Source organism: Streptomyces sp. NPDC060194 (assembly GCF_042728285.1).
Taxonomy (GTDB): domain Bacteria; phylum Actinomycetota; class Actinomycetes; order Streptomycetales; family Streptomycetaceae; genus Streptomyces.
Genome location: NZ_JBHWZH010000039.1, coordinates 1 through 45,472 on the forward strand (window position 1 = coordinate 1; position 45,472 = coordinate 45,472).

General features: G+C 72.4%; 41 protein-coding genes and 5 tRNA genes. 15 read left to right on the top strand and 31 right to left on the bottom strand.

Annotated elements, in window-relative coordinates; genetic code table 11:
* Positions 1–83: 83 nt before the first annotated feature.
* The 4 genes from ACFWEG_RS11435 to ACFWEG_RS11450 all read right to left on the bottom strand — a co-directional run bounded on the left by ACFWEG_RS11435 (position 84) and on the right by ACFWEG_RS11450 (position 6,336).
* Positions 84–1,511 carry a sugar porter family MFS transporter gene (locus ACFWEG_RS11435; RefSeq protein WP_387212348.1) on the bottom strand — a complete coding sequence of 476 codons (1,428 nt, stop codon included), beginning with the start codon at positions 1,509–1,511 and terminating at the stop codon, positions 84–86.
* Positions 1,512–1,758: 247 nt separating this feature from the next.
* A complete protein-coding gene (gene smc / locus ACFWEG_RS11440) occupies positions 1,759–5,313 on the bottom strand; it encodes a chromosome segregation protein SMC (RefSeq protein ID WP_387212351.1) in 3,555 nt (1,184 codons plus the stop codon).
* A gap of 156 nt (positions 5,314–5,469) precedes the next feature.
* The gene (locus ACFWEG_RS11445; protein WP_387212354.1) at positions 5,470–5,691 is read right to left on the bottom strand and encodes a hypothetical protein; all 222 of its coding nucleotides are present in this window, start codon (positions 5,689–5,691) and stop codon (positions 5,470–5,472) included.
* 363 nt (positions 5,692–6,054) lie between these two features.
* Complete coding sequence (locus ACFWEG_RS11450; RefSeq protein ID WP_387212357.1) at positions 6,055–6,336, bottom strand: acylphosphatase; 282 nt, start codon at positions 6,334–6,336, stop codon at positions 6,055–6,057.
* A 144-nt stretch (positions 6,337–6,480) separates the two neighbouring features.
* Between ACFWEG_RS11450 and ACFWEG_RS11455 the strand changes: the two genes are divergently transcribed.
* A complete protein-coding gene (locus ACFWEG_RS11455; RefSeq protein WP_387212360.1) occupies positions 6,481–7,608 on the top strand; it encodes a CAP domain-containing protein in 1,128 nt (375 codons plus the stop codon).
* 49 nt (positions 7,609–7,657) lie between these two features.
* On the opposite strand, the gene mutM is transcribed toward ACFWEG_RS11455, so the two are convergent.
* The 9 genes from mutM to ACFWEG_RS11500 all read right to left on the bottom strand — a co-directional run bounded on the left by mutM (position 7,658) and on the right by ACFWEG_RS11500 (position 17,767).
* Entirely contained in the window at positions 7,658–8,512 is an 855-nt protein-coding gene (gene mutM / locus ACFWEG_RS11460; protein ID WP_387212363.1) for a bifunctional DNA-formamidopyrimidine glycosylase/DNA-(apurinic or apyrimidinic site) lyase, read from the bottom strand.
* A 70-nt stretch (positions 8,513–8,582) separates the two neighbouring features.
* Positions 8,583–9,320, bottom strand: a complete 738-nt coding sequence (gene rnc / locus ACFWEG_RS11465; RefSeq protein WP_387212366.1) for a ribonuclease III — start codon at positions 9,318–9,320, stop codon at positions 8,583–8,585.
* Between the two features lie 19 nt (positions 9,321–9,339).
* The gene (rpmF, locus tag ACFWEG_RS11470; protein ID WP_003965982.1) at positions 9,340–9,513 is read right to left on the bottom strand and encodes a 50S ribosomal protein L32; all 174 of its coding nucleotides are present in this window, start codon (positions 9,511–9,513) and stop codon (positions 9,340–9,342) included.
* 2 nt (positions 9,514–9,515) lie between these two features.
* Positions 9,516–10,157, bottom strand: a complete 642-nt coding sequence (locus ACFWEG_RS11475) for a YceD family protein (protein WP_387212459.1) — start codon at positions 10,155–10,157, stop codon at positions 9,516–9,518.
* A gap of 149 nt (positions 10,158–10,306) precedes the next feature.
* On the bottom strand, positions 10,307–11,470 hold the full coding sequence (locus tag ACFWEG_RS11480; protein WP_387212369.1) for a cell division initiation protein: 1,164 nt from the start codon (positions 11,468–11,470) through the stop codon (positions 10,307–10,309).
* Positions 11,471–11,584: 114 nt separating this feature from the next.
* Positions 11,585–12,064, bottom strand: coding sequence for a pantetheine-phosphate adenylyltransferase (coaD, locus tag ACFWEG_RS11485; protein WP_387212462.1), 480 nt, complete (start codon positions 12,062–12,064; stop codon positions 11,585–11,587).
* 26 nt (positions 12,065–12,090) lie between these two features.
* On the bottom strand, positions 12,091–12,675 hold the full coding sequence (rsmD, locus tag ACFWEG_RS11490) for a 16S rRNA (guanine(966)-N(2))-methyltransferase RsmD (RefSeq protein WP_387212372.1): 585 nt from the start codon (positions 12,673–12,675) through the stop codon (positions 12,091–12,093).
* A gap of 103 nt (positions 12,676–12,778) precedes the next feature.
* Positions 12,779–15,988 (bottom strand): helicase-related protein, encoded by a 3,210-nt coding sequence (locus ACFWEG_RS11495; protein WP_387212375.1) that lies wholly within the window; start codon positions 15,986–15,988, stop codon positions 12,779–12,781.
* Between the two features lie 57 nt (positions 15,989–16,045).
* Positions 16,046–17,767 (bottom strand): DAK2 domain-containing protein, encoded by a 1,722-nt coding sequence (locus ACFWEG_RS11500; RefSeq protein ID WP_387212379.1) that lies wholly within the window; start codon positions 17,765–17,767, stop codon positions 16,046–16,048.
* A 290-nt stretch (positions 17,768–18,057) separates the two neighbouring features.
* On the opposite strand from ACFWEG_RS11500, the gene rpmB reads away from it, so the two are divergent.
* Positions 18,058–18,243: a 50S ribosomal protein L28 gene (gene rpmB / locus ACFWEG_RS11505; protein WP_003957616.1), complete on the top strand. Its 186-nt coding sequence runs from the start codon at positions 18,058–18,060 to the stop codon at positions 18,241–18,243.
* 119 nt (positions 18,244–18,362) lie between these two features.
* Here rpmB and thiD read toward each other — a convergent pair whose 3' ends face one another.
* Both thiD and ACFWEG_RS11515 read right to left on the bottom strand, forming a co-directional pair.
* On the bottom strand, positions 18,363–19,166 hold the full coding sequence (gene thiD / locus ACFWEG_RS11510) for a bifunctional hydroxymethylpyrimidine kinase/phosphomethylpyrimidine kinase (RefSeq protein WP_387212382.1): 804 nt from the start codon (positions 19,164–19,166) through the stop codon (positions 18,363–18,365).
* Positions 19,163–20,125, bottom strand: coding sequence for a thiamine-phosphate kinase (locus ACFWEG_RS11515; protein ID WP_387212384.1), 963 nt, complete (start codon positions 20,123–20,125; stop codon positions 19,163–19,165). The genes thiD and ACFWEG_RS11515 overlap by 4 nt, the downstream gene beginning before the upstream one ends.
* Positions 20,126–20,366: 241 nt before the next feature.
* Between ACFWEG_RS11515 and ACFWEG_RS11520 the strand changes: the two genes are divergently transcribed.
* On the top strand, positions 20,367–20,600 hold the full coding sequence (locus ACFWEG_RS11520) for an Lrp/AsnC ligand binding domain-containing protein (protein WP_387212387.1): 234 nt from the start codon (positions 20,367–20,369) through the stop codon (positions 20,598–20,600).
* 20 nt (positions 20,601–20,620) lie between these two features.
* A complete protein-coding gene (locus tag ACFWEG_RS11525) occupies positions 20,621–21,130 on the top strand; it encodes a DUF3515 domain-containing protein (protein ID WP_387212390.1) in 510 nt (169 codons plus the stop codon).
* Positions 21,131–21,172: 42 nt separating this feature from the next.
* On the opposite strand, the gene ACFWEG_RS11530 is transcribed toward ACFWEG_RS11525, so the two are convergent.
* The 3 genes from ACFWEG_RS11530 to ACFWEG_RS11540 form a co-directional block, all read right to left on the bottom strand.
* Entirely contained in the window at positions 21,173–22,333 is a 1,161-nt protein-coding gene (locus ACFWEG_RS11530; RefSeq protein WP_387212393.1) for a D-alanine--D-alanine ligase family protein, read from the bottom strand.
* A gap of 84 nt (positions 22,334–22,417) precedes the next feature.
* On the bottom strand, positions 22,418–23,419 hold the full coding sequence (locus tag ACFWEG_RS11535) for an NAD(P)H-dependent glycerol-3-phosphate dehydrogenase (protein WP_387212396.1): 1,002 nt from the start codon (positions 23,417–23,419) through the stop codon (positions 22,418–22,420).
* Positions 23,416–24,168 (bottom strand): lysophospholipid acyltransferase family protein, encoded by a 753-nt coding sequence (locus tag ACFWEG_RS11540; RefSeq protein WP_387212399.1) that lies wholly within the window; start codon positions 24,166–24,168, stop codon positions 23,416–23,418. The genes ACFWEG_RS11535 and ACFWEG_RS11540 overlap by 4 nt, the downstream gene beginning before the upstream one ends.
* Positions 24,169–24,353: 185 nt before the next feature.
* On the opposite strand from ACFWEG_RS11540, the gene cofC reads away from it, so the two are divergent.
* Both cofC and ACFWEG_RS11550 read left to right on the top strand, forming a co-directional pair.
* Positions 24,354–25,082 (top strand): 2-phospho-L-lactate guanylyltransferase, encoded by a 729-nt coding sequence (gene cofC, locus ACFWEG_RS11545; RefSeq protein WP_387212402.1) that lies wholly within the window; start codon positions 24,354–24,356, stop codon positions 25,080–25,082.
* Between the two features lie 21 nt (positions 25,083–25,103).
* Positions 25,104–25,307 (top strand): hypothetical protein, encoded by a 204-nt coding sequence (locus ACFWEG_RS11550; RefSeq protein ID WP_387212405.1) that lies wholly within the window; start codon positions 25,104–25,106, stop codon positions 25,305–25,307.
* A gap of 105 nt (positions 25,308–25,412) precedes the next feature.
* Here ACFWEG_RS11550 and ACFWEG_RS11555 read toward each other — a convergent pair whose 3' ends face one another.
* From ACFWEG_RS11555 to leuC, 4 genes are all read right to left on the bottom strand, one after another.
* The gene (locus ACFWEG_RS11555; protein WP_387212408.1) at positions 25,413–26,093 is read right to left on the bottom strand and encodes an HU family DNA-binding protein; all 681 of its coding nucleotides are present in this window, start codon (positions 26,091–26,093) and stop codon (positions 25,413–25,415) included.
* Positions 26,094–26,244: 151 nt separating this feature from the next.
* On the bottom strand, positions 26,245–26,472 hold the full coding sequence (locus tag ACFWEG_RS11560) for a hypothetical protein (protein ID WP_387212411.1): 228 nt from the start codon (positions 26,470–26,472) through the stop codon (positions 26,245–26,247).
* Between the two features lie 216 nt (positions 26,473–26,688).
* Complete coding sequence (leuD, locus tag ACFWEG_RS11565) at positions 26,689–27,282, bottom strand: 3-isopropylmalate dehydratase small subunit (RefSeq protein WP_387212414.1); 594 nt, start codon at positions 27,280–27,282, stop codon at positions 26,689–26,691.
* 5 nt (positions 27,283–27,287) lie between these two features.
* Positions 27,288–28,712 carry a 3-isopropylmalate dehydratase large subunit gene (gene leuC, locus ACFWEG_RS11570; RefSeq protein WP_387212417.1) on the bottom strand — a complete coding sequence of 475 codons (1,425 nt, stop codon included), beginning with the start codon at positions 28,710–28,712 and terminating at the stop codon, positions 27,288–27,290.
* 182 nt (positions 28,713–28,894) lie between these two features.
* Between leuC and ndgR the strand changes: the two genes are divergently transcribed.
* Complete coding sequence (ndgR, locus tag ACFWEG_RS11575; RefSeq protein WP_387212421.1) at positions 28,895–29,611, top strand: IclR family transcriptional regulator NdgR; 717 nt, start codon at positions 28,895–28,897, stop codon at positions 29,609–29,611.
* Positions 29,612–29,761: 150 nt separating this feature from the next.
* Here the strand turns inward: ndgR and ACFWEG_RS11580 are convergent.
* From ACFWEG_RS11580 to ACFWEG_RS11620, 9 genes are all read right to left on the bottom strand, one after another.
* A tRNA-Glu gene (locus ACFWEG_RS11580) sits at positions 29,762–29,834 on the bottom strand.
* Between the two features lie 27 nt (positions 29,835–29,861).
* Positions 29,862–29,933 (bottom strand) — tRNA-Gln (locus tag ACFWEG_RS11585).
* Positions 29,934–29,963: 30 nt separating this feature from the next.
* Positions 29,964–30,036: transfer RNA gene (locus tag ACFWEG_RS11590), tRNA-Glu, on the bottom strand.
* Between the two features lie 62 nt (positions 30,037–30,098).
* Positions 30,099–30,171 (bottom strand) — tRNA-Glu (locus ACFWEG_RS11595).
* 20 nt (positions 30,172–30,191) lie between these two features.
* A tRNA-Gln gene (locus tag ACFWEG_RS11600) sits at positions 30,192–30,263 on the bottom strand.
* Between the two features lie 87 nt (positions 30,264–30,350).
* A complete protein-coding gene (locus ACFWEG_RS11605) occupies positions 30,351–31,070 on the bottom strand; it encodes an HAD family hydrolase (RefSeq protein ID WP_387212424.1) in 720 nt (239 codons plus the stop codon).
* A gap of 9 nt (positions 31,071–31,079) precedes the next feature.
* Positions 31,080–32,555 carry a glutamate--tRNA ligase gene (gene gltX / locus ACFWEG_RS11610; protein ID WP_387212427.1) on the bottom strand — a complete coding sequence of 492 codons (1,476 nt, stop codon included), beginning with the start codon at positions 32,553–32,555 and terminating at the stop codon, positions 31,080–31,082.
* A complete protein-coding gene (locus tag ACFWEG_RS11615; protein ID WP_387212430.1) occupies positions 32,548–33,348 on the bottom strand; it encodes a fumarylacetoacetate hydrolase family protein in 801 nt (266 codons plus the stop codon). Before ACFWEG_RS11615 ends, gltX begins: the two co-directional genes overlap by 8 nt.
* Before the next feature lie 118 nt (positions 33,349–33,466).
* Positions 33,467–33,664, bottom strand: coding sequence for a hypothetical protein (locus ACFWEG_RS11620; protein WP_387212433.1), 198 nt, complete (start codon positions 33,662–33,664; stop codon positions 33,467–33,469).
* Positions 33,665–34,234: 570 nt separating this feature from the next.
* Here ACFWEG_RS11620 and ACFWEG_RS11625 point away from each other — a divergent pair.
* The 8 genes from ACFWEG_RS11625 (at position 34,235) to ACFWEG_RS11660 (ending at position 45,273) form a co-directional block, all read left to right on the top strand.
* Positions 34,235–38,011 (top strand): nitrate- and nitrite sensing domain-containing protein, encoded by a 3,777-nt coding sequence (locus tag ACFWEG_RS11625; RefSeq protein WP_387212436.1) that lies wholly within the window; start codon positions 34,235–34,237, stop codon positions 38,009–38,011.
* A gap of 9 nt (positions 38,012–38,020) precedes the next feature.
* Positions 38,021–38,434, top strand: coding sequence for a roadblock/LC7 domain-containing protein (locus tag ACFWEG_RS11630; protein WP_184970701.1), 414 nt, complete (start codon positions 38,021–38,023; stop codon positions 38,432–38,434).
* A 123-nt stretch (positions 38,435–38,557) separates the two neighbouring features.
* Complete coding sequence (locus ACFWEG_RS11635) at positions 38,558–38,968, top strand: DUF742 domain-containing protein (RefSeq protein ID WP_387212440.1); 411 nt, start codon at positions 38,558–38,560, stop codon at positions 38,966–38,968.
* Positions 38,949–39,533 carry an ATP/GTP-binding protein gene (locus tag ACFWEG_RS11640; protein WP_387212443.1) on the top strand — a complete coding sequence of 195 codons (585 nt, stop codon included), beginning with the start codon at positions 38,949–38,951 and terminating at the stop codon, positions 39,531–39,533. Before ACFWEG_RS11635 ends, ACFWEG_RS11640 begins: the two co-directional genes overlap by 20 nt.
* Before the next feature lie 652 nt (positions 39,534–40,185).
* On the top strand, positions 40,186–43,587 hold the full coding sequence (locus ACFWEG_RS11645) for a nitrate- and nitrite sensing domain-containing protein (protein WP_387212446.1): 3,402 nt from the start codon (positions 40,186–40,188) through the stop codon (positions 43,585–43,587).
* Positions 43,588–43,597: 10 nt separating this feature from the next.
* Entirely contained in the window at positions 43,598–44,011 is a 414-nt protein-coding gene (locus tag ACFWEG_RS11650) for a roadblock/LC7 domain-containing protein (RefSeq protein ID WP_387212449.1), read from the top strand.
* Between the two features lie 100 nt (positions 44,012–44,111).
* Entirely contained in the window at positions 44,112–44,702 is a 591-nt protein-coding gene (locus tag ACFWEG_RS11655; RefSeq protein ID WP_387212452.1) for a DUF742 domain-containing protein, read from the top strand.
* Entirely contained in the window at positions 44,683–45,273 is a 591-nt protein-coding gene (locus ACFWEG_RS11660) for an ATP/GTP-binding protein (protein ID WP_387212455.1), read from the top strand. Before ACFWEG_RS11655 ends, ACFWEG_RS11660 begins: the two co-directional genes overlap by 20 nt.
* Positions 45,274–45,472: the final 199 nt, after the last annotated feature.

The following is a 45,472-nucleotide window of genomic DNA, read 5'->3' on the forward strand; positions in this document are numbered from 1 at the left end:
CTCGGAGATGTGTATAAGAGACAGCCGACACGGCGAGCGTGTCGGGGCCGGACCCTTTTCGCGGGAGGCGACGGCAGCGGGGACTAGCCCATCTCCTCCAGCGTCTTGCCCTTCGTCTCCTTCACGAACTTCGCGACGAAGGGGATCGACAGCGCCGCGAAGACGCCGTAGATCACGTACGAGCCGGCCAGGCTCCACTCGGCCATGTCGGGGAAGGTGACCGTGACGGCCCAGTTGGCGATCCACTGGGCGGAGGCGGCCACGCCGAGCGCGGCGGCGCGGATGCGGCCGGGGAACATCTCGCCGAGGAAGACCCAGACGACGACACCCCAGGACAGGGCGAAGAAGAGGACGAAGAAGTTGGCGGCGACGATCGCCACCGTGCCCTGCAGGTCCGGCAGCGAGACGCTGTCGCCGGTGCCGGTCTTGTAGGAGAACGCCCAGGCGGCGGTGAACAGCGCGACCGCCATGCCGGCGGAGCCGACGAGCGCCAGCGGCTTGCGGCCCACCCGGTCGACCAGGATCATCGCGATGACCGTGCCGACGATGTTCACGATCGACGTCTCGAACGAGTAGAAGAAGGAGCTGTTGGGGTCGATGCCGACCGAGGTCCACAGCTGGTTCGAGTAGTAGAAGATGACGTTGATGCCGACGAGCTGCTGGAAGACCGACAGGAAGATGCCGACCCAGACGATCGGCAGGAAGCCGAACTTCCCGCCGAGCAGGTCCTTGAAGGTGGACTTCTGCTCGCTGCGCATGCCCTCCCTGATCTCGGCGATGCGCGCGTCGATGTCCGCGCTGCCGCCCTCGACCTCGGAGAGGACCTTGCGCGCGGCGTCGGTGCGGCCGGCGGAGATCAGGTAGCGCGGGGACTCGGGGATCACGAAGGAGAGCAGGCCGTAGATGACGGCCGGGACGACCATCACACCGAGCATCCACTGCCAGGCCTCCAGGCCGGCGAGGACGTTGCGGTCGTCGCCGTCGGCGACGTTGAGGATGGCCCAGTTCACCAGCTGCGAGGTCGCGATGCCGATGACGATCGCGGCCTGCTGGAACGAGGCGAGCCGGCCGCGGTAGGCGGGCGGGGAGACCTCGGCGATGTAGGCCGGGCCGATCACGGAGGCCATGCCGATGCCGAGGCCGCCGATGAAGCGCCACATCGTGAGGTCCCAGGCCGCGAACGGCAGGGCCGAGCCGACGGCGCTGACGGTGAACAGGACGGCGGCGATCCGCATGACGTGGATGCGGCCGATCCGGTCGGCGAGCCGCCCGGCGGTGGCGGCGCCGATGGCGCAGCCGATGAGGGCGATGGCGACGACCTGGGCGAGCTCGCCCGTGCTCATGTCGAACTTCTCGCCGATGGCGCCGTTGGCCCCGTTGATGACGGAGCTGTCGTAGCCGAAGAGGAAACCCCCCAGGGCGGCGGCAGCCGTGATGAAGATGACGTGGCCGAGATGGTCGGGGTGGCCCGGACGGCCTCCCGGCGACGGCGACTGCGCGGTGCTGGTCACATGAACTCCTGGGGCCCGGCAGCGTCGTCGGGCGTAGGGGGCGAGCACCTTCCAGTGGCGCACGACTTCGCGCCGCCCACCACTTGAAGGGAAAAGCAACGATGGAGACCCTATGTCTTCAAGTTCCCAAGTCAATAGACGACTGAGTGTGAGGTTTAGGACATCGGTCCCACACTGTGAGTTCACAAGTTGAAGACAGAGGGTTCCCCCCGTCTGGGTACCCCTCTACCCGCGCCCGGAACGGATCTCAGCGCAGCCGCTGGCTGATCACCTTCGAGACCCCGTCGCCCTGCATCGACACCCCGTAGAGCGCGTCGGCGACCTCCATCGTCCGCTTCTGGTGCGTGATGACGATGAGCTGGGAACTCTCCTGGAGCTCCTGCATGATCCGGATCAACCGGCGCAGGTTGGTGTCGTCGAGCGCCGCCTCGACCTCGTCCATGACGTAGAACGGGCTCGGCCGGGCCTTGAAGATCGCCACGAGCATGCCGACGGCCGTCAGCGAGCGTTCACCTCCCGAAAGCAACGAGAGCCGCTTCACCTTCTTGCCCGGCGGCCGGGCCTCCACCTCGACGCCGGTGGTCAGCATGTTCTCCGGGTCGGTCAGGACCAGCCTCCCCTCGCCGCCCGGGAAGAGCCGGGAGAACACGCCCTCGAACTCGCGGGCCGTGTCCTTGAAGGCCTCCGTGAACACCTGCTCGACGCGCAGGTCGACCTCGCGCACCACCTGGAGCAGGTCGGCCCGGGTCTTCTTCAGGTCGTCCAGCTGCTCGGAGAGGAACTGGTGCCGCTCCTCCAGGGCGGCGAACTCCTCCAGGGCCAGCGGATTCACCTTGCCGAGCTGCTGGTACGCCCGTTCGGCCGCCTTCAGCCGCTTCTCCTGCGCGGCCCGCACGAAGCGGACGGGCCGGTTGCGCGGGTGCTCCGGATCCTCGGGCAGCTCCTCGCCCTCGGCCGGCGGGGACGGCGGCACGAGCTGCTCGGGGCCGTACTCGGCGACGAGGTCGCCGGGCTCGACGCCCAGCTCGTCCAGCGCGCGCTGCTCCAGCTGCTCGATCCGCAGCCGCTTCTCCGCACCGAGCACCTCGCCGCGGTGGACGGAGTCGGTGAGCTTGTCCAGCTCCGCCTTGAGGTCGCGCCCGAGGTTCCGGGCGGTCGCCAGCTCGGCCTCCCGCGCCCCCTTGGCCTCCTCGGCCGCCGCCCGGGCGGCCTCGGCGCGCAGAGCGGAGACCTCCACGTGAGCGAGGAGCTGCCGGGCGCCGGCGGCGACGGCCCCGGCGACCTCGGCCTCGTGGCGCAGCCGCGCCCGCCGCTGCTCGGCGCGGGCCCGGGTCTCCCGCTCGGCGCGGGCCGCGCGGTCGAGCCCGTCGGCCCGGCCGGCCAGCGCCTTCACCCGCTCCTCGTGCGTACGGGCCTGCAGGCGCGCCTCCATCTCCGTCTGCCGGGCGTTGGCCCCGTCGGCGGCGAGCCGGTCGCGGACGGCGGTGTCCGGTTCGTCCTCACCGGGTGTCTCCTCGGCGACGAGCAGCCGCTCGGCGAGCTCCTCGGCGTCCATGACGGCCTTCTCCAGCGCGTCCCGGGCGCGCGCGGCGGCCGCAGCCGACCGCTCGGCCTCGCCGGCCGCGCCGCGCGCCTGCCCCGCGAGCCGCCCCAACTCCTTGGCGACCTGGGACTTCTCCCGGTCGGCCGCCCGCCGCCGCTCCCCCAGCTCCTCCACCAGCGCCGCCGCCCGCGCCCGCCGCTCCCCCGCCGCCCGCTGTTCGGCGGCGAGCCGCTCGCACCGCCCGTCGAGCTCCGCGAGACCGGCGGTCGCCTCGTCGACGGAGGCCTGCACCTCGATCAGGCTCGGTGCGCCGACCGACCCGCCGTGCGCGAGGTGCGTGCCGAGCACGTCGCCCTCGGCGGTGACGGCGGTCAGCGCGGGATGCGCGGCGACGAACGCCTCCGCCTCGGCGAGGGACGGCACCACGAAGACGGTGTGCAGCAGGGTGCGGACGGCCGGCATGAGGGCGTCGGGCCCGGACACCAGGTCCGCGGCGCACGGCGGCCCGCCGTCCGGCACCGCCGCCCGCACCGGCTCCGGCGCCCCCGCGAGCAGCAGCACCGCCCGCCCCGCGTCCCGCTCCCGCAGCAGCCGTACGGCGCCGGCGGCGGCCGCGGGCCCCTCCGCGGCGACGGCGTCGGCCGCCGTGCCGAGCGCGGCCGCGACGGGGACCTCGTATCCGGGGGTGACGGTGAGGAGGGCGGCGGCCGGGCCGAGCAGCCCGTCGAGGCGGTCGCGGGCCGCGAGCAGCACGCCGGTGCCGTCCTTGCGGCGCAGGCCGAGCGCCAGGGCGTCGCGGCGGGCGGCGAGGGCGGCCCGGGAGCGGTCGGCGGCGGTCGCCTCCTCGCGGGCGGCGGACAGCGCGGACTCGGCGGCGGCGAGCGCGCGCCGGGCCTCGTCGTGGCGCTCGCCGAGCTCCATGTCCTCGGCGTCGAGGCCGTCGACCTCCGCGCCCAGCCGCTCGTACTCCTCCTGGGCGGCCTCGGCGCGCTCGCGGGCCTCGTCGCTCGCCTCGGCGAGGCGGTCGATCTCCGCCTGGGCGGACGCGGCCCGCCCGCGGGCGGCGGTCACCTGCCCGCCGAGCCGGGCGAGGCCCTCGCGGCGGTCGGCGATGGCCCGCGCGGCGTCCCTGACCCGGCGCTCCTCCGCGGCCAGTTCGCGCTCCAGCTCCGCCCGGTGCGCGACGGTGTCCTCAAGGGCCCGGGTCGCGGCCTCCAGGGCGGCCGTCAGCTCCGCCTCCTGCTCGCGGATGCGGGCCGCCTCGCGCTCCATGTCCTCCGGGTCGCGCCCGCGCCGCTCCTCGGGCGGCGCGGCCTGCGCGCTGTGCACCCGGGCGTCGGCGAGCGAGACGGTGCCGCGGACCCGTTCGGCGAGCTGCGCCAGCTCGTGCCAGGTGGCGCGGGTCTGCTGCAACCGGGGCGCGAGCGCGCGGACCTCGTCCTCCAGGGCGGTCTCGCGCTGCTGGGCGGTGCGCAGTTCGGCCTCGGCGGCCTCCTTGCGGCGCAGCAGCTCCGCCTCGTCGGCGACCTCCGCGCCGAGCGCCTCGCGCAGCCGCACGAGGTCGTCGGCCAGCAGCCGCAGCCGGGAGTCGCGCAGGTCGGCCTGGATGACGGCGGCCCGGCGGGCGACGGCGGCCTGCCGGCCGAGCGGCTTGAGCTGGCGGCGCAGCTCGTCCCCGAGGTCCTGGACGCGGCTGAGGTTGGCCTGCATCGCGTCCAGCTTCCGCAGCGCCTTCTCCTTGCGTTTGCGGTGCTTCAGGACGCCGGCCGCCTCCTCGATGAACGCGCGGCGGCCCATCGGGTCGGCGTGCAGGATCGAGTCGAGCTGGCCCTGGCCGACGATGACGTGCATCTCGCGGCCGATGCCGGAGTCGCTGAGCAGGTCCTGGATGTCGAGGAGCCGGCAGGTGTCGCCGTTGATCTGGTACTCGCTGCCGCCGTTGCGGAACATGATCCGCGTGAGGGTGACCTCGGCGTAGTCGATCGGCAGGGCGCCGTCGGAGTTGTCGATCGTCAGCGAGACCTCGGCCCGGCCGAGCGGCGGGCGGCCGGTCGTGCCGGCGAAGATGACGTCCTCCATCTTGCCGCCGCGCAGCGACTTGGCGCCCTGCTCCCCCATGACCCAGGAGAGCGCGTCGACCACGTTCGACTTGCCGGAGCCGTTCGGCCCCACCACGCACGTGATGCCGGGCTCGAAGCGGAGGGTGGTGGCCGACGCGAACGACTTGAACCCGCGCAGGGTCATGGCCTTGAGGTGCACGCCGCCGGACTCTACCTTCCGCTCACCGTTTGCCCGCGGAACATGCAGGGCACATCAGACGGTAACGGAGAGGGGTAACGGGGCCGGGGGGCTACGAGGGGGAGAGACGAAAAGAAGGGACGCCGGGGCGTCCCTTGCAGATCGAGGCGGATGCACTCAGGTGAGCGCGGGCTCCGCCTGGGGTACGTCGATGTCGATCCTGTCGAGCAGCGCGTCGTTGTCACGCTGGGCGGCGGCAGCAGCGGACAGCGCGTCGTTCTCGGACTGGATCCGGTTGAGCTCGGATTCCAGGTCCTGGACGCGCTGCTGAAGCCGTCGCATCTCGGAGAGGAGTCGCGGGTCCGTGCCGCCGACGTAACCGAGAAGCGCCTTTGCCATGATGGATGGTCCTCCACATTGAGTGACCGACCGGAGCGGGTGGGTCGTGGTCGTGAGGGATTCGCACCGCGCTGCCGGCCTCGCCGTGGTGACGCGATCGCGGGCCAACAGCCAGGGTGCGCGGGGACTTCCAGAGTCTCACCAAAAAGTTTGACGGTCAACACGATCACGCCCGCGGCGGCGGGCGTCCCGGGGGCTCACGGCCGGGCATCCCCGGTCCGGGCTCTCCACACAGGCCCTCTTCGAGATCGTGGACCTTCGGTGCTCACCCTTCCACGACACGCCCACATTGGCAACCACCTGCTGCTTTTCGGCGTTCGGGTGAACGGGGAGCCGGCCGCGGCGCTCCGGGGGCGGGCGGGCTCAGCGGATGGCGAAGCCGTCGTAGCCGCCGCGGGGTGTGTCCCACATCTCCGCCACACCGTCGACGCGGCCGGGTGTGTCGCCGGTGCGCAGCCAGTCGAGCAACTGCTCGCACGCCTCACGCGGCCCTTCGGCCACGACCTGCACCCGGCCGTCCTCCAGGTTCAGCGCGAAACCCGTCAGCCCGCCGATGCGCAGGGCGTTCGCCCGCGTGAACCAGCGGAACCCGACCGCCTGGACCTTGCCGCGGACCCATGCCACCATCCGCACCTCTTCGCTCATGTCCGAAACGCTAACCGGCCAATTGGTCCGGCAGCACATCGCCCCGCCCCGCCATGGACTACAGTCCCGGCTCAATGAGCCTCACCCGTACGGGTGAGTCCCACCGCCCCGAACCGCCCCCGAATCCCCGAGGAAGGCCAGGAGATGGGACGCCACCGTCGCTCCGACGCCGGCCGCGCCGCAGCAGCGTACGAGTCGCATGATTTCTCCGCCCACGGCTACGAGCGCCGCGGCTTCCCGGACCCCACGGTGACGGTCGGCATAGCGGGCGGGACCCACGCGCGGGGCGCGGTGAACCCGGACGGCACGTACGCGGTGCGCCGCCACCGCGGCGGCTCGCGGCGCAAGCCCAAGGCGGCGACGGTACGGACCGGACTGCTCGGCACGTCGGCCGCGCTCGCGATGGGCGCGGTGGCGATGGCCTCCGGACTGCTCCCCGGCGGGAGCGAGTTCGGGCTCGAGACCGGATCCGGCGACGGCGCCGCCTCCCGGGTCCAGGCCGACGCCCCCGGCCTCGGAGCCGTCACCACGCTGCCGCCCGCCGACCGCCCGTCGGAGCCCGCCAGCCGCGGCGAGGACCGCCCGCAGGCGCCGTCGCTGACGCCGTCCCCCGGACCCTCGCGGACCGCGCCCGGCGCGCCCGCCTCGCCTTCCGGCGCCGACGACGACCGGGCCCGGGAGTCCGCCCCGGCGCCCGGCGCGGGAGCGGGCGGCGAGCGGACCGAGGCGCCCGGTCGCGGCAGCGGCGCGGAGCCGGGCGGTGCGGCCTCCTCCGGTCCCGCCGCCGGCGACCGCGAGAAGGCCCCCGCCCCCGCCCGCCCGGCCCCCTCGTCACCGCCGGTCGAGACGCCCGGCACCGGATCGGACACCGCGCCCGCCCCCATCGCGGGCGCCCCCTCCGCCGCCGAGGCCCAGGTGCTCACCCTCGTGAACGAGGAGCGCGCCCGGGCGGGTTGCCGGCCGCTGCGCGCCGACACCGGACTCAGCGGCCTCGCCGAGGAGTTCAGCGAGGACATGGCCGAACGCGGCTTCTTCTCGCACACCAACCCCGACGGCGAGAGCCCCTGGGACCGCGCCGAGAAGGCCGGCGTCAAGCGCCTCGGCGGCGAGAACATCGCCCGCGGCCAGGCCGACGCCGCCGCCGTCATGCAGGCCTGGATGGACAGCCCCGGCCACCGCGCCAACATCCTCAACTGCGACTACAAGACCCTCGGCGTCGGCGCCCACTTCGCCCCCGGCGGCCCCTGGTGGACCCAGAACTTCGGCTTCTGAGCCCCGTGATCGCGCACGGGGTCGGCGGGCCGTTCGGGGGGCCGCGGGCTCAGCGGGGGGCGTGTTGGCAGCGGGGGCAGAAGTAGCTGGAGCGGTTCATCCAGGGGGCGCGGCGCATCGGGGTGGTGCAGCGGCGGCAGGGGAGGCCCTCGCGGCCGTACGCGTCGAGGCTGCGGTCGAAGTAGCCGGACTCGCCGTTGACGTTGACGTAGAGGCTGTCGAAGCTGGTGCCGCCGACGTCGAGGGCCGCGGTCATGACGTCGCGGACGTGCCCGAGGAGCGCGGTGGTGACGGGGCGGTTGAGGGTCGCGGTCGGGCGCTCGTAGTGCAGCTTCGTGCGCCAGAGGGCCTCGTCGGCGTAGATGTTGCCGACCCCGCTGATCAGCGTCTGGTCCAGGAGCGCCCGCTTGACGGTGGTGCGGCGGCGGCGCAGCGCGGTGTGGAACGCGGCGTCGTCGAACGCGGCGTCGAGGGGGTCGCGGGCGATGTGCGCGATGACGTCGGGGGCGCCGTCGGGCCCGTCCGCCGGGTGGACGGAGAGCCCGCCGAAGGTCCGCTGGTCGACGAAGCGCAGCTCGGTGGCCGCGTCGTCGGCGAACCGGGCGCGGATGCGCAGGTGCTTCTCGTCCGGCGAGCCCTCCGGCTGGACGAGCAGCTGCCCGCTCATGCCGAGGTGGGCGAGGACCGCGTCTCCGCTGTCGACGAGCGGCAGCCACAGGTACTTGCCCCGCCGGGCGGGCACACCGACGGTGTGCCCGGTCAGCCGGCCGGCGAAGTCGTCCCCGCCGGCGAGGTGGCGGCGCACCGCGCGCGGGTGCAGCACCTCCACCTCGGTGATCGTCCGCCCGGCGATCCAGCGGGCGAGCCCGCGCCGGACGACCTCGACCTCGGGCAGCTCGGGCATGGCGTTCCTCCAGGGGGTGCGGACGACGGGCGGGTCGCGGAAACGGGCAGGCCCGAAGGCTTCGGGGGCGTCAGGCGGCCGAGGTCCCCGGAGGGGCCTCCGCGGCGGCCTTGATGCCCCGCCAGGCGGACTCCGCCGCCTGCTGCTCCGCTTCCTTCTTGCTGCGGCCGGTGCCGGTGCCGTACGAGACGCCTCCGACGCGGGCGGCAGCAGTGAAGGTCTTCTCGTGGTCCGGGCCCTCCTCCGTGACCAGGTACTCGGGCACGCCGAGCCCCTCGGTCGCGGTGAGCTCCTGGAGACTGGTCTTCCAGTCCAGGCCGGCCCCGAGGTTCGACGAGCGCTCGATCAGCGGGTCGAAGAGCCGGTGCACCAGCTGCGAGGCCGCTTCGAGCCCCTGGTCGAGGTAGACCGCTCCGATGACCGCTTCGAGCGTGTCGGCGAGGATGGACGCCTTGTCCCGGCCGCCCGTGCCCTCTTCGCCCCGGCCGAGCCGGATGAAGGAGCCGAGTTCCAGCCCGCGGCTGACCTCCGCGAGCGCACGCGAGTTGACCACCGCGGCCCGGAGCTTGGCCAGCTGGCCTTCCGGGAGGTCGGGGTGGGCCCGGTAGAGGGTGTCGGTGACCACCAGGCCGAGCACGGAGTCCCCGAGGAACTCCAGACGCTCGTTGGTGGGCAGACCGCCGTTCTCGTACGCGTACGAACGATGGGTCAGCGCACGCACCAGAAGGGCGGCCTCGAGTCGGTACCCGAGCCGCCCTTCCAGAAGCGTGTGGGACGAGGCATTGTCCGTCTTGTGGGAATCAGACATGGTGCCTCTCACCAGCCGCTCAGACCTCGAGGACCTGGCGCTTGTTGTACGTGCCGCAGCTCGGGCACGCGATGTGCTGGAGCTTCGGCTCCTGGCAGCGCTCGCACGAAACCAGGGTGGGGACCGCAGCCTTCCACTGCGACCGGCGGTGGCGCGTGTTGCTGCGCGACATCTTCCGCTTCGGAACAGCCACGGCTACTTCTCCTGCTTCTCGTCGGCGCCGGAATCGGCGCCGTTCACGTTGTCCTTCTCGTCGGACCGGCCGGTCCCGACGAGTCCCTGCAATGCCGCCCAGCGGATGTCCACGGCGTCATGGTGGTGGTCGGGTTCGTCGTCCAGCCTGATCCCGCATTCGGAACACAGGCCGGCGCAGTCCTCCCGGCACACCGGCTGCATCGGCAGTGCGAGCACCACCGCATCCCGCAGCACGGGTTCGAGGTCGAACATGCCGTCCTCGAGGGGGATGATCTCCTCGTCGTCCTCGACGTCGTCGTCGGAGGCCGCCTGCTTGCCGCGGCCCCGCGCGTCGTCCTCGGGGTACGAGAACATCTCCTGGAAGTCCGCGTCGAGCTCTCGCTCCAGCGGCTCCAGACACCTTACGCACTCCCCCTCGGCGGCCGCACGGGCGGTGCCTGTGACGAGCACCCCTTCCATGACCGATTCGAGGCGGAGGTCGATCTCCACCGGGGCGCCCTCCGGCACCCCGATGACGTCCTTGATCCCGAGATCCTTCGGCGCCGGGGCCGAGCGGGTCAGTCGCTGGAGCGCACCGGGACGCCGGCCCAGCTCGTGCGTGTCGAACACGAGGGGGTTGCGGTGGTCGAGGCGGGCGTTCAGGGCTTTTCCTCACGTTCGGAATTCGGGGGCTGCGCTTCTGCGGGGACTCCGGTCCGGGGTCCTGCGGGCAGCCGGGATCGCGGGGAAGCGCGACCGAAGAGACAGGATACTGGACACACCGCCCATCACCCAATCCGGGCCGGGCGCCCTCAGCGCCCCTGCTCGTACTCCCGCAGCCGGTCCATGTCGATCATCCCGGTGTCGAAGAAGCTGGTCTCGTCCAGCGCGCCCTGCTGCGCGGGCTGCTGCTGACCCGTCGGGGCGCCGTAGCCCTGGCCGCCGTACGTCCCGTCCTGCGGGTAGGCGTACGGGTCGTAGCCGCCGTAGCCGTCCTGCTGCGGGACGGCGTAGGGGTCGGCGGAGGCGGCGGGCTGCCCGGCGTACTGCTGCGGGTAGCCGTAGCCGCTCTGCCCGGCGTACGACTGGTCCTGCGGGTAGCCGTAGCCCTGGCCGCCGTAGGTCTCGCCGCCGTAGGTCTGGCCGTCGTACGGCTGGGGCTGGTCGTCGTAGCCCTGGCCCGGGGTGTACGGCTGCTGCTGCGGGACGGCCGGGGGCGCGGGCTGCCGGGGGCGGTCGGCCTGCTCGGGGAGGGCGGCGGCCGGGGCCTGCTCGGCGAGGCCGGCCAGGAAGTCGGCGTCGCTGGTGTGCTGGCGGTCGTCGTCGGAGCCGAGGGCCGCGAGCGAGCCGAGGTCGTCGGAGGCGATCCGGCCGTGCAGCTTCTGCCGGCCCCGGCCGACGGCCTCCAGGGTCTTGGAGAGCACCGCCTCGAACGCGCCCAGCTTGGCGTCGACGTAGCCGTCGGCCCGCTGGATCAGCGTGGAGGGGTCGGCGCTGTACTCCGGCGACTCGGCGTCGTCGGGGTCGCCGGGGCCGCGGCCGAGGAGCTTCTCGCGGCCGCGGTCGACGGAGCCGATGGTCTTGGTGAGGACGACCTCGAAGTTGGCCAGCTTGGAGTCAACGTAGTCGTCGGCCTCCGCCTTGACCTCCTCCGCCTCGCGGCGGGCCTCGGCCAGGATGCGGTCGGCCTCGGCCTGCGAGCGGCGGGCGACCTCCGTGCCGGAGACCATCCGGTCCCGCTCCGCCTGCGCGCCGGCGACGATCCGCTCGGCCTCGGCGCGGGCCTGCTCGGCCATCTCCTCGTGGCCGCCGAGCATCTCCGCGGCCTGGGCGAGCGAGCCGGGCAGCGCCTCGCGCACCTCGTCGAGCAGGGCGAGCAGCTCGGCGCGGTTGACCACGCACGAGGCCGACATGGGCATCGAGCGGGCACTGCCGACCGCCTCGGCGATCTCGTCGAGCTTCTTCTGCACGTCCACCGGGGGATCGCCACTCTCTTCGCAAGGGTTCACGTCTTCACGACGGGACGACTGTACGGCCAGGCGCCCGCCGCCCGACACCTGGTGACGGCCCGTCAGTCGGCGGGCCGCCGCTCACTTCTCGCCGAGCCGCTCCACCAGGGCCTCCTGGACGACGTCCGGCAGCAGGTGGGAGACGTCGCCGCCCCAGGCCGCGACCTCCTTCACCAGCGAGGAGGACAGGAAGCTGTAGGTGGGGTTGGTCGGGATGAAGAGCGTCTCGACGCCGGAGAGGCCGTTGTTCATCTGGGCCATCTGCAGCTCGTAGTCGAAGTCGCTCACCGCGCGCAGGCCCTTGACGATGGCCGGGATGCCGCGGTCCTTGCAGAAGTCGACGAGCAGGCCGTGGTGGGACTCCACCTCGATGTTGCCGAACCGGCCGGTGACCTGGCGGATCAGCTCGATCCGCTCGTCGACGGTGAACAGCCCCTGCTTGGACTTGTTGATCATCACGGCGACGTGCACGACGTCGTAGAGCTCGGAGGCCCTGGCGATGATGTCGAGGTGTCCGTTGGTGATGGGGTCGAAGGACCCGGGACAGACGGCGCGGCGCAATGTGACTCCCTCGCTCTCCGGTCTCGTCATGGCGCTTCTTGGCTGCGGAAAGCGGCGCGACCGTACCAAAACGTGGCCTCGCCGTAGCGGCGGGAGCGGAGGGCCGCGAAGCCCTCGGGCCAGCCGAAGGCACCGCCTCTGGTGCTGCGCTCCACGGTGACGAGCGCTTCGTCCGCGATCCAGCCCTGTGTACGGAGTGTGATCAGGATCTCCCGAAGATCGTCGTCCGGGACGGGGTACGGCGGGTCCAGGAAGACCACGTTGTAGGGGTCCGCCGGGGCCGGGCCCGCGGCGACCTGCTCGGCTCGGCCCGCTCTGACCTCGGCGCCGGGGAGGCCGACGGCCTTGACGTTGTCGCGGATGACGCGGACGGCCCTGGCGTCGGTCTCGACGAGCAGGGTGTGGGCGGCGCCCCGGGACAGCGCCTCCAGGCCGACGGCGCCGGAGCCGGCGTAGAGGTCGAGGACGCGGGCCCGGTCGAGGGGGCCGTCGAGCGCCTCCCAGGTGGAGAACAGGCCCTCGCGCGCCCGGTCGGACGTGGGGCGGGTGCCGGTGCCCGGCGGCACGGCCAGGGGGCGCCCGCCGGCGGCGCCGGCGATCACGCGGGTCATAGGGGTCCTTGTCCGGTGGGGGCGGGCCGCGGGCCCGTGGAGCGTGCACCCAGTCTCTCAGCCGGGGTGGTCTCGCCGCCTCCCAGGCCGGGCGCCGACGGGCTCAGCCCTTGTCGAGGTAGCTCTCCCGTTCCTGGTCGAGCAGCGCGTCCAGAGCGAGCCGCAGTTCCGGCAGCCGCTCCAGGTCGGGGTCGGCGGCGACGATCGCGGTGGCCTCCTCGCGGGCCTGGGCGATGACCTCCTCGTCGTCGATGACGGCGAGGACCCGCAGCGAGCTGCGGACCCCGGACTGGGCCTGGCCGAGCACGTCGCCCTCCCGGCGCTGTTCGAGGTCGATGCGGGAGAGTTCGAAGCCGTCGAGGGTCGAGGCGACGGCGCCGAGCCGCTGCCGGGCGGGGCTCGCCTCGCCGGCCTCGGTGACCAGCAGACAGAGCCCGGGCGCGGAGCCGCGGCCGACGCGGCCGCGCAGCTGGTGGAGCTGGGAGACGCCGAACCGGTCCGCGTCCATGATCACCATGGCGGTGGCGTTGGGCACGTTGACCCCGACCTCGATGACGGTGGTGGCGACCAGGACCTGGGTCTCGCCGGCGGCGAAGGAGCGCATGACGGCGTCCTTCTCGTCGGGGTGCATCCTGCCGTGCAGGTACTGCACGGCGAGCCCCTGGAGCGGGCCCTTGGCGAGCTGCTCGGCGACGTCCAGGACGGCGAGGGGGGGCCGCTTGTCGGACTCGGCCTCCTTCTTCGCGGCCTTCTTCCTCTCCTCCTCGGTCTCGTCGCCGATCCGCGGGCACACCACGTACGCCTGGTGCCCCGCGGCCACCTCCTCCCGCACCCGCTCCCAGGCGCGGGCGAGGAAGTGCGGCTTGTCGGCCGCGGGGACGACGTGGCTGGCGATCGGCGAGCGGCCGGCGGGGAGCTGGTCGAGGACGGAGGTCTCCAGGTCGCCGAAGACGGTCATGGCGACCGTGCGCGGGATGGGCGTGGCCGTCATCACCAGCAGGTGCGGGGGCTGCTTGCCCTTGGACCGCAGCGCGTCCCGCTGCTCGACGCCGAAGCGGTGCTGCTCGTCGACCACGACGAGCCCGAGGTCGTGGAACTTGACCTTGTCCTCGATCAGGGCGTGGGTGCCGATGACCAGGCCCGCCTCCCCGGTGACCAGGTCGAGCATGGCCTGCCGGCGGGCGGCCGTCCCCATGGAGCCGGTCAGCAGCACGACCTTGGTCGCCTGCTCCGCCCCGCCGAGCGTCCCGCCCTCGGCCAGCTCGCCCATCATCTCGGTGATCGACCGGTGGTGCTGCTGCGCGAGCACCTCCGTCGGCGCGAGCATCGCCGCCTGCCCCCCGGCGTCCACGACGGCGAGCATGGCCCGCAGGGCCACCATCGTGTTGTGGGTGACGGTGAAGTTGTCGGTCACGTAGGCATGGCTCGAATGATTGACGCTGATGCACTGGACCGGCTTCCGGCCAACGTACTCGATTGCTCGGATGCCCCGCCGGAAAGTGTTGTACTTCGGCCTCGCCCGGGTGCGGGCGACCTTTCGTGACAGCCGGAAGGGAATGTGCTCGTCCGGCAGGGCGACCGACACGATGAAGGCGGATTTCCTGGGCAGGACCCTGGCTCGCCCGCCCAGAGACCGGGTGAGCCAGGCCACGTCTTCCGCAAGCTGTCTCGATGAGGAGCAGAAGGAGACCGCCAGGCCGCTGGCGTGCAAGGTGCCGTCAGTGTCCATGAGTCCCTGCAGCACCGCCAGGCGATTCTTGACTGTGGTGTTCTTGAAGAGAGCGGGGACGAACTTCTCGGAGGACTTGGCGCCCCACAGTCCGAGCTCTCGCAGCGTGCTGATCACAGGGTTTCTACGCGTCCCACCACGCGCGGAAGCCATCTGGATCGTGTAGTCGCAGTTGGCGCCGGGCACGGCCCTGAGCGAGCAGTCCGGTGACACAGCGGACTCAACGGCATCGAAGATCTCCCTGTCGATCGTGGAGATGCGCAGGTTGTGTCTGAACGAGCCGTCACCGAGCAGCACGCCGAGAAGGTACGGATCGAGGGGTAGGTCGCCCCCCTCGAGATCGACCGGAACCGCTGCGGGCAGGTACCACTTGGAAGAGCCGTTCGCCTTGTGCAGGTCCATGCGGATCTCGCGCGCGGTCATCACTTCCGGCCTGTCGCCCCGATGCCACGCACAGCTCGTTGCCACGATCCACAGATGCTCGTCGTCGCACTCGACGGCAGAACCATCGGAGAGGACCAAGCGCCACACATCGCGCTCACCTTGCGGAAACACCCCGTTCACAGGGGCCAGTTCCCCCGTCGGCACCACGACGATGTCGCCCACGGCGATCTCGCCCATCGGGCGAAATCCCTGCGGCGTCAGAACCGTCGAGTCGAGAGGCTGCGCCTTCCCCGAGCCCACCTCGCCCTGGAGGAGGCGGTGCATGGGGTGGTCGGTGGCGAGGTCGGCGAAGATCTCGGCGGAGACGTGTCGCTGGCCGTCGGTGAGGGTGAAGGGGAGACGGGCGTCGAAGGCGTCGAGCAGGCCGCCGGGGGCGGGGCGGCGGGGGGTGGCGGGGAGTTGGTCGTCGGCGTGCCGGCGGCGGGCGAGGGCGACCTGGAGGACGAAGGCCTCGTCCCACTTCAGGCGGTCGCGGGCGGCCTCGACGTCGGCCCGGGAGCCGGGGCGGTGGATCTTCAGCAGGGCCTCGGGGAGCGAGCCGAGGCCGCGGCCCTCGCGCAGGGCGGGCGGCAGTGGGTCGACGGCGTCCTGCGCGGCGGGCAGCACGATGTCGACGGCCTTGGAGATCCGCCAGGAGTCGATCTGCTTGCAGGCGGCGTAGATCGGGATCAGCTTCCCCGCCCACTCCTCGGCCGCCCCGGCCCCGCTCTCCGCGTCGAGCAGCTCGTAGCTGGGGTGGGCGAGCTGCATGCGGTGGTTGAAGACCGAGACCTTGCCCGCGAACATCGCGCGGCGGCCCGGGAGCAGGTCCTGGTGCGGCTTGTGGACGGCCCGGCCGAAGAAGACGAGCTGCAGCCGCCCGCTGCCGTCGGTGATCGTCACCTCCAGGCGCTGGGAGCGGCCCCTGGCCCCGTTGAACGTGTGCACGCGGGCGTCGGCGACCTGGGCGACCACCGTGACGTGCTCCTCCAGCGGGAGGTCGGCGAGCCGGGTGAGCTGCCCGCGCTCCTCGTACCGCCGGGGGTAGTGGTGGAGCAGGTCCCCGACCGTGTGCAGGCCGAGGTGCTCGGCCATCACCTTGGCGGTGGGCGGTCCGAGGTGCTTCTTCAGTGGTTCGTCGAGCGCGGGCACGAGGTCCATTGCACACCACGTCACTGACAATCCGCCGAATCCCGCCGCCGGAAGGCCCCGCCCCGGCTACTCCACCCCGATGAGCAGCGGCGATGAGTGCCGGCCGCCCCGGTAGACGACGGTGTCCACGGCGAGGTGGTGGGTCCGCACCCGGCGTTCGAGGTGCTCGGCGAGCGCCTGCGGGGTCTCCTCGCCGAGCACCAGCGTGACGAGCTCTCCGCCGGCGTGGAGCATCCGGTCCAGGACCTCGGCCGCGGTGCGGGTGAGGTCGTCGCCGATGACGGCCACGTCGCCGTCGATCATCCCGAGCACGTCCCCGGCCTGGCAGATGCCCGCCATCGTCCAGAACTCGCTCTCGGCGACGGCGAGTTCGGCGTACCGGGTGGCGCCGGCCGCCGAGGTCATGGCGACGACGTCCTCGTCGAAGCGGCGGTCGGGCTCGTGGACGGCGAGGGCGGCCAGGCCCTGGACGGCGGCGCGGGTGGGGATGAGCGCGACCCGTACGCCCTCGGCGCGGGCCTGGTCGGCGGCGGCCGCGGCGGTGTGCCGGAGTTCGGCGGCGTTGGGGAGCAGCACCACCTCGTGGGCGTGCGCCTGCCGGATCGCCTCGACCAGCTCGCCGCTGGCGGGCGGCTCGCCGGGCCGGGCCAGGACGGTGGTGGCGCCGGCGTCCCGGCACAGCAGCGCGAGCCCGTCGCCGGGGACGACGGCGACCACGGCCCGCCGCGCCCGCTCCGGTGCGTCCCGGCCGTCCCGCTCGCCGTCGCCCGCCCGGCCGCCGCTGTGCACGTCCTCAGCTCCGAAGTGGGTGATCCGGATCCGGTACGGCCGGCCCGCCTCGATCCCGGCCTCGACGGCCGCCCCGGCGTCGTCGACGTGCACGTGGACGTTCCACAGCCCGTCGCCGCCGACCACGACGAGGGAGTCGCCGAGCACGTCGAGGCGGGTGCGGAGCCGGGTGACGGAGTCGTCGTCGGACTCCAGGAGGTAGATGACCTCGAAGGCGGGGCCCGCGGACTCGTGGTCCGCGCGGTCCTGGGGGGTGCGGACGGTGTGGACCGGGCACGCCAGCGGGCGGACGGCGGGCTGCGGGGCGGCGCCGGTGAGCGTCTCGACCAGGGCGCCGAGCAGGGTGACCAGGCCCTGCCCGCCGGCGTCGACGACGCCCTCGCGGCCGAGCACGGCGAGCTGGTCCGGGGTCGCGGCGAGGGCCTCGGCGGCCCCGGCGAGCGCGGCCCCGGCGACGGCGGCGCAGTCGACGGCGGGGCGGGCCGCCTCGGGGTCGAGGGTGCCGGGGTCGGGGGCGGCCGCGAGCTCGCCGGCGGCCCGCAGCGCCGCCTCCGCCGCCGCCGTCGCGACCGTGAGGACCGTGCCCTCCACCGGCCGGGCGACGGCCAGGTAGGCGGACTCCGCGGCCCGGTGCAGCGCCGTGGCCAGGTGATTCCCGTCACCGCGCGGCAGGTCGCCGCCGAGGACCTCGGCCATCCCCCGCAGCAGTTGGGCGAGGATCGTGCCGGAGTTGCCGCGCGCCCCGATCAGCGCCCCGTGGGCCATCGCCCCGAACGCCTCGGAGACGGTGGGCCCCGGGTCGCCCTGCGGATGCGCCTCGAAGGCGGCCTCGACGGCCTGGGCTGCGGACTCGACGGTCAGGTAGAGGTTGGTCCCGGTGTCGCCGTCCGCGACGGGGTAGACGTTGATCGCGTCGATCTCCTGGCGGGCCTTGCCCAGCGCCTCCAGCGCGCGGGCGCACCAGGTGCGGACCGCCAGGGCGTCGAGGGACTGCGCCACCTGCTGCCTCCCTAGGTCGTGCCGAGTCTGCCGTGCCCGTGTACCCCGGGAGCCGGAGGATCACCGCCCTGGCAGATTAGGGGGTGTGCGGGCCGGTCGGCGGCCGGGGCCCCGGACCTGGGCGACATGGTAGTTTCGCCAGGAAGGAGCAGCCGTTGTATGCTGCTCCGGTTGCCTGTCGAAGGACAGGCTCCCCCTCCTGGCAGCGCCACTCAGACTTCTCATCCGACTTCTGAATTCCGGCTTGCCGGGATTTCCCGTAACAGCATCTGAAGTCTTTGGAGTGACCCGTGGCTGCCAACTGCGACGTCTGTGGCAAGGGGCCCGGCTTCGGCAACAACATCTCCCACTCGCACCGCCGTACGTCCCGTCGCTGGAACCCCAACATCCAGCGCGTGCGTGCCGTGGTCGGTCGGACGCCGAAGCGGCTCAACGTCTGCACCTCGTGCATCAAGGCCGGCAAGGTCTCGCGCTAAGTGCACGACTCTCCCTGCGTGAGCAGGGGTCTGCCGTCAGCGCAGCCACCATGTCGGTTGCTGCTTGGGGAAACCGGTTCACCGTAGCGGTGAACCGGTTTTTTCATGCCCCGGTCCCCTCACGCCCTGCGCAGCCACCACCCGTGGTCGACGGGCCCGATCCCCCCGCCGAGCGGGAAGCCGGCGGCGATCGCCCCGGTGACGTACTCCTTCGCCCCGGTCACCGCCTCCGGCACGCCCTCCCCGAGGGCGAGCCGGGACGCGATCGCGGAGGCGAGGGTGCAGCCGGTGCCGTGGGTGTGCCGGTTGTCGTGGCGGGGTGCGCGCAGGTACACGAGCTCGGTGCCGTCGGAGAGCAGGTCGACGGCCTCCCCGGCCAGGTGCCCGCCCTTGATCAGCACCCACCGCGGCCCGTACGCGAGCACCGCGTCGGCCGCCCGTCGCAGGTCGGCCTCTCCGGTCACCTCGACGCCGGTGAGCTGGGCCACCTCGTCCAGGTTGGGGGTGGCGACCGTCGCCACCGGCAGCAGCCGGGTGCGGACGGAGTCCAGCGCCTCGGCCGCGAGCAGCGGGTCGCCGTGCTTGGAGACGCCGACGGGGTCGACCACGGCGGGCGCGTCCGTGTAGGTGAGCAGTTCGGCGACCGTCTCGACGAGTTCGGCCGAGGCGAGCATCCCGGTCTTCACGGCCTGGACGCCGATGTCGTCGACGACGGACCGGAACTGGGCGCGCACCGCCTCCGCCGGCAGCTCCCAGGCGCCCTGCACCCCGAGCGAGTTCTGCGCGGTGACCGCGGTGACCACGCTCATGCCGTGCACGCCGTGCGCCAGCATCGTCTTGAGGTCGGCCTGGAGGCCCGCCCCGCCGCCCGAGTCCGAGCCGGCGACGGTCAGCACCCGGTACGCCCCGGTCCCGGCGTTCACGCGTCCTCCCCGAAGTGGTCCCAGCCGCTGCCCGACGTCCAGGGCGCGCCGTCGACGGTGACCTGGGGCATCGCGGAGGGGTTGAGGACGGTGCCGATGACCTTCCACCGGGCGGGCAGCTTCACCTCGGGCGGGAAGGTGGCGACGATCGCGTGGTCCTCGCCGCCGGTGAGCACCCACTGCAGCGGGTCGACGCCGACGGCCTGGCCGATGTCGTTCATCTGCGTCGGCACGTCGATGTCCGCGGTGCGCAGGTCGATGCGGACCTTGCTCGACTCGGCGATGTGCCCGAGGTCGGCGACGAGGCCGTCGCTGACGTCGGTCATGGCCGTGGCGCCGAGCGCGGCGGCCGCGGGGCCCGCGTGGTAGGGCGGTTCGGGCCGGCGGTGCGCCTCGACGAAGGCGCGCGGGGAGCGGAAGCCGCGGGAGAGGACGGCGTACCCGGCCGCCGACCAGCCGAGCCAGCCGGTGTAGGCGACGACGTCGCCGGGTCGGGCCCCGGCCCGGGTGACCGGGTCCTGGTTGCGGAGGTCGCCGAGCGCGGTGATGGCGACGGTGACGCAGTCGCCGCGCACCACGTCGCCGCCGACGACGGCCGCGCCGGCCACCTGGCACTCGTCGCGGATGCCGTCCATCAGCTCGCCCGCCCAGGCGGCCGGGAGGTCGGCGGGGACCACGAGGCCGAGGAGCAGCGCGGTGGGGACCGCGCCCATCGCCGCGATGTCGGCGAGGTTCTGGGCGGCGGACTTCCGGCCGACGTCGTAGGCGGTGGACCAGTCGCGGCGGAAGTGCCGCCCCTCCAGGAGGACGTCCGTGCTCGCGACCACGCGCCGGTCGGGCGCGGCCACGACCGCGGCGTCGTCGCCGGGCCCGATCCGGACCGCCGGCGTGGTGGTGAGCCGGGAGGTCAACTCCCTGATCAGGCCGAACTCGCCCAGCTCACCGACAGTGCCTTTCACTGAACCCCGCCTCTCCTCGCGCCGGCCGCCGACCGTCCGGCGATCCGTCGTACACCCTGCGCCGCTGTGTGCCCCCGTGCCCGCCGCGCCCGGTCGCGGGCGCGCGGCGGCGTCGGTACCGTGACAAGGATCCACCCGTTCGCCGGTGACCGACCGCCCAAGTCTCCCCGCCGCACGCGGCGACGCGATACCGTGGCGTCCCTTCATCCCACATGATCCTCGTAGCCGCCCTGGAGGTTCCGTGGTACAGGCGTACATCCTGATCCAGACCGAAGTCGGTAAGGCGTCGACCGTCGCCGACACGATCAGCAAGATCACGGGGGTGATACAGGCCGAGGACGTCACCGGACCCTACGACGTCATCGTGCGGGCCCAGGCCGACACCGTCGACGACCTCGGACGTCTCGTCGTCGCGCGGGTGCAGCAGGTGGAGGGCATCACGCGAACCCTGACCTGCCCGGTCGTGCATCTGTAGCCCCCGTCTACGCTGGGCCGGTGACCCCGAACCGTCGCCGGCCCGCCGTCGGCCCCGCCCTCCTCGTGTCCGCCCTCGCGCTCGGCGCGGCGGGCTGCGCCGGGGACCCCGCGGCGAAGGTCGCCGTCCCCTCCCCCACGAAGACCACCGCGCGGCTGTGCGGCGCCCTGGACCGCGAACTGCCGTCGTCCATGGACGGCGCCGAGCGGTCGGACCCCGAGCCCGCGTCCGGCCTCACCGCGGCCTGGGACGGCGGGATCGTACTGCGCTGCGGGGTCCCGCAGCCCGCGGACGCCGAGAGCACGACGGCGCGGAGCGTCGAGGTCGACGGGGTCTCCTGGCTGACCGAGGAACGCTCCGACGGCAGTTACCGGTTCACCGCGATACTCCGCGAGGCGTACGTGGAGGTCACGCTCCCGGCGAAGTTCCCCGGCGGCGCCGCCCCCCTGGTCGACCTGGCCCCCGCCGTCTCGAAGGCGATCCCCGAGGGGGTCGCCCCCGCCGACGACGGCGTCGAGGCGGCGGGCTGAGGGGCGACGCCCGCCGCGTCCCGCCTCAGGGCCTGCCCGGGCTCAGCGCAGGCCCGTCGAGCGGCGCATCGCCGCCTGGAGCAGGCGGTCGACCAGCTCCGCGTACGGGACGCCGCTCTCCTCCCACATCCGCGGGTACATCGAGATGGGCGTGAAGCCGGGCATGGTGTTGATCTCGTTGATGACGAACTCGCCCTCGTCGGTGAGGAAGAAGTCCGCGCGGACCAGGCCCTCGCAGGCCGCCGCCTCGAACGCGGCGACCGCGAGCCGCTGCACCTCGGCGGTCTCCGCCTCGGTGATCGGGGCGGGAACGACGCCGGAGGCGGAGTCGATGTACTTCGCCTCGAAGTCGTAGAAGCTGTGGTCGGAGACCGGCGGGATCCAGGCCGGGACGCTGGCGCGCGGCCCGTCCTCGAACTCAAGGACGCCGCACTCGATCTCGCGGCCGGTGAGCAGCGACTCCACCAGGATCTTCGGGTCGTGCCGGCGGGCCTCCTCGATCGCCTCGTCGAGGCCCTCGAAGGAGTCGACCTTGCTGATGCCCATCGACGAGCCGCCGCGGGCGGGCTTCACGAAGAGCGGCCAGCCGTGCTCGCCGGCGAAGTCGGCGATCCTCTTCCGGGCGGCGGCCGGGTCCTGCTCCCACTCGCGCGGGCGGATCACCGCGTAGGGGCCTACCGGCAGCCCGAAGGAGACGAAGACCCGCTTCATGTACTCCTTGTCCTGGCCGACGGCCGAGGAGAGCACGCCGGAGCCGACGTAGGGCACGCCCGCGAGGTCCAGGAGGCCCTGGAGGGTGCCGTCCTCGCCGTAGGGGCCGTGGAGCACGGGGAAGACGACGTCGACCTCGCCCAGCGCCTTGGGCACCGAGCCGGGCTCGGCGTAGACGACCTCGCGGTCGGAGGGGTCGAAGGACAGCGCGACCGACCCCGAGACGGAGTCGGCGAGTTCGGCGACGGTCGGCGTGCGGCGGTCGGTGATCGCCATCCGCTCCGGCTCGTCGGCGGTCAGCGCCCACCGGCCGTCCTGGGTGATGCCGATCGGCAGCACGTCGTACTTCGTCCGGTCGATGGAGCGCAGCACCGCGCCCGCGGTGACCACGGAGATGCCGTGCTCGGAGCTGCGGCCACCGAACACGACGGCGACGCGCGGCTTGCGGGCGGAGGGCCGCTCAGGGCTCTGGGGAAGGTTCTCGCTGCTCATAACGCGTGAAGGCTACCTTGTGGTCCGGGGAGTCGCGCGGGTTGCACCGGCCCTCGCCGCCGCGGGTCGCGGGGCCGGCCGGGACTACCGGCGCTCGGGCTTGGCGCTGCGGGACATGAGCTCCTTGAGCGCGACCAGCGGGGGCTTGCCGTGGTGGACGATGTCGACGACGGTGTCAGTGATCGGCATGTCGACGCCGTGCCGGCGGGCCAGGTCGGCCACCGACTCGCAGGACTTGACGCCCTCGGCCGTCTGCCGGGTGACGGCGATCGTCTCCTGGAGGGTCATCCCGCGGCCGAGGTTGGTGCCGAAGGTGTGGTTGCGGGAGAGCGGCGAGGAGCAGGTGGCGACCAGGTCGCCGAGCCCGGCGAGCCCGGAGAACGTCATCGGGTCGGCGCCCATGGCGAGTCCGAGCCGGGTGGTCTCGGCGAGCCCGCGGGTGATGAGCGAGCCCTTGGTGTTGTCGCCGAGCCCCATCCCGTCCGCGATGCCGACCGCGAGGCCGATGACGTTCTTCACCGCGCCGCCCAGCTCGCAGCCGACGACGTCGGTGTTGGTGTAGGGGCGGAAGTACGGGGTGTGGCAGGCGGCCTGGAGGCGGGTGGCGACGGCCTCGTCGGTGCACGCGACGACGGAGGCGGCGGGCTGCCGGGCGGCGATCTCCTTGGCCAGGTTGGGTCCGGAGAGGACCGCGACCCGGTCGCCGGACACCTTGGCGACCTCCTCGATCACCTCGCTCATCCGCTTGGCCGTGCCGAGTTCGACCCCCTTCATCAGGGAGACGAGCACGGTGTCGGGGGCGAGCAGCGGGGCCCACTCCCCCAGGTTGGCGCGCAGCGTCTGGGACGGCACGGCGAGGACGGTGAACGCGGCGTCGCGGGCGGCCTCGGCCGGGTCGGTGGTGGCGCGCACCGAGGCGGGGAGTTCGACGCCGGGCAGGTAGTCGGCGTTGACGCGGGTGGTGTTGATCGCCTCGGCCAGTTCCGGGCGGCGGCCCCACAGGGTCACCTCGCAGCCGGCGTCCGCCATCACCATGGCGAAGGCCGTCCCCCAGGACCCGGAACCGAATACCGCGACGCGCGTCACTTGGAAGTCTCCTCCGCGGCCTTGCGCCGCTGTTGTGCGCGGGCCTCGCGCGGGTCGTGGACCTGTGCCGGGGCCTTCTCGCCGCGGATCTCCTCCAGGAGCGCGGTGATCGCGGCCATGATCTCCTCGGTGGCCTCGCGCAGCACCTCGGGGGTGGGCTGCCGGTCGTAGAACCGGGAGAGGTCGACCGGGTCGCCCGCCCTGACCCTGAGTGTCTTGCGCGGGAGGAGGTCGAACTTCCGGCCCTTCGCGTACGGCGGCATCGCCTCGTTGGCGCCCCACTGCGCGACGGGCACCACCGGGCAGCGGGTGGCCAGCGCGACCCTGGCCGCCCCGGTCTTGGCGACCATCGGCCACTGCTCCGGGTCACGGGTGAGCGTGCCCTCGGGATAGAAGGCCACGCATTCCCCCGCCTCGATGGCGTCGACGGCCGCCCGGAACGCGTCGAGCGCGTTCGTGGTCTCGCGGTAGACGGGAATCTGACCGGTGTTGCGGAGCATCATCCCGACGAATGTCACGTCGAAGAGCGCCGCTTTCGCGAGCAGCCTGGGCACGCGTCCGGTGTTGTACTGGAAGTGCGCGTACGACAGCGGGTCGAGATACGAGTTGTGGTTGATCGCGGTGATGAATCCCCCGTCGGCCGGGATCTTCTCCATTCCGTGCCAGTCCCGTTTGAACAGCGCCAGCAGGGGCGGTTTGGCGATGACCGCGGCCAGTCGGTACCAGAAGCCGATTCTGCGGCGGGACACTCGGACACCTTTCACTGAGCACCTGACCTGCCTGTACGGGCCTGGGGGGCGGCATGGGGCTGCGGGACCGCACAAGTGTCGCCCCAGGCCCGCGGTCTGTCGAGAACACCGTACGCCCGCGTCCCGGCGGTGCGCCGACGGCCCGCCCCGGCGCCACCGCAGCCCTACCCGCCACAATGGGCGCGATGGAGACGATCCCCTGGACCGTGGTGGTCCCGCTGAAGCCGCTGACGCGCGCCAAGAGCAGGCTGGCGCGGGCGGTCGGCGAGGAGTTGCGTCCCTCGCTGGCGCTGGCGTTCGCCCAGGACACCGTCGCGGCCGCGCTGGCCTGCGTGCGCGTGCGCGATGTGGTGGTCGTCACGGACGACCCGCTGGCCGGGGCCGAACTGGCGGCGCTCGGCGCGCGGATCGTCCCCGAACCGGTGCGGCGGCCGGCCGCCCGGCCTCCCCGCGTCCCCGCGTGCGGCACGACGGGGCTCACGGCGCGCACCACCGCCGAGGACGGCCTCAACGCCGCGCTGGCGCACGGGGCCGCCCTGGCGGCCCGGCTGCGCCCCGGGGCGCCGGTCGCCGCACTGAACGCCGACCTGCCGGCACTGCGCCCGGCGGAATTGGCGTGCGTTCTCAACGAGGCCCGCGCATTTCCGCGCGCATTTCTCGCGGACGCCGCCGGAATCGGCACCACATTGCTTTCCGCCCGGCCGGGAGTGGAATTGGCGCCGGCCTTCGGGGGCGCGTCGCGGGCCCGCCACGCGGCCTCCGGAGCGATCGAAATCAGCCACGCGGACGTCGACTCGGTCCGCCGGGACGTCGACACCGGGGCGGACCTGCGGGCGGCGGCCCTGCTCGGCCTCGGCCCGCGGACGGCGGCCGCGGCCCTCGGCCCGGTCCCGGCGGACCGGATCGACGGGTAGCGATGCCCTAGGGTGCGGGACATGCAGGCGACTTCGTACACCTACGACCCCGACACCCGCAGCGGCAGCGTGTTGCTCGACGACGGCACCCCGGTGCCCTTCGACGGGCCGGCCTTCGACGCCGGCGGGCTGCGGCTGCTGCGGCCGGGGCAGCGGGTGCGGATCGAGACGGAGGGCGAGGGGGCGGGCCTGCGGATCACCCTGGTGACGCTGCAGACCTTCTGAGCCGCTCACGGGCCCGGCCCGGGCACGGCCGCGGGCCGGGTCCCCCCGGAGGGAGCCCGGCCCGACACATGGGTACCGCGGGTGGCGCCTGGTGGATCGATCGGGCTACGCGGTGCGCGCGGCCGTCTTCTTGGCGGTGGTCTTGCGCGCGGTGGTCTTCTTCGCGGGCGCCTTGACGGCCGTGGCCTTCTTGGCGGGCGCGGTCTTCTTGGCGGTGGTCTTCTTGGCCGCGGCCGAGGTCTTCTTGGCGGCGCCGGTGGCGGTCTTCTTCGCCGGGGTCGCCTTCTTCGCGGCGGTGGTCTTCTTCGCCGCGGTGGCGGTCTTGCGGGCCGCGGTGGTCTTCTTCGCGGGCGCGGCGGTGGTCTTCTTGGCGGCGGCCGTGGTCTTCTTCGCGGCGGCCTTCTTGGCGGTGGCCTTCTTGGCCGCGGCCTTGGTCGTCGTCTTCACACCGCCGGTGAGGCTGCCCTTGGGGGCCTTCTTGACGGAGACCTCGCCGCCCTTGGGGAGCTTCTTCGAACCGCTGACCAGGTCCTTGAAGCCCTGGCCGGCACGGAAGCGCGGAACAGAGGTCTTCTTGACCCGCACCCGCTCGCCCGTCTGCGGGTTGCGGGCGTACCGCGCGGGGCGGTCGACCTTCTCGAACGAGCCGAAACCGGTGACCGAAACCCGGTCCCCGCCGACGACGGCACGCACGATCGCGTCCAGCACCGCGTCCACGGCGTCCGCGGCCTGCTGACGGCCGCCGACCTTGTCGGCAATCGCTTCTACGAGCTGCGCCTTGTTCACGTCTTCCCCTTCGGAGACATCGCCAGAACGAATGTGTTCAAGCTTTTTCGCACGTTAGGCAGATATATACCGCAAATCAAACACGAAACGGGCTCATCACCCTTGTGCCGCAACGGAACGGGCCGTGACGACTTCCCACCTGCTCGGGTGTTCACCCGTCCTGTGGAAATCGGCCCTCGCGGATCTCTTCCGCGAAGAGATCCAGACGCCGTGCCGCGGCGGCGAGATCGTGTTTGGAAGCCGCCGTAATGGCCAGCAGCTTCCGGGACAGCGCCATCCGTACGCCCTCCGGGACTTGCAGTGCGCGCACCATGGAGTGCGCTTCTTTCAGTCGGTCCGCCACCATCTCGTAGAGTCCGAGTTGGTTGTCGGGTTCCATACGGCGATTGTGCCATCTGGGAGGAGTTGTCACCTCCAGAGGGGTAACTGCCGCCTCTCCCGCCCCTCTTCCGGGGGATCGGCACCACCCGGTGGCACCAGCAGCCGCGTTCCCATCTCCCGCCCGTCGAAACGGAGTTGGTCACTCCGCCGGACACACGACGGGTGCCCCGCTGCCGTTACGGCGGCGGGGCACCCGGGTGAAGCGATCCGTCCGTCAGACGCGGGCCGTTCGGGGTTTGAAGGCCGGCCGGCCGGACTCGTAGGCGGCGATGTCGGCCTCGTTCCGGAGGGTGATGCTGATGTCGTCGAGGCCGTTGAGGAGGCGCCAGCGGGCGTTCTCGTCCAGCTCGAATTCGGCGGTCACACCCTCGGCGCGGACCTGGCGCTCCTGCAGGTCGACGGTGATCTCGGCGGTCGGGTCCGCCTCGGTCAGCTCCCACAGCGCGTCGACGGTCTTCTGGTCGAGGACCACGGTGAGCAGGCCGTTCTTCAGCGAGTTGCCGCGGAAGATGTCGGCGAAGCGGGAGGAGATGACGGTCTTGAAGCCGTAGTTCTGCAGGGCCCAGACGGCGTGCTCGCGGGAGGAGCCGGTGCCGAAGTCGGGGCCGGCCACCAGGACGGTCGCCCCGGCGCGCTCGGGCCGGTTGAGGACGAAGTCGTCGTTCTTGCGCCAGGCTTCGAACAGGCCGTCCTCGAACCCGTCGCGGGTGACCTTCTTGAGCCAGTGGGCGGGGATGATCTGGTCGGTGTCGACGTTGCTGCGGCGCAGCGGGACGGCCCGGCCGGTGTGGGTGGTGAAGGCTTCCATGGTGTTCAGACTCCGGCGGTCACGGTGGCTTCGGACAGGTCGGCGGGCGAGGCCAGGTGGCCGAGCACCGCGGTGGCGGCGGCCACCTGCGGGGAGACCAGGTGGGTGCGTCCGCCCTTGCCCTGGCGCCCCTCGAAGTTGCGGTTGGAGGTGGACGCCGAGCGCTCGCCGGGGGCGAGCTGGTCGGGGTTCATGCCCAGGCACATGGAACAGCCGGCGTGCCGCCACTCGGCGCCGGACTCCTTGAACACCTTGTCCAGGCCCTCCTCCACGGCCTGCAGCGCGACCCGCACCGAGCCGGGCACGACCAGCATCCGCACCCCGCTCGCGACCTTGCGGCCGGCGAGGACGCCGGCGGCGTTGCGCAGGTCCTCGATCCGGCCGTTGGTGCAGGAGCCGACGAAGACGGTGTCGACGCGGATGTCCCGCAGCGGCTGGCCGGCGGTCAGGCCCATGTACTCCAGCGCCTTCTCGGCGGCGTACCGCTCCGAGGCGTCCTCGTAGGAGGCCGGGTCGGGGACGGACGCCGACAGCGGCGCGCCCTGGCCGGGGTTGGTTCCCCAGGTGACGAACGGGGCCAGCTCGGCGGCGTCGATGACGACCTCCGCGTCGAACTCGGCGTCGTCGTCCGTGCGCAGGGTCCGCCAGTACTCCACCGCGGCGTCCCAGTCCGCGCCCTGCGGGGCGTGGTCGCGGCCCTGGAGGTAGGCGAACGTGGTCTCGTCGGGGGCGATCATGCCCGCGCGGGCGCCGGCTTCGATCGACATGTTGCAGACGGTCATGCGGGCCTCCATCGAGAGCTTCTCGATGGCGGATCCGCGGTACTCCAGGACGTAGCCCTGGCCGCCGCCGGTGCCGATGCGGGCGATGACGGCGAGGATCAGGTCCTTCGCGGTGACGTCCTCGGGCAGTTCGCCCTCGACGGTGATCGCCATGGTGCGGGGGCGGGCCATCGGGAGGGTCTGGGTGGCGAGCACGTGCTCGACCTGGGAGGTGCCGATGCCGAACGCCAGCGCGCCGAACGCGCCGTGGGTGGAGGTGTGGCTGTCGCCGCAGACCACGGTGGTGCCGGGCTGGGTCAGCCCGAGCTGCGGTCCCACCACGTGGACGACGCCCTGCTCGACGTCGCCGAGCGGGTGCAGCCGGACGCCGAAGTCCGCGCAGTTCTTGCGCAGGGTCTCCAGCTGGGCGCGGGAGACGGGGTCGGCAATCGGCTTGTCGATGTCGAGGGTCGGGGTGTTGTGGTCCTCGGTGGCGATGGTGAGGTCGAGCCGGCGCACCTGGCGGCCGGCCTGGCGCAGTCCGTCGAAGGCCTGCGGGCTGGTCACCTCGTGCAGCAGGTGCAGATCGATGTAGAGGAGGTCGGGCTCGCCCTCGGCGCGCCGGACGACGTGGTCGTCCCAGACCTTCTCCGCGAGTGTCCTACCCATCGCTTTCCCTCCGGCCGGCCGCGTGGGCCGACACTGCTCGAGATTTCGGGTGCCGTCGCGCGTTCCCCTCGTGCCGCGCGGCGGCCGCGCCCCGTTCGGTGCGCGGGCCGCTGCGACAAGGGTCGCTGTTTCCGCGGAAAATTGAACTTGCGTTTCACAGAGTGAGACGCGAGTATCGTTGCATGGACAACTCTAGCGGCGTGGGCGTTCTCGACAAGGCAGCCCTTGTCCTGGGCGCCCTGGAGTCCGGTCCGGCCACCCTCGCAGGCCTGGTGGCGGCCACAGGACTCGCAAGACCCACAGCTCACCGACTGGCCGTGGCCCTGGAGCACCACCGCATGGTGGCCCGGGACATGCAGGGCCGGTTCATCCTCGGCCCGCGGCTCTCGGAGCTCTCCGCGGCGGCCGGCGAGGACCGGCTGCTCGCGACCGCGGGCCCGGTCCTGACGCATCTGCGGGACGTCACCGGCGAGAGCGCGCAGCTCTACCGCCGGCAGGGCGACATGCGGATCTGCGTCGCGGCGGCCGAGCGGCTCTCCGGCCTGCGGGACACGGTGCCGATCGGCTCCACGCTGACGATGAAGGCCGGCTCCTCGGCGCAGATCCTGATGGCCTGGGAGGAGCCCGAGCGGCTCCACCGCGGGCTCCAGGGCGCGCGGTTCACGGCGACGGCGCTGTCGGGGGTGCGGCGGCGGGGCTGGGCGCAGTCGATCGGCGAGCGGGAGCCGGGGGTGGCATCCGTCTCCGCGCCGGTGCGCGGGCCCTCCAACCGCGTGGTGGCGGCGGTGTCCGTCTCCGGTCCGATCGAGCGGCTGACGCGGCATCCGGGGCGGATGCACGCGCAGGCGATCATCGACGCGGCGGCGCGGCTGTCCGAGGCCCTGCGCCGTACGGGCTGAGCCCGCGCCCCCTGTTCTCCCGTCACGTCCCCCCTCCCGTCGGTCGCTCCAACGCCGCAGCGACCGACGGGAGTTCGGCCTTCCGGGGGCGGCGCGACGGAGCAAAGCGAGGAGCCCCTCCCAGTGGACTGGAAGGGGCTCCTCGGTGCGTACCCCCGACCGGATTCGAACCGGCGCTACTGCCGTGAGAGGGCAGCGTGCTAGGCCGCTACACAACGGGGGCATGGACTGCGGGTGGTGCGGTACTGCGCTGGGCTACCAGGACTCGAACCTAGAACAACGGAACCAGAAACCGTCGTGTTGCCAATTACACCATAGCCCACAGGTGGCCTAGACCACTTGTCGTTCTTCGTACCCCCGACCGGATTCGAACCGGCGCTACTGCCGTGAGAGGGCAGCGTGCTAGGCCGCTACACAACGGGGGCCTTTGGCGATCCTGCTTCGGGACCAGTGGGTGCGACCCAGGTGGTCCCGCGGGAAGGATCTGTACCCCCGACCGGATTCGAACCGGCGCTACTGCCGTGAGAGGGCAGCGTGCTAGGCCGCTACACAACGGGGGCTTGTCTTGCTTGGTACTGCGCTGGGCTACCAGGACTCGAACCTAGAATAACGGAACCAGAAACCGTCGTGTTGCCAATTACACCATAGCCCACCGGATCGCAACCCCCTTGAGGGTTCTGATCGGCTTGCGCCTCCCCGCCTGGCCTTCCGGCCCGTCCGTGGCGGCGCAGGAAGAACATTACCCGAAGGAGGTCAGGGCTCCAAAACGGCTATTCGGTCCGAGCAGGGCGGGCAGCTGGGCGAGGCCGGTGATCCGCGCCAGGCCGTCGGCGCGGTGGACTCCCGTCCGGTCCAGCCAGATCCCCCGCAGCCCGACGGCGCAGGCGCCCCTGGCGTCGATCTCGGGGTGGTCGCCGACGTAGGCCACCTCCGCCGGCGGCAGGCCGATCTCCTCGCACGCGGCGAGGAACGCCTCAGGAGACGGCTTGGAGACTCCGAGCTCGGCGGCGCAGAGCAGCGCCTCGAAGCGGTCGCGCACGCCGAGCCTGGTCAGCTTGCGCTCCTGGTGGCGTGCCGAGGAGTTGGACAGCACGGCGTGCCGGTAGGCGGGGACCAGGGCGTCCAGAGCCGGCAGCACGTCGTCGAAGAGCGCCCACGCCGCTTCGTAGTGGACGAGGTAGCGGTGGAACCATGCGTCGGCCTCGGCGTCGGTCAGCGGCCGGCCGAGGAAGTCCCTGACCCGGTCCCGCCGCTGCTCCTCGAAGCCGATCCCGCCCTCGGCGAACCGCGCCCAGTGCCGCTCGGTGGTCTCCCGCCACACGCCGAGGGCCTGCTCGACCGTGTCGAACCGGTCGAGCAGGCCCTCGGCCTCCAACTGCGCGCGCATGCCGACGCGGTCGGCGGTGGTGTAGTCGAAGATCGTGTCGTCGACGTCCCACAGGACCGCTCGGATCGGCATGGGTCCAGGTTATGCCGCGAGCTTCGCCAGCGCGGTGTCGATGCGGGAGAGGGTGCGGGTGGGGCCGAGGATCTGGAGGGACTCGAAGAGGGGGAGGCCCACGGTGCGGCCGGTGACGGCGACGCGGACGGGGGCCTGCGCCTTGCCGAGCTTGAGGCCGTGCGCCTCGCCGGCCTTGAGGACCGCGTCCTTGAGGGAGTCCGCGGAGGACCAGTCCGCGGCCTCCAGGTTCGCCCGGGCCGTGGTGAGCAGCGGGACGGGTTCGCCCTTCATCGCCTTCGCCCAGGACGCCTCGTCGGCGACCGGCTCCTCCAGGAAGAGGAAGTCGACGTTGGCGGTGATGTCGGAGAGCACCTGCACCCGGGTCTGCGCGTACGGCGCGATCGCCTCCCACGCGCCCCGGTCGAACGCCTCCGGCGCCCAGTTCGCGTACGGCGCCCGCAGCCACGGCTCGCAGGCCTCGGCGAACGCCTTGGGGTCGAGCAGCCGGATGTGGTCGGCGTTGATCGCCTCCGCCTTCTTCAGGTCGAAGCGCGCCGGGTTCGCGTTGACGTCGGCGACGTCGAACTTCTCCACCAGCTCCGGGACCGTGAAGACGTCCCGGTCGGCGGCGAAGGACCAGCCGAGCAGGGAGAGGTAGTTGAGCAGCCCCTCGGGGAGGAAGCCGCGCTCGCGGTAGAGGTTGAGCGAGGCCTGCGGGTCGCGCTTGGAGAGCTTCTTGTTGCCCTCGCCCATCACGTACGGCAGGTGCCCGAAGAGCGGGATCTCCTTGGCGAGGCCGAGCTCGATCAGCGCCTTGTAGAGGGCGATCTGGCGCGGGGTGGAGGACAGCAGGTCCTCGCCGCGCAGGACGTGGGTGATCTCCATCAGCGCGTCGTCGACCGGGTTGACCAGCGTGTACAGCGGCGCGCCGTTCGCCCGGACGATGCCGTAGTCCGGCACGTTCTCCGGGGTGAAGGTCAGCTCGCCGCGGACCAGGTCGGTGAAGGTGATCGGCTCGTCCGGCATCCGGAAGCGGACGATGGAGGTGCGGCCCTCGGCCTCGTACGCCTGCTTCTGCTCGGCGGTGAGGTCGCGGCAGGCGCCGTCGTAGCCGGAGGGGCGGCCGGCCGCGCGGGCGGCCTCGCGGCGGGCGTCGAGCTCCTCGGTGGTGCAGTAGCAGGCGTACGCGTGCCCGGCGTCCTGGAGCTTGCGGGCGACGTCCGCGTAGATGTCCATCCGCTGCGACTGGCGGTAGGGGAGGTGCGGGCCGCCGACCTCGGGGCCCTCGTCCCAGGTGAGGCCGAGCCAGCGCATCGAGTCCAGGAGCTGCTGGTAGCTCTCCTCGGAGTCGCGCGCGGCGTCGGTGTCCTCGATGCGGAAGACCATGGTGCCGCCGGTGTGCCGGGCGTAGGCCCAGTTGAACAGGGCGGTGCGGACCAGACCCACGTGCGGGTTGCCGGTCGGCGAGGGACAGAAACGGACGCGGACGTCTGCGTTAGCCACGCTTGATCACCTTGTTGGTGAGAGTGCCGATGCCTTCGATGGTGACGGCGACCTCGTCGCCGACGTTCAGGGGTCCGACTCCGGCCGGGGTCCCGGTGAGGACGACGTCGCCGGGGAGCAGCGTCATCGCCTCGGTGATGTTGACGATCAGGTCCTCGATCGAGTGCGTCATCTGCGCGGTGGAGCCGAGCTGGCGCTGCTCGCCGTTGACCGTGCACTGGATGCCGAGGTCCTGGGCCCGCTTCAGGTCGATGCCGGTCTCCACCCAGGGGCCGAGCGGGCAGGAGCTGTCGAAGCCCTTGGCCCGGGCCCACTGCTTCTCGCGCTTCTGGACGTCGCGCGCGGTGACGTCGTTGGCGCAGGTGTAGCCGAGGATGACGTCGGCGACGCGCTCACGGGGCACCTCGCGGCACATCCGGCCGATGACGACGGCCAGCTCGGCCTCGTGGTGCACCTCCTGCGAGAAGGAGGGGTACACGATCGGGTCGCCGTCGCCGATCACCGAGGTGGAGGGCTTGAAGAAGGCGAAGGGCGCGTCGGGGACCTCGTTGCCGAGTTCGGCCGCGTGCTCGGCGTAGTTGCGGCCGAACGCCACCACCTTGTTGGGGAGCACGGGCGGGAGCAGCCGGACCCGGTTGTCACGGTCCGCGGCCAGCGGGACCTTCGTGCCAGAGAGCTCGAAGTCGCCGAACGGGATGCCCTTGATGATGTCGATGACGAGATCGTCCGGGCTGTCGCCCTCGACCGCGCCGAACGCGACATTGCCGTCGATGGAGAATCTGGCGATGCGCACGGAAGCGTGTGCCCCTTACCTCGTCGTCACGGAACTGCCCGGAGTCGGACACTCCAGGCTAACGCGGGGCGGGCACGCTGAACGCGCGTGCGCACCGGGCCGTAAGGAGAGGCGGGTGTCAGGGCTGGGAGGGGACGGTGGGGGCCACCATGAGGACGGTGCGGCGGGGGTTCGCGGTGACCGAGGGGACGGCGGAGGCGTACTCCGGCAGCGCGGCGGCCGCGTCGAGGATCGCCTGGGCGTCCTTCAGGTGGGCCAGGGTGGTGCGCCGGGGGTTGGCGGTGGAGCGGACCTGGGGCGCGGACGTCGGGTTCATGGCGTGATCTGACCTTGTCGTGAGGCGGATTCGGGGTCACCGTGGGCAGTGGGGCCCTACGTGTAAAGCGACAGGCTAAACATCCGATTCCCGGCCAAAGTCGGGATGCGAGGACAGCGCGGGTGTGAGTTTGCTCACGACAGGGTGGACAAACAACGCGAACCGGGCAGTGGCGCGATCAAGCGGAATCGGACATAACACCGGGGAACGGCGCATTCCGCTGCCGATCATGGCGACTGGGACACCCCCTGCCCGTAAGTGACTCGTAAGTAAAAGTCCGATTTGCGGGAGATCCACATCCACGGCGGGTAACCCCCGCCGCACACGGTGTCACCAGGGTCACAACGGGGCCACGGCCCTTGTTGGAGATCCTCCTCTGTGCTGGAATCCCTGGGACCGCCGCGGAAACAACCGGCGCGGACGGCGCAGAGCAGCGCCACCCAGCGGCGGTGCAAGGGGGGAAGCGCCGGTTCCACTCACGACCACCCCGGGACGCCGCCCGCGTCCCACGACTCGACACCGTCCCGCCGTCCACGCGGGGGGACGCCTGGTCCAGAGGTTGCGACGCCAGTGCAGGGACGTTTCAAGAGGGATGGCAGCGCTGCGGCGGAGCCGGAGCCGCGCGGCGGGAACGACCGCGGCTCCTCTCCCCAGCACGCTCAGAACCCGTCGACGCAGGGCCGGAATCCTGGCCGGAACGAGGGCGGCGACCCGGACGCGGCCACGGCCGCGGAGGGCCGGCCGCCCGCAGCCGCGCCCCCGGCCAAACCGCAGGGCACGGGCTCCCGAATAGCCCTGCGCAACTGGCGCATCAGCACCCGGCTCGTCTCGCTGCTCGTGCTCCCCGTGGTCGCCGCGACCTCGCTGGGCGCCCTGCGGATCAACGAGTCGCTGGACGACATCGAGCAGCTCGAGGACATGGAGCTGCTCACCGAGATGACGCAGCAGGCCACCGAGCTGGCCACCGCGCTGCAGAACGAGCGCGACCTGTCCGCGGGCCCGCTGTCCAACGGCCTGACGGCGAAGGACTACGAGGTCTCCGTCCCCCGCGAGCGGACCGACAACGCGCTGCGCGCCTTCGACCAGGCGACCAAGGACATCCAGCCGGACGGGAACGAGGCGCTCGCCGGCGTCCGCTCGAACGTCTACCAGATCTCCCAGTCGCTCCGGGAGCTCAAGAACATCCGGGACGGGGCGTACGAGAACGGCAACCCCGCCTCCCGCACGGTCGACGCCTACAGCCAGCTGATCCAGCAGCTGCTCAACCTCTCGCAGGACATGGCGCAGGCGACCAACTCGCCCGAGATGATCCAGCAGACCCGCGCCCTGGCGGCTTTCTCCAAGGCCAAGGAGTACGCCTCCGTCCAGCGGGCGCTGGTCGCCGCCAACCTGACCAAGACCGGGGCCAAGGCGGACGACCTCTCCAGCAGCGACCTCGTCGCCCTGCAGAACGCGCTGCGCGCCGAGGACGACTCCCTCACCGCCTTCAACGCCACCTACGAGGGCGACGAGCCGGTCGAGGAGCTGACCAAGCAGCTCGAGACCAAGACCACGACCAACGCGGTCGAGAGCTACGTCGAGATCGTCGCGAACCAGTCCCGCGGTCTGAAGTCCCAGGAGGGCCGCTCCTACAAGGAGTTCACGGACGACTACACCGGCAAGATCTCGGACATGACCACCATCGAGACCTCGCTGCTCAGCAAGATGGAGCAGCAGGCCGGTGAGCTGCGCGACGAGGCCGAGCGCTCCGCGATCATCAACGGTGCGCTGATCCTCCTCGTCATCGGCGTCTCGCTGGTCGGCGCCTTCGTGGTGTCGCGCTCGATGATCCGCTCGCTGCGGCGGCTGCAGGACACCGCGACCCGGGTCGCCCAGGACCGGCTGCCCGAGCTCGTCAAGCAGCTGTCCGAGGCCGACCCGCAGGACGTCGACACCTCGGTGGAGTCGGTCGGCGTGCACTCGCGCGACGAGATCGGCAAGGTGGCCGCGGCCTTCGACGACGTGCACCGCGAGGCCGTCCGCCTCGCCGCCGAGCAGGCCCTGCTTCGGGGCAACGTCAACGCGATGTTCACCAACCTCTCGCGCCGCTCCCAGGGCCTCATCCAGCGCCAGCTCTCGCTCATCTCCGAGCTGGAGTCGCGCGAGGCCGACCCCGACCAGCTCTCCTCGCTCTTCAAGCTCGACCACCTCGCGACCCGTATGCGCCGGAACGGCGAGAACCTCCTCGTCCTCGCGGGCGAGGAGCCGGGCCGCCGGTGGACGCGGCCCGTCCCGCTGGTCGACGTGCTCCGCGCCGCGGCCTCCGAGGTGGAGCAGTACGAGCGCATCGAACTCGCCTCGGTGCCCGCCACCGAGGTCGCCGGACGCGTCGTCAACGACCTCGTGCACCTGCTCGCCGAGCTGCTGGAGAACGCCACCTCGTTCTCGTCCCCGCAGACGAAGGTCAAGGTCACCGGGCACGCGCTGCCCGACGGCCGGGTGCTCGTCGAGATCCACGACACCGGTATCGGCCTCTCCCCCGAGGACCTCGCGGCGATCAACGAGCGGCTGGCCGCGCCGCCGACCGTGGACGTCTCGGTCTCGCGCCGCATGGGCCTGTTCGTGGTCGGCCGGCTCTCGCAGCGGCACGGCATCCGCATCCAGCTGCGCCCGTCGGACTCCGGCGGCACGACCGCGCTCGTCATGCTTCCGGTCGACGTGGCCCAGGGCAAGGGCGTGCGCAAGCCCGCCCCCGGCAAGGCCGGCGGACCGGCGCTCGGCGGCGGTCAGGGGCAGAACGGCCAGAACGGCCAGAACGGCCAGGGCGGCCCCGGGCTGCTCGGCGGCGCTCCGGCGCGCGGCCAGGTCGAGGCGGGCGGCGCGCGTGCCGCCCTGCCCGGCCGCCCCGACGAGGGCAACGGCTTCGGCGGTGGCTCCGGGCAGCGGCCGCCGGCCCCGGGCCCGGTGGGCGCCGGTGCGGGTGGAGCGGGCGCCGCCTTCGGGCGGGGCGCGCAGCCGCAGAACGCGTCGCTGGAAGGCGGCTTCAACCCCGGCGGCGCGCTGCCGCAGCGCGGTGGGCCGCAGGGTCAGGCCGGTCCGGCTCCGGCTCCGCAGGGCCGGCCCGGGCAGCAGCAGCCGGGCCAGGACCGGCAGTTCGGCGGCCAGGGCGGCCCCGGGCAGCAGTCCGGCAACCGTGCGCCGGGCTACCCGCAGCAGCCGGCCCCGCAGCGGCCGCAGGCACCCCAGCAGCAGCCCCAGCAGCAGGCCCCCCAGCAGCCGCCGCAGGGCGGTGCGCCCTTCACGCCGCAGGCGCCGGTCACGCCCGCGCCGGCCGGTCCCGGCGGGTTCCCCGGCGCCCCGGTGCCGCCCGTCCCGGTCCGCGCCGAGCAGCAGCCGCCGCACCCGATGCAGAACCGGCCGCGCCGCGGCGGTCCCGGTGCGGCCGGCGGCCGGCCCACGGGCCCGCTCGGCACGGACCCGACCCGTCAGCCGCAGCTGCCGCCCCCGGGCGGCCCGCGTGCGGAGCTGCCCGGCGGCAGCCGGCCGGCCGGCGAGCCGCCGCGGACCACCAGCTGGGGCAACGACAACGCCCAGCCGCCGGTCTCCCGGGCCTCGCTCGACGCGCCGCGCGGCCACGACGCGGACGACCGGCAGGGCGCCGGCCGCCCGCCGCAGCAGAGCCAGCAGCAGCCCGGCAACGGGCAGTACGTCCGCCAGGACGTCTTCGGCGGCGGCGCCCAGCCGGGCCGGCCGGCCGGTCCGGCGCACCCCGCGCCCGGCCAGAACGGCTACGACACCGCCGGGTTCCCCGTCGTCCGCCCCGACCAGCCGGAGGCCCTGCCGCCGGCCGGTCCCGGGGACGGCCGTACGCCGCTGTACGACACGCTGGAGACCAACTGGTTCCACGGCGGCCACGAGCAGCAGGCCGCCGCCGAGCAGTCGGAGCGGCCCGCGCCGCCCCGCCGGGCGCCGCAGCGCCCCCAGAACCAGAACCAGAACCAGCAGCAGCCGCAGCAGGTCCAGGGGAACGGGCAGCAGCCCGCCCCCGTCCGGGCCGACGCCGCGGCCGGCTGGCGGCCCTCGCCGAACGACGAACTCGTGAAGCAGGCCGAACGGGTCAGGCAGCCCGCCGCCGGCGGGATCACCACCTCCGGCCTCCCCCGCCGGGTCCCGCGCGCCAACCTCGTCGCGGGCACGGCCCAGCAGGAGACCCACCACACCGGTCCGCAGGTCTCCCGCGCGCCCGCCGACGTACGCGGCCGGCTGACCAACCTCCGCCGGGGCATCCAGCAGGGTCGACAGGCCGGCAGCGGCCTGGAGACCGGAGCCTTCCGCACGTTCGACCCCTCTCACCAGCAGGAGCGATAGTTGAGTCCGATGAGCCAGGCGGCACAGAACCTGAACTGGTTGATCACCAACTTCGTGGACAACACCCCCGGGGTGTCGCACACGGTGGTGGTCTCCGCCGACGGACTGCTCCTCGCCATGTCCGAGGGATTCCCCCGCGACCGGGCCGACCAGCTGGCGGCGGTGGCCTCCGGGCTCACCTCGCTGACGGCCGGCGCGTCCCGGATCTTCGAGGGCGGCTCCGTCGCCCAGACCGTGGTCGAGATGGAGCGCGGCTTCCTCTTCCTCATGTCGATCTCGGACGGCTCCTCGCTGGCCGTCCTCGCCCACCCGGACGCCGACATCGGTCTGGTGGGCTACGAGATGGCGCTGCTGGTCGACCGGGCCGGCGCCGTCCTCACCCCCGACCTGCGGGCCGAGCTCCAGGGAAGCCTGCTGCACTAGACCCGCCCAGGCACGACCGCACGATCGCACGCGATATCTCCCACCGTCCGGCCGCCCCGCCCCCCACCGGCCCCGTCAGACGGCTCGTACTCCCACACTTGCTGTCCAGCCCGGAGGATCCACATGACCCCGCCCAGCGCCCCTCACCATCCGTACGGCACCTCCCACGACGCCGAGTACGGGTACGAGGGCGACCAGCCGCTGGTCCGTCCCTATGCGATGACCGGCGGCCGGACCAGGCCGCGGTACCAGCTCGCCATCGAGGCGCTGGTGAGCAACACGGCCGATCCGATGCGGATGGAGGGTCTGCTCCCCGAGCACCAGCGGATCTGCCACCTCACCCGTGAGGTGAAGTCGGTCGCCGAGGTCTCGGCGCTGCTCTCGATGCCGCTGGGGGTGGCGCGGATCCTGGTGGCCGACCTCGCGGAGGCCGGGCTCGTCGCGATCCACCAGCCGGGCGGGGACGAGAACGCCGGCGGGGCGCCGGACGTGACACTGCTCGAGAGGGTACTCAGTGGACTTCGGAAGCTCTAGCAGCGGGGCGGCGCCGCGTGCGACCACCTCGGCGAAGATCGTCGTCGCGGGTGGGTTCGGGGTGGGGAAGACCACGTTCGTCGGCGCAGTGTCGGAGATCAACCCGCTGCGGACGGAGGCCGTCATGACGTCGGCCTCCGCGGGGATCGACGACCTGACGCACACGGGGGACAAGACGACGACCACGGTCGCGATGGACTTCGGGCGCATCACGCTCGACCAGGACCTGATCCTGTACCTGTTCGGCACGCCCGGGCAGGACCGGTTCTGGTTCATGTGGGACGACCTGGTCCGGGGTGCCATCGGGGCCATCGTGCTCGTCGACACCCGCCGGCTCGCCGACTGCTTCCCGGCGGTGGACTACTTCGAGAACTCCGGGCTGCCGTTCGTCGTCGCGCTCAACGGGTTCGACGGGTACCAGCCGTACGGGCCGGAGGAGGTCCGTGAGGCGTTGCAGATCGGGCCGGACACGCCGATCATCACGACGGACGCGCGGCACCGTGCGGACGCGAAGTCCGGGCTGATCACGCTGGTCGAGCACGCGCTGATGGCGCGCCTGCGCTAGCTCCTGCCGCGCGCGGCCCCGTACTCCCCCCGCGGAGTGCGGGGCCGCCGCTGTTCTCCGGGCTCCGCCCGGGTTCTCCCCCACCCCGCCCCTTCCCGAATCCCTCACCGCAGGGCGGCTTTGCGCCTGCGGCGCGTACCGGGCTCCGCCCGGTGGCCTCAACCGCCGGCCGGGCTGGAGGTTTTTGCCGGCCTGCGCCGAAGAACGTGCCGGTTCGCGCCGAGGTACGTGCCGGCCCGTGCCGCGGTTCAGGGTCAACGGGCTTGATCCATAAGTGGATTCGCACCTCGTTGAGTACCGGGCGGGTGTGATTGCTCACGGCGGGGGCTGGCGCGTATAACGTTTCGACAGAGAAATCCGGGGTCGCCAATAACGTGCCGCAGCGTTCCGTACGCCGACGGTCACAATGACCTTTTCTTTTCCGGTCTTTGACCGGCTATGTCCGGAGCTTCGGGGGCGGGAGGGCGGGCGGAACGGGATTGCGGGATGTTTGGCCAGGCTGCCGCGGTCGTGCTGAAATTCGCTGAACTGCCTGTACCCGTACCGAGCAGTAGCAAGCCAGAGCACCGGAGAACGTCCCGCGCCCGGAGACACCGGACGACAGACGGCACGACCCCCGCGTCAGTGCCGACGCCGAGAGGTTGTAGGTCGAGTGAGGCGAAGCCAGCCGAGTCCCGCACAGCAGGCGCGGGGCAACTTCACCCCGCCGCAGCGCGCCGCGGCGTCGCCCGCGGACGCTCCGCTGGAGCCCCAGGCCGCCGAAGGCAGCAGCAGCAGGCTGTCGCCGAGGAACTGGCGGGTGCCGGTCCGGCTGAACGCGATCCTGCTCATACCCGTGGTGGTCGCCCTCATCATGGGCGGCTTCCAGGTCAAGGGCTCCCTCGACACCCTGAACGAGGCCCGGGACGCGGAGAAGACCGCGCAGATCGTGACCGTGGCGGCCGAGTACGGCAACGCGCTGCTCAACGAGCGCGACGTGACGGCCGAGCCCCTCCTCAAGGGCGACCGCGACTCCGACGTCGTCGCCGAGGCGTACGCGAAGACCGAGACGGCGAAGCGCAAGTTCGCCGAGGTGGTCCAGGACGTCCCCGACAACGCCTCCCTGAAGCGCAGGATCGCGCTGATCAAGGAGAACGAGAAGAAGCTCGGCGATCTGCGCGACAAGGCCTTCGTGGCCGCCCTCGACCCGACGGGCACCGAGGAGCAGTACGTCGACATCCAGCACGTCCAGATGGAGATCGCCAACGAGCTGAACCTCGGCACCGGCGAGGTGACCTCGTACGGCCGGTCCGTGTACGCGATCCAGCTGGCGAAGTCGGCCGGCTCGCTCCAGCGCGCCATCGGCACGCACCTGCTGGTCAGGCCCAGCCAGGACGACGACGTCCGCGAGCGCCAGCTGAACTCCCTGTACTCCTTCACGTACCTCGAGGGCATCGCGATCCAGGAGTACCGGTCGGCCGCCGAGCCGTCCGACGGCAAGCTCCTCGAGGACACGTTCAAGGCCAAGGCCAAGGAGGGCAAGGAGCAGCTCGAGCAGTTCCGGCGCAAGCAGTCCGCCGCCGGGCAGGACGTGCCCGAGCTGCCGGTCGCCAAGAACGGTTCGGTCTACGACGGGATGCTCGGCGCGATCCTCTCGGGTGCGGAGCCGGAGGCCCTCGCGGCCCGGGGCATCACCCCCGCGACCTGGATGGCCGTCGCGACCAACAAGTTCGACGCGTACTCCGACGTCGAGGACAAGCTCATCGACAAGACGGTGACGGCCGCGCAGAAGGTCGCCGACGACGCCACCCGCGACGCGTACATCACCGGCGCGATCGTCGTCGCCGCCGTGCTCCTGTCGCTGCTCGTCGCCGGTCTCATGGCCCGCCAGATGAGCCGCAACATGCGCCGGCTGCGCTCGGCCGCCTTCGGCATCGCCGAGCAGCGGCTGCCGGCGCTCGTCGACCAGCTCTCGCGGACCGACCCCGGGCGGGTCGACACCCGGGTGCAGCCGATCCCGATCACCTCGACGGACGAGATCGGCGAGGTCGCCCGCGCCTTCGACCAGGTCCACCGCGAGGCGGTCCGGTTGGCCGCCGAGCAGGCGATGCTGCGGGGCAACGTCAACGCGATCTTCACGAACCTCTCCCGCCGCAACCAGTCGCTGATCGAGGGCCAGCTGACCCTGATCACCGACCTGGAGAACAACGAGGCGGACCCGGACCAGCTGGAGAACCTCTTCCGCCTGGACCACCTGGCCACCCGTATGCGCCGCAACGGCGAGAACCTGCTCGTCCTCGCGGGCGAGGAGCCCGGCCGCCGCTGGGACCAGCCGGTCCCGCTGGTCGACGTGCTCCGCGCCGCGGCCTCCGAGGTGGAGCAGTACGAGCGCATCGAGCTGACCGGCGTGCCGGAGGCCGAGATCCACGGCCGGGCCGTGACCGACCTCGTGCACCTGCTCGCCGAGCTGCTGGAGAACGCGACCACGTTCTCCTCGCCGCAGACCAAGGTCCGCGTCACCGCGACCCGTCTCCCCGACGGCCGCGTGATGATCGAGATCCACGACAAGGGCATCGGCCTCACCGCCGAGGACTTCGCCGACATCAACCACAAGCTGGCGAACCCGCCGACCGTCGACGCGGCGATCTCGCAGCGCATGGGCCTGTTCGTGGTCGGCCGGCTGTCCGGGCGGCACGAGATCCGCGTCCAGCTGCGCCCCTCGGGCGAGCAGGCCGGCACCACCTCGCTGGTCATGCTCCCGGAGGTCATCACCCACGGTGGCGGCGCGCAGGAGCGGCCGGAGGGCGAGTTCACCGTCTCGTCGATCATCCCGGAGACGGCGAAGGCCTTCGATCCGGCGCCGATGCGCACGGCCGCGGAGCTGGGCTTCGACGACACCCGCTACAACCCGGTCGTCGCGCCGGACGACGCGCGCGAACTCGACCCGGTGGGCCGCTCGCTGCTCCGCGAGGAGCGCCGGGCCGCGCTGGAGGCGCAGGCCCAGGGAGGCCGCGACGACCGGTTCGGCGACGACGCCTTCGGTGACGACGCCTTCGGCGAGGGCGGGGCGTTCGGTAACGGCGCCCCCGGCGGCCGCGCCGACCGGCACGCCGCCGACGACGCCTACGGGCAGGACGCGCCGTACGCCCCTGACGCCCCCTTCGGCGCCGACGCCCCCTTCGGGGCGGACGACCCGTTCGGCGGCCCGCAGGAGGCCGTACAGGCCGACGAGCGCCCGCTGTTCCGCGACGAGGCCCCGCAGCCCTCGTTCGACGCCTTCGGCCCGCAGCAGGGCTACGCCCCCGCGGACCCGGCCGGGAACGGCTACGGGCAGAACGGCTCCGGCGGCTACGCGCAGAACGGCCAGGCGGCCGACGGGTACCCGAACGGCTCCTACCAGGGCGAGACCGGCTACCAGGGCGACGGGCAGTACCAGGACGGCTCCGGCCTCCAGGGCGGCTACGGCACCTACGGCAACCGCGCCGAGACCGACGACTGGCCGCAGCAGGACGGCTACACCGACGGTTTCCAGCCGTCGTCGTACCCGCAGCAGGCGGAAAACCCGCAGGTGGCCCCCGCTGCCGAGCACGAGCGCGTAGGCTTCGACCGGCCGGGCCCCAGCCCGAGCCAGGTCAACGAGACGACGGACGCCGGACTGCCGCGACGCGGTGGCAACGGGGTCGCGCCGTCGCAGTGGCAGCAGCCGGACGTGCCGCGGCAGCGGGACGCCGAGCCGGTCCAGGAGCGGGAGCCCGCCAAGGGCTCCGGCGCCACCGGCGACGACAGCTGGCGCTCCGCCAACGACGACCGCTGGCAGCGCGCCAACAAGCTCCGCGACCCGAAGGCCGGCGGGGTGACCCCCTCCGGTCTCCCCCGCCGGGTGCCGAAGGCCAACCTGGTCGAGGGCACGGCGGAGCAGACCCCGCAGGGCGGCCCCCAGGTCTCCCGCGCTCCCGAGGACGTCCGGGGCAGGTTGAGCAACCTGCGCCGCGGTGTCCAGCAGGGGCGCAACGCGGGCAGTGAACAGAACGGCCAGGGCTCCGGCCCCGGCAGCACCTACAACCAGGAGCGTTAGTGTGAGCCCGATGAGCCAGGCGGCACAGAACCTGAACTGGTTGATCACCAACTTCGTGGACAACACCCCCGGGGTGTCCCACACGGTGGTGGTCTCCGCCGACGGACTCCTTCTGGCGATGTCCGAAGGATTCCCCCGCGACCGGGCCGACCAGCTGGCGGCGGTGGCCTCCGGCCTCACCTCGCTGACGGCCGGCGCGTCCCGGATCTTCGAGGGCGGCGCGGTCAACCAGACCGTGGTGGAGATGGAGCGCGGCTTCCTCTTCATCATGTCCGTCTCCGACGGGTCCTCCCTCGCGGTCCTCGCCCACCCGGACGCCGACATCGGTCTGGTCGGCTACGAGATGGCGCTCCTGGTCGAGCGGGCCGGTTCCGTCCTCACCCCGGACCTGCGGGCCGAGCTCCAGGGGAGCCTGCTCAACTAGCGGTCAGACAGTGCGATTTTGGGTCCGCGCGCCGTAGGGTGCGGGGACACGTGTCCCAGAGTTACGACGGCAACGGCGCCCGGTAGTCGGAGGAGGAAGAGTGGCAACACCCCCAGACGGTTCGTCTTCGGCCTGGTCCTATGGCCACGGCCAGGGCCAGGGTGACCCCTCGGGCAACCACCAGGGCTACAACTACCCCTCCGGGCCCGGCGGTCAGCAGCCGTACGGACGGCAGCCGCAGGGGCCCTACCCGGGCGACCAGCCGTCGGGGCCCACCGCGCCGCTCCACCGGTCGCCGCAGCAGTCCGCGCCCGGGCGCCGGGACGCGCCCGCCGCGGGCGGCAACCGCAACAACCCGCTGGTCCGCCCGTACGCCATGACCGGCGGACGGACGCGGCCGCGGTACCAGCTCGCCATCGAGGCGCTGGTGCACACCACCGCGGACCCGACCCGGCTGCAGGGGCAACTGCCCGAGCACCAGCGGATCTGCAACCTGTGCCGGGAGATCAAGTCCGTAGCGGAGATCTCGGCACTGCTCACCATCCCCCTCGGCGTGGCCCGGATCCTCGTGGCCGACCTGGCGGAAGCCGGTCTCGTCGCCATTCACCAGCCCGGCGGCGACGAGAACGCCGGCGGTCAGCCAGATGTGACACTGCTCGAAAGGGTGCTCAGTGGACTTCGCAAGCTCTAGCGGCGGCGGTGGCGGGGCGACCCGCTCCACCACCTCGGCGAAGATCGTCGTCGCGGGTGGCTTCGGCGTGGGGAAGACCACGTTCGTCGGTGCCGTGTCGGAGATCAACCCGCTGCGTACCGAGGCCGTCATGACGTCGGCCTCCGCCGGTATCGACGACCTGACGCACACCGGGGACAAGACGACCACGACGGTCGCGATGGACTTCGGGCGCATCACCCTCGACCAGGACCTGATCCTGTACCTGTTCGGCACGCCCGGGCAGGACCGGTTCTGGTTCATGTGGGACGACCTGGTCCGGGGTGCGATCGGGGCGGTCGTGCTGGTGGACACGCGGCGGCTCGCCGACTGCTTCCCGGCGGTGGACTACTTCGAGAACTCCGGGCTGCCGTTCGTCATCGCGCTCAACGGGTTCGACGGGCACCAGCCCTACACGCCGGACGAGGTCCGTGAGGCGCTGCAGATCGGGCCGGACACGCCCATCCTCACGACGGACGCGCGGCACCGGGCCGACGCGAAGTCCGCGCTCATCACGCTCGTGGAACACGCGCTCATGGCGCGCCTGCGCTGACGCCCCCGCCTGCGGCCCCGTACTCCCCCGCGGAGTACGGGGCCGCCGCCGTTTTCCGGGCTCCGCCCGGTCTTTCCCCACCCCGCCCCTTCCCGAATCCCTCACCGCCGGGCGGCTCTGCGCCTGCGGCGCGTACCGGGCTCCGCCCGGTGGCCTCAAACTTCCCCAAGCTCTCGGCTTCGCTCGAGTAGGGGAGACC

Coding starts and splice junctions, on each gene's coding strand:
- ACFWEG_RS11445 (WP_387212354.1), bottom strand. CDS start 5,691: ATGGCAAAGGCGCTTCTCGGTTACGTCGGCGGCACGGACCCGCGACTC.
- ACFWEG_RS11450 (WP_387212357.1), bottom strand. CDS start 6,336: ATGAGCGAAGAGGTGCGGATGGTGGCATGGGTCCGCGGCAAGGTCCAG.
- ACFWEG_RS11455 (WP_387212360.1), top strand. CDS start 6,481: ATGGGACGCCACCGTCGCTCCGACGCCGGCCGCGCCGCAGCAGCGTAC.
- mutM (WP_387212363.1), bottom strand. CDS start 8,512: ATGCCCGAGCTGCCCGAGGTCGAGGTCGTCCGGCGCGGGCTCGCCCGC.
- rnc (WP_387212366.1), bottom strand. CDS start 9,320: ATGTCTGATTCCCACAAGACGGACAATGCCTCGTCCCACACGCTTCTG.
- rsmD (WP_387212372.1), bottom strand. CDS start 12,675: ATGACCCGCGTGATCGCCGGCGCCGCCGGCGGGCGCCCCCTGGCCGTG.
- ACFWEG_RS11495 (WP_387212375.1), bottom strand. CDS start 15,988: ATGGACCTCGTGCCCGCGCTCGACGAACCACTGAAGAAGCACCTCGGA.
- ACFWEG_RS11530 (WP_387212393.1), bottom strand. CDS start 22,333: ATGAGCAGCGAGAACCTTCCCCAGAGCCCTGAGCGGCCCTCCGCCCGC.
- cofC (WP_387212402.1), top strand. CDS start 24,354: ATGGAGACGATCCCCTGGACCGTGGTGGTCCCGCTGAAGCCGCTGACG.
- ACFWEG_RS11550 (WP_387212405.1), top strand. CDS start 25,104: ATGCAGGCGACTTCGTACACCTACGACCCCGACACCCGCAGCGGCAGC.
- ACFWEG_RS11560 (WP_387212411.1), bottom strand. CDS start 26,472: ATGGAACCCGACAACCAACTCGGACTCTACGAGATGGTGGCGGACCGA.
- leuD (WP_387212414.1), bottom strand. CDS start 27,282: ATGGAAGCCTTCACCACCCACACCGGCCGGGCCGTCCCGCTGCGCCGC.
- leuC (WP_387212417.1), bottom strand. CDS start 28,712: ATGGGTAGGACACTCGCGGAGAAGGTCTGGGACGACCACGTCGTCCGG.
- ndgR (WP_387212421.1), top strand. CDS start 28,895: ATGGACAACTCTAGCGGCGTGGGCGTTCTCGACAAGGCAGCCCTTGTC.
- ACFWEG_RS11605 (WP_387212424.1), bottom strand. CDS start 31,070: ATGCCGATCCGAGCGGTCCTGTGGGACGTCGACGACACGATCTTCGAC.
- ACFWEG_RS11620 (WP_387212433.1), bottom strand. CDS start 33,664: ATGAACCCGACGTCCGCGCCCCAGGTCCGCTCCACCGCCAACCCCCGG.
- ACFWEG_RS11630 (WP_184970701.1), top strand. CDS start 38,021: ATGAGCCAGGCGGCACAGAACCTGAACTGGTTGATCACCAACTTCGTG.
- ACFWEG_RS11635 (WP_387212440.1), top strand. CDS start 38,558: ATGACCCCGCCCAGCGCCCCTCACCATCCGTACGGCACCTCCCACGAC.
- ACFWEG_RS11650 (WP_387212449.1), top strand. CDS start 43,598: ATGAGCCAGGCGGCACAGAACCTGAACTGGTTGATCACCAACTTCGTG.